Origin of the sequence: Brachyspira sp., assembly GCF_029258575.1 — a bacterium.
Taxonomy (GTDB): domain Bacteria; phylum Spirochaetota; class Brachyspiria; order Brachyspirales; family Brachyspiraceae; genus Brachyspira.
Map to the genome: position 1 here is coordinate 1 of NZ_JARHYI010000078.1, position 42,046 is coordinate 42,046.

Genomic DNA, 42,046 nt, shown 5'->3' on the forward strand with positions numbered 1-42,046 from the left:
TTTGGTGTTAATGAAATTGCCATTTTTATATCAACCGTTATTATATATATAATTTATTTTAAGATTAAAAATAATAAAATTTAAAAGTGTTTAATATTATTTAGTTATTCGCCGCTTATTCTGCTGCATATACCTTCTACTATAATATTATAATCTTTTGTATTTTCTATATTTAATAAATGTCCTGCATTTTCAACTATGAATAAATCTTTATCAGGAGCTTTTATTGTTTTATAATATTCTTTTACAATTACAGTTGGTACTTGCCAATCATTAGCACCGCACACAAAAAATATAGGTGTATTAAAATTTGTAAATTTACTTGTATCATAATTGATAAGATAATAAATAATATTTTTATTTAAATTTAAAGGTTGAAAGTTAAGATAATCTTTTATAGAATATATAGGACTTTGTTTGATTATTTTATTTAGTTTATCATTTCCATCATAATATCCTGCTAATTTATATTTTATTTGTATATCTCTGAAATTTTTGAATATATTAAATACATTATCTTTATTTATCATATAGGGATAGTTTTTTAATTTATTCATTTTTTCTATATATTTTTTATTATTACTATTTTTTACTATATTATAACAATAATCAAAACTAGTTTTCTCTCCTTTTTGGAAACTTACAACCTGTCCCATACCAATATATGCAGATACAAGATTAGGAAATTTTTTTATGAACTCTATACCTAAAATACTTCCCCAAGAATGCCCTAATAAAATAATATATTTAGAATTATATTTTAACTTAACATATCTAATAGAAGTTTTTCAACAGTTATATCTTTTTCTAATGATTTATTTTTTGATTGGGTTTTTCCTGTTCCTCTTTGATCATAATATATCAAATTATAATTTTGAGTTTTTGAATGCATTTTGTATAGAAAATATCTTTCGGATTCTCCTGGACCTCCGTGCAAAAATATTAAACTTACATTTGATTTTTTAGGATAATGTATAAAATATTGTTCTATATCATTTATTTTAACATACTCTTCAAAAAATATATCAATCATTATGTTATCTTTTAAATATAATTAAGTTTTCCGTATGTAATTTTTTTATGCAAATTAATAGCTTCCGAATCTGTAAGATGAGCAACATAATCTTTTACTAATTCTTCATCGCTATTATACGATATATTTGCTTTTTTAAATAAAGTATCTTCTTCTATGATTTCTTTATGCTTCAATAAATATTCAAATATTGTAGAAATTATTCTATTTACTCTTTCTGCGTCTTCAAGTATTTCCTTACTTTCATATACTTTTTTAAACATAAAATCTCTTAAATCATTTATAGCTTTTAATACTTTTTCATCAATATCTATTTCCATTTTTTCCATACTTGCTTCTATGACTCCCATAATCATAGTATCAGCTCTCTCTCCATAAGTAGTTCCAAGTACATTAACAATATCTTTAGGTAAATCTTCATATTTAAGAAGTCCGTATCTAATAGCATCATCAACATCATGATTAGCATATGCTATAGTATCTGATATTCTAACAATCATACCTTCATTAGTAGCAGGACCCGAAGAATCTGATATTAATTTTCCATTTTTACCTTTAGTATGTTTAATTATTCCATCTCTTACTTCAAAACTTAAATTAAGCCCTTTACCTTTTTCTAAATGCTCAACAACTCTAAGTGAATGAGAAGAATGATGAAAACCTTTAAAATATTTCAATATGGCTTTCTCTCCAGCATGCCCGAATGGGGAATGTCCTAAATCATGTCCTAATGCTATAGCTTCTGTTAAGTCTTCATTAAGTCTTAAAGCTCTTGCTATGCTTCTAGCTATTTGCATAACTTCCAATGTATGTGTAAGTCTTGTTCTAAAATCTCCGACAGAAAGCATTATAACCTGAGCTTTATCTTTAAGTCTTCTGAAATATTCGCTATGTATTATTCTATCTCTATCTTGCATATATATTGTTCTTATATCATCTTTTTCTCTTGGATATACTGTTCCTTTACTATCTGATGAAAATGCTGCTGCTGGAGATAAAAAACTTTTTTCTCTCATTTCTATATCAAGTCTTATAGTTCTCACAATATTTTCCTTAAATACAATTCATTATGTTAATAATAAATCAATTGACAAAAAAATACAATTATAATAATTATATATTAATTTTTTATATAAATATTTAATTTGTATTATAGTTAATAAATGAATGGAATTTAATGATTTTAATAGTTTACACAAATACTTTACAAAAACATTTATTTATTATAGAATTATGTTAATATTTACTATTACGAAATTATAAGTAATAAATTTCAATTAAATAGGGCATTATCATGAAAACTATTAATCTAATACTAGGAAATCATAATCATCAGCCAGTAGGCAATTTTAACTTTGTATTTGAAAATACATATCAAAAATCTTATAAACCTTTTTTAGAAATATTAGAAAAGTATAAATATATAAAATTTAATTTACATTATACAGGCTGTTTATTAGAATGGATTGAAAAAAATCATCCAGAACATATTTATAGTTTGAAAAGACTTGCAGAAGAAAAAAGAATAGAAATACAAAGCGGCGGTTTTTATGAACCTATAATGCCTTCGATACCAGATAAAGATAAAGATATACAAATAAAAAAATTAAATAAATATATAGAAGATAAATTTAATGTTACTCCTCAAGGTGCTTGGATTGCTGAGAGAGTTTGGGAGCCTACATTGGTTAAGAATTTGGCCAAAAACGGAGTAAAATATATAATGCTTGATGATTCCCAGTTTTTAACTACTGGAATAGATACCAAAAATATGTTCGGATATTTTATTACCGACAATGAAAATTATAAATTAAATATATTCCCAATATCTCAGGAACTTCGCTATTTGATACCTTTTAGAGAGGTTGACAAATCAATAGAATATTTAAAATCAATAGCTACAGAGGAGGGAGATAGGGTAGTGGTTCTTCATGATGACGGAGAAAAGTACGGAGATTGGCCTGGAACACAAAAATGGGTATATGAAGATAAATGGCTTGAGAAGTTTTTCGAGGCTCTTACTAAGGAAAAAGATACTATCATTACAACTACATACAGTGAATATATGGCAAAGTATTCGCCTATATCAAAGATTTATATACCTGCAGGATCTTATGAAGAGATGCTTACTTGGGTTCTTCCTGCAAAAATTCAAGATGAATTCCATTCAAAACAGGAAGAACTTAAAAAATCTCAGGATAATGATGTTATAAGCAGATTTATGAGAGGTGGTTTCTGGAGAAATTTTTTCAGTAAATATTCTGAAAGTAATAGAATGAATAAAAGAATGATATTTGCATCTAATATGATAGGTGAAATTACAGAATCAAATTATAAAGAAAAAGAAGAAGCGTTAAGTTATTTATTAAGAGGGCAGTGTAATTGTCCTTATTGGCATGGTACTTTTGGAGGACTTTATTTGAATAATTTAAGGCATGCTACTTATTCTAATTTGATTAAATCTACTTTTATATCATTAGAAAAAGTTTATGGAAGAAAATATTTCTTAAGTCATAGCAGCGATTTTGATATGGACGGCAGAGAAGAGGTTATGATTTCTTCTGAAAATTCATTTATTGTTTTCCATAGCTTAAGCGGTTCTATTATAGAATGGGATTTGAAAAAAGAAAATCCTATCAATTTGATAGACTGTTTAAAAAGAAGAGAAGAAGCTTATCATATAGCTGCTTTAAGAAATGCTAATAATGAAAATGAAGATAATAGGCATGTTTCAATACATGAAATAGCTAAAAAAGTTGATGAGAAAGTAGCAAAGTATTTAGTATTTGATAAAAATGAAAAAGTATTTGGTGTAGATCACTTCTTAAACAAGATGCCTACTGCAGAAGAATTCCAATTGCTAAAATATGAAGAGAATGCTGAGTTTTATAAATCATATTATAATGCTGTGGAAAATCTTATTAATAAAGATTATGCAACTATATCATATGAGAAAACTTCTAAAGTTAATGGAAAAGATATATATTTAATGAAAAGATATATAGTGAATAATGACGGAAGTTTTTATGTTGAATCTATAATAGAAAATAAATCTAATGAAGATATAGAATTCATATATGCTTTAGAAAATAATATGACTTTGCTTGCAGGTCAGGAGGCAGATAGATATTATATTGGAGGCGATAAGAGAATATCTAATAATCTTTCATACTGCGGTGAGTATAACGGCACTGTTTTCGGTATGGCTGATGAAGGATATATAAAGGTGAAAATATTAATGGAGGCAAGCGAAGAAACAGAGTTTTTGTATATGCCTAATTTTACAATATCTGATGCCGTTGATAAACTTGAAATGAATTATCAAAATTCAACTATAGTATGCTGTAAAAAAATATATTTAAAAGCTAATGAGAAAATAAAATATAAAGTAAAAGTAACTGCCAAAGATATTTAATTTGAAAGGGTAATTTGATGAAACTGTTTTGTATTATATCTGATAAGAGTCATGTAGGTAAAACATATATTGCTTCTCATATAGTATCATCTTTGAAAATGCTTAATAAAATAGTATGCTATTATAAACCTTTTGTTATGGAAGTACGGGATAATAAATTATTTGATTGTGAATATGTAAAGAATAAAACCACTTTAAAAGCTTCAGAAATATTTGTTTCCTATGCTACTAATGGTAATATATCGCCTCTTCATAGTATTAATACTAAAATAGATGAGAGGGATATTACCGATTTAATAGATGAAAATAGAGATATTTATGATTATATGGTATTTGAATCATTATCATTATATGCTCCTATAAAAGAAAATTATAATTTTATGGACCTAATATTAGATATAAAAAAAGAAAATGAAATGCATATAATACCTATTGTAGAGTATGATTCTAATATTATACATTCAGCTTTGGAGCAGGTTGAATTATTTCATACCAGAGGTTTTAAAATACCATTTATCATTATAAATATAAAAAAGGATTTATTTATTTCTAATAATGTTGTAGGCTATATTAGAAGTCAGTTAAATCCTATAAAAGTTTATATAATAGAATTTGATAATGAAGCAGAAAATAAAAAAATAGAAGATATTAAATACCCTGAACTTATTAAAGATCTGTTTTAATAGATTCATAAAATTTTTTGAAAGTATTATCTATATTATCTTCCCAAGTATTATGAGTGAATATAATATGTGCAGATTCTCTGTATAAATGATCTCTTTGTTTTGAAAGTTCTAATAATTTGTTTTTATTGTTAGCAAGTAATGGTCTTTCTTTAGTGTCAATATTGTTAAGTATAATATTAGCATTTCTATCTATAAAAACAGTCAGCCCTTTATTTTTTAAAATATTTCTATTTTTTTCTGCCAATACTATACCTCCTCCTGTAGATATAATAACATTATTTAAATTACTCAATTTTTCTAATATTTCACTTTCAATATTTCTAAAATAGGATTCTCCATTATCGGCGAAAATATTAGTTATAGTTTTATTTTCTTTTTCTTCTATATAAGAATCCATGTCATATAAATTGTAATTAAGTTTTTCTGCTAGCATTTTTGATAATGCAGTTTTTCCGCATCCTGGAAGCCCTATTAAAAATATTACTTTATTATTTGTATCATTATTATTCATTATAAATACCTAAAATAATTAAATTCTCCACACTTCTTTCAAACTCTTCAAATTCTTTTTTATACTTTTCAAAATCCCCAGTCATATCAATATAAAAATAATATTGCCATTTTCTTTCAACATGTGGACGGCTTACTATAGAAACCAAATTAAAACATTTAAGTTTATTTAAAGAATCAGCCAAACTTCCATTTTCATGAGGCAGTAAAAATCTTATAGTCATTTTACTTCCGAATTTCAAAGAATTATCATAATTAGCAGCTATAATAAATCTTGTTGTATTTCCATTAATATTTTCTATATTTTCTCTAAGTATATCTAAATCATAAACTTTACATGCATTTTTATTTGAAATAGAAGCTATACTTTTATCATCGCTATTGGCAACTATAAATGCAGCCTCAGCAGTATTTGATGCTGTAATCTCTTCAAAATTATTTTCTTTTATAAAATGAGAACATTGCTTCAAAGCCTGATGATGAGATATAACCTTTTTAATATTTTTTATATCGGTACCTTTTTTTGCCATAAGTCCATATTCTATAGGTAAATAAACTTCTCCTACTATCTTACAGTTATAATCTGCAATTATATCCAAAACTTCATTAACCATACCTGTAGAAGAATTTTCCAAAGGTAAAATTCCGTAATAACTTTCGCCTCTTCTTATACTTTCAAGCACATCGTCAAAATGTTCTTTCTTTATAAGTTCAGCATTCTTTCCGAAGAATTTCAAAGCAGCCTCATGTCCGTTGCCGCCTTCTCTGCCTTGATAAACTATTTTTTCATTATATTTTATATTTTGGGCATCATCATTTTGATTATTATTTTCATCTATTAAATATTTCTGAAGCTGTTTAGATGTATACATTATATCATTATAAATAGTTGTTATTAAATTTGATAATTCTTTATTTTCAAGAAGTTCTATTTTTTTAGCTATTACCTCTTTCTCCCTTTTTGGATCAAATATTGAGGTATTATATTTCTTTTTTGTCTCTCCAACTTTGATACTTATTTTCATTCTTTCATCTATCAAATGTACTATTTCTTTATCTATTCTATCGATTTCTTTTCTCAATTCCTGCATTTCTTCAGAGAACATAATGATTCCTTTTAATAAAATTTAAGATTTCTTATTATAGTAATTTATATTATACTAAATAGGTATTAAATTGTAAAGGATTTTATTTTTATAAGTTATATATAGCTATAAATTTAATAAAAGCTAGGGCGGGTGCTGTAATTACTATTAAAGTAAAAATATAATTTGAATTTTTATTTCATAAATAAGTTAATAAAAATAATGGGCGGGGAGTTATAATAAAATTTATTTTGAATCCCACCCTTTAAAGTTTAAAGTCATTTTTGAAAAACATTTTATTTATCTTTATATGCTATTAAGAAAAAGCACACCCACCCAAGTGTTATTTTAATTTAAGGTTTATCACTGCACGCGTTAAGCAGAATTAAAAGTTATAGTAAATGTTTAATTATTGATTGATTTTATTTTATGGCTAGTTCAACGCGTGGTAAGATGATTTTATATAGGAATAAAAAAGTAAAAACCTGCCGTAATAAAACTATTAAGGCAGATTTTTTATAATATTGATTGTTTTAATTGAAATTGACTTTATACAAAATAATTATATAATACAGAAAATTTATTATTAAAATAACTAGGATCTCTATGAACAATTTTATCAAAAATGAGCTTCAGAATTGGAAAGCAATAGAAATTGTATGGATTATAATTGCAGGCAGTATAATATTATCTCTTTCTATATATTGGAAGGAAAATATTATCGGTATAGTTTCATCAATAAGCGGTATATTATGCGTAATTCTCACAGGTAAAGGAAAATTATCTTCATATATATTTGGAATGATTAATACTATTCTTTATTCATATATAGCCTTTAATGCCAAATATTACGGAGAGTTTATGCTTAATGTCTTCTATTATATACCTATGAATATAGTAGGTTTCATATTATGGAGCAGAAATATAAATAATGAGAATAAAGAAGTTATAAAAACAAAATTAAATAATAAATATAAAATTATAATATTAGCTTTATCTTTCATATCAATATTCGTTTATGGATTAGTATTAAAAAAATTGGGAGGCTCACTTCCTTTTGCAGATAGTGCAAGTACAATATTTGCTATAACAGCACAGATGCTATGCGTGAAAAGATGTACAGAACAATGGATAATGTGGATACTAGTAAACATATTAAATATTTATATATGGTATATCAATTTTTCAATCGGAGGAGATAATATAGCGACACTTCTTATGTGGTCTGTTTATTTGGTAAATGCTTTATTTATGTTAGTAAGATGGTACAGAGAAGCTAATAATAAAATAGTTAATAATTAATTCGGAGTTTTTATGTATAATGTTGGAATGTATGCAGGTTCATTTAATCCGCTTCATCTTGGGCATGTAAGATGCATAATTGAGGCTGCTAATCAATGTAAAAAACTTTATATAATATTATGCATTGGAAATAATAGAAATGAAATAGATAAAAAAATAAGATACCGCTGGATTTATCAATTAACAAAGCATATTGGAAATGTGAAGATTATATTTATAGAAGATAATGCCAAAACAAAAGAAGAATACACGGAAGATTTATGGGAAGAAGATTCTATAAAAATAAAAAATGCTATAGGTGAAAAAATTCATGCTGTATTTTTGGGAGATGATTATAAAAATAAGGATTCTTTTTATACTAGATATTATAAAGAATCAGAATTGATATTTATAGAGAGAGATGAAATAAGCTCATCAAAAATAAGAGAGAATGTTTATAAATATTGGGATTATATACCTAATATAGTAAAGCCTTATTATACCAAAAAAGTTTTAATTTTAGGAAGCGAAAGCACAGGAAAATCCACTCTCACTATTAATTTGGCTAATTATTATAATACCAATTATATAGAAGAAGCAGGCAGAGAATTATCAGAAAAGTCTGGAACAGATTTATTAATGCTTTCAGAAGATTTTACAGAGATACTTCTTATTCATAAATTAAATGAAATGAAGGCATTAGAAAAAAGCAATAAAATATTATTTATAGATACTGATGCAATTATTACAAATTTTTATATGCATTTCTTGGAAGATGAAAATATAATCGATAATGAAAAACTTGCAAAAGCAATTATTAATATAAACAGATATGATATTATACTATTTTTAGAGCCTGATGTCGATTTTATTCAGGACGGAGGAAGAAGCGAGATAATAAAAAATAATAGAATAAAATACAGCAATCAAATAAAAGATATACTTAACAGTTTAAATATAAAATATCATACTATAGGTGGAGATTATCAGGCAAGATTTAAAAAAGCGGTTTCTATAATAAGTGGAAAGTTAAAACTATAAAAAACATATTATTTTATTAAAAAAGCATTGCTATTTACATACTTTACTTTTATATATATTTTAGTATAATATTACATTAATAGTGTTTGTTATGTTTTAATATAAAAATTATGATTAGGAAAATGTGTAAATGACTTTTGTATCTCCGAAATTTTTATTCTTACTTTTAGTTTTGCCTATTATAATATTTTCATATATAAGAACTAGAAAGAATCATTCATATTCTGTAAAGCACCCAAGAGTAAGTATGTCAAATGTGTTGAAATCTAGATATTATGTAAAAGATATACCATTTGCATTAATAATTTTAGCACTTGCTTTTTCTATTATAGGTTTAGCTCGTCCTGCAAAAGTTGCTCATTTATCTGATATTAATGGAGAAGGTATTTATATATCTTTAGTTGTTGATGTTTCTCCATCTATGATGGCGGAAGATATGATACCTACAAGATTAGAGGCTTCAAAAAAAACTATGATAGATTTTATAAAGAAAAGAAATTTTGATAAAATAAGTTTGGTATCATTTGCATTAAGGGCATCGGTTCTTTCTCCTGCCACTTTTGATTACACTTTATTGGAGGAGGAGATAAAAAAAATAAAAATAGATGAAGAAGGATCTACATCAATAGGACTTGGTATTGCAACGGCGGTAGATATGCTTAGAAGTGTAAAAGACGATAATGAAAAAATCATAATAGTTCTTACAGATGGAGAAAATAATTCTGGGGAGATAGATCCTAAATTAGCTTCTGAAATAGCTTCAAATTTTAATATAAAAATTTATACAATAGGTATAGGAGATGCTAATGGAAGTCATGCATGGGTTACTTATGATGACCCTAATTATGGTAAAAGAAGAATAAGAGCCGATTTTACTTTAAATGAAGAATCATTAATAGATATTGCAGCTGTAACAGGTGGTAAATATTTCAATGCTAAAAACACCTCTGCCTTAGATAATGTTTATAATACAATAGATAGACTCGAGAAAAAACCTATACTTGATGATGATTTAATTCAATATAAAGAATTATATAAGCCATTTATAATAATTGCATTTTTATGTTTATGTTTAAGTATTATCCTTTCTACAACGAGATTTTTGATAATTCCATAGTGTTATAAGTATAATATTATGTAAATAATTCTATATATAATAATAATTTAATAGATATTTATTCTAATTTGTAATAATTATTAAATATTTACTTGACTATTTATTTCAGCCAATATACAATCATAGAATTATATTAAAAAAGAGGTAAAACTATGGCAGAGATAAAAAATTATTATTTCTCTTCTGAGTCGGTAACAGAAGGCCATCCTGATAAGATCTGCGATGCCGTAAGCGATGCAGTCTTAGACGAATGTTTAAAACAAGATCCTAATTCTAGAGTTGCATGTGAAACTTTGGCAAAAACAGGAATGTTAATAATTGCTGGAGAAATCACAACAAAAGCTAAATTAGACTATCAAAAAATCGCCAGAGATACCGTAAGGCGAATCGGATACACAAGCAGCGATATGGGATTTGATGCTGATACTTGTGCAGTTATGGAAGCTATTGCAGAGCAATCCCCAGATATAGATATGGGTGTTAGTGCTGGTAAAGGATTATTTAATTCTGAAAGTTCAAATGTTTCTGAGGGTGCAGGCGACCAAGGTATAATGTTTGGTTATGCTATAAATGAAACAGAAACATTTATGCCTTTAACTATACATTTAGCTCATAGATTAGCTGAGCGTTTGACTAAAGTTAGAAATGACAAAATAGTTGACTATTTGAGACCAGATGGTAAAAGTCAGGTTACTGTTGAATATAAAGACGGTAAAGCAGCTAGAATAGAAGCGATTGTAATTTCTACTCAGCATGCTGCAGGCGTTGATCATAAGCAAATAGAAGCAGACATTAAAAAGCATGTTATTAATGAAATATGCCCAAAAAATATGCTTGATGAGAACACTAAATATTATATTAACCCAACAGGCTCATTTGTAGTAGGTGGACCTATGGGAGATTGCGGGTTAACAGGAAGAAAAATAATAGTAGACAGCTACGGTGGACATGGTGCTCATGGTGGTGGTGCTTTCTCTGGTAAGGACCCTACAAAAGTAGACAGAAGTGCTTGTTATATGGCTAGATATATAGCTAAAAATATAGTTGCTTCTGGTATAGCTGACAAAGCTTTGGTACAGTTCGCTTATGCTATAGGCGTTCCTGAGCCTTTATCTGTATATGTTAATACTTTCGGTACTGCAAAAGTTCATGATGAAGTATTAGCTAATATAGTTACTAAGGAGCTTGATTTAACTCCTGCTGGTATAATCAAAAGATTGGATTTAAGAAGACCTATTTACGAAAAAACTACTGCTTACGGACATTTCGGTAGAGAACTTCCTGAATTCACTTGGGAAAAGACAGACATCAAAGATTTGTTCGCTAATGCTAAATAATTAATTTAATATAAAAAGTTTTAAACATTCAAGGCTTGTTAATATTTATATATTAGCAAGCCTTATTTATTTGTAATTAAAATTGTTATATTTGATATAATCCACTTCTGTCATAATTTTATAATACACACTAATAACAAAAGTATCAATTTAAAATCAACCTTTTTTTCCACCCATATCCATATATTGACTGTACATAGGAGATGGAAGTCCAAAACCTCCTGCTACAGGCATAGTTTCTCCTGTTATATATGAAGAATTATCGCTTGCAAAAAATAATACAGCATTAGCTATATCTTCTGGTAATGCCGATCTATTTAAAGGAACATTTTTTAAAAATAATTTTAAGAAATCTTCTGACATATTCTCCATTGCCGCATCAGTTGCCACAAATCCTGGTAATACTGCATTGCATCTTATATTGTTTCTTGCATACTGAACTGCAATATTTTTTGTGAGGAAATTTATTGCAGATTTTGATATTCCATATGCTAATCTTGACATATCAGGAAAAATTCCGCCTACAGATGATATATTAATAATGCTTCCGCCTCCTGTTTTTATCATTTGTGCTACTGCTACCTTTGAAGGAATATAAACACTTTTTAAATTTTCATTAACTATATGAAAAAAAGCATCAGTATCTCCATTAACCAAATCAAAATCTTTATTAGTATCAGTAGTACCGAAATTATTAACAAGTATATCAATTCTGTTTTCTTTTTTTATTACATCTTCTACCATAGAAGTAAAAGTTTCTTCTTTAGTAGCATCGAAATATACAACATCAGCATCTCCGCCATTTTTTATTATTTCATTTGCTATTTCTTTACCAGCCTCAAGTCTTCTTACAGCTAAATAAACTTTTGCTCCATTTTCTGCAAGCTTCTTAGAACAGGCTAAACCTATACCTCTTGTAGATGAAGTAACTAATGCTATTTTTTTATCTAAAAGTTTCATAATCATATGTCTCCTTTATTTTTTATAATATGAATTATATAAGATTTAATAATTATTTCTATAATACAATATAACTATTTTGAATATATAGTTATATATTTTTATAACAGTGTAAAAGTTAAAATTTTTGTTATAGTCATAACATGCCATATACCATCTTTCATAAATATGAAAGGCATTATATATTGAAAGGAAGTATTGAAAATAATATAAAATAAGTTCTCATAATATTTTTTGATGTTGATAAAGTTTCTTCTGACAGTTTCATAAGAAAATCAGTATTAAAATATATAAACAATGTATATACTATACTTAATATTAAAGCTGATAATACATGGTATTTTAATGCTGATTTTATTCTATACATTAAATTTATTTATATTAAAGGCTTGGCAGTTTGTCTTATTGTATAGGCTGATGATTGAACTAATATATTAATAATTACAGAATAACAGCTCCATTATCTCCTTCATATTGTCCTATCATAGAAACATCAACTATTGAATAAATAGCAACTATTAATGCACTTCCAAATCTGATTTATAAATACTTTAAAAATATTTTTTACATCAGTTTTTAGCATATACATAAATAATATTTCTATGTAAAAGTTTAAAAACAAAAAAGGCTGTATAAGAAATCTAATAATTAGACATCTTATACAACCTTGAGCATTTTCAAAGCTTCAACAATCCTTCGAAGCATTATATTATATATAAATTTATAAGTCAAATAATGGACTAATATTAATCTTCTATATAAGCATAGCTGAATTTATGTTTTGCTAAATTATCATATACAACATTTTTTAATTTAGGGCTAACTAGAGTAGGCGTAGCATAATAGTATAAAGGTATTATAACATCATTGTCCATAAATATTTTTTCAGCTTTGTGCATAGCATTCATTCTGACATTCTGATCTATTGTATTCATAGCAGTTTGAAGTAAATTATCATATTCTTTATTAGTAAATAAGGCATGATTTTGAGGACTATAGCTTAAGAACATACCTAAAAATGTCATAGGATCATTATAATCAGCAGTCCATCCACTTCTTCCTATAACATAATTTTTATCAGTATACAATGTTTGTAAAAATACAGCCCATTCCTGCTGACTAACTGTACTGTCAACTCCTAAATGCTCTTTCCACATTTGCTGAACAGCTTCAAATATAGGAATCTCTCTATTAGAATCAACTAAAAATTGAAGTACTGGAAAACCTTCTCCATTAGTATATCCAGCTTCTGCCATTAATCTTTTAGCTTCTTCAACATTTTTTTGATAATCTTCTTTTTTTACACTTATATAATCTCCTCCAAGCTCTCTAAAATCTCCATTAACATCAGGAGCCCCGAAGGGTACAAAGGCACCAGCAGGTATTCCAGCTTTTACTACATTATCTACTATATAATTTCTATCTATAGCAAGAGATAAAGCCTTTCTAATTCTTACATCTTTTAAAACTTCATTTGTATTATTTACAGCATAATAATATGTTCCAAGACGCTTAACCATTTGTAATAGTCCTTCTGCTTTTAAAGCATCTATATCCTGAGCAGGAACTCTGTCAGAAAGATGTAAAGAACCTTCTTTTATTCCAGCAACTGAAGCAGTAGGGTTATCCATTAAAACAAAAGTTATTTTTTCAGGTACTAAATTATCATAATCCCAATAATTAGTATTTTTTACCATTATTATATTATTATCTATATTTCTTTCTACCATTACATAAGAACCATTTCCAATATAGCTTTCAGGACTCATAGTCCAAGAATCCCCGTATTTTTCTATAATATCCTGACGAATGGGATAGAATGTAGGAAAAGCAGTTAATTCCAAGAAATATGCTGTAGGTTTTTCTAAAGTTACCTCTAAAGTATAATCATCAATAGCTTTTATTCCCAAAGTATCCAATTCCATTTTGCTTGCATTTATAGACATAGCATTTTTTACAGGTTCAAATTGATAACTGTATTCGCTTGCTATTTTGGGATTCACTGCTCTTTTCCAAGCATATACAAAATCTTTAGATGTTAATGGGCTACCGTCAGACCATTTGCCATTAGTTCTTAAATGGAATGTATAAGTAAGTCCGTCCTCACTTATATCCCAACTTTCAGCAGCTCCTCCAACCAATACTCCGTCTTTATTTTTTGTAGTAAGTCCTTCAAATGCATGTATTATGTAAACAGAAGCATCTGAAGCTATATTTAAAGTAGGGTCTATAGTTTTTGGTTCAGGTCCTACATTTATAAATAAACCTTCTCCTTTGTTTTGATTTTGAGATGAACAAGATGTTATCACAAAACTAATTGATAATAAAAAAATAAAAAATAAATGAATAATATTTTTCATAAATCAATATCCTTTTTTAATAAAATATATTGGGAAATATATTATATTATAATTATGAAAAATCAATTAATTAATAAAAAAATTATATAAATAATATTTCATTAAATATTAAAATATAATAATATGTAGTTATGAATAATAAATTAAAAATAATAAAATACAGAGCAGTGCTTTTTTTTATAGCAATAATATTTTTATCTGCATCTTTTATAATAATAAGTATTAACTTAAGATTCAATAATGATAATATAATAAAAATCAATGCCAATATAGAAAGTATTAATTATTATGAATACGGTATTGTGAAGAAGCAGAAATTTGCAAATGTAGTTTATAGTTTCATTTATGAAGATGAAAAAATCATTGTTACAAATTCGTATTTAGAAGATGAAAATAATAATTTACAATTAAACTCTAAAACGGAGATATTTTATGATAAAACAAGTAATGCAGTAGTGGTCAAACCTAGTAAATATACATTAGTATTAGCATTTATATTTATATTTTTTGCAATAGCTGTAATAGTATTTGCTTTTAAATTGAAGGCTAATAATATATATGTATCTCAAAAACTATACAAATAAATTTTTTATATTTTTTCTAATTTTACCTTTCTTATTATCACTGCTTTGATTATAATAAGTGAATATACACTTCTTTATTTATTTTCTAATTTTATTATTTCATTATAGCCTTTTTTTCTTGCTACATCAAAAATCGTGTTGCCGTCTATATTTACAGCTGTAGTATCAGCATTATTTTCTATAAGTAATTTTACTAATTGAGTATTACCATTTTCTATAGCGGTAAATATTAAATTAACAGGTTCTTCGCTGGAACTATCAATAACATCTTTAGAATTCACATCAGCACCATTTTCTATCAAATATTCAGCTATTTTTGTATTTTGATTAGTAACTGTGGCAACTAATAAAGAAAATGGTACATTTCTATAATCCGTATATTTCATTGTAGGGTCAATACCTTTGTATACTAAATATTTTACTATATCAAAACGCTCAAGTCTAATGGCATCAGCAATTAGAGGCTCTCCTTTTTCATCGACCCGTCCTATATCGGCTCCATTTTCTACAAGTGTTTTAAAAATTTCAAAATTATTATAATGTAAACTTTTATCTAATATAGTAAAATTACCTTTCTCCGTATCTAGGTAAATAACATTAGGATTTGCTCCAAAATTTAGCAGTAGCTTAATTACTCCTAAACTATTTTTATTATTAGAAGTAACAGCATAAAATAAAGCATCTCCAGATATATTTCCACTTAAATCAAATGCTCTTGCATTAACATTAGCATTATTTTTTATAAGTTCTTTTACAAGTTTTATATATCCCATAGATGAAGCTTTCATTAAAGGAGTAATACCATTAAAATCAGTTTTATTAATACTAGCACCATATTCAATTAATTTAATGGCTTTTTCTTCAGTAGGATAATATGAAGCTGCAAATATTATTGGAGAGATATGTTTGTATTTTAATTGCCAAGTATCCAAAGAGTTTGCATTTTTTATCGTATTAAGCTCTTCAAGTATTTTTAAATTTTCTTCTCCTGCCATTTTGAGTATATCATCAATATTTTCATTAGCAGCATAGCCTTCATATTCTTCTTCACCATCAATATTATATTCTATTATATTAGTTTCAATATTTTGATTTGTTTCTAATGTATTAGTATCAATTTCATTAGTAGTTAATTCTATATTATTTGTTTTTTTTGAATTACAGCTTATTATACTAATGAATATTAAAGCTATTATAATAATTTTTTTCATAATATACTCCGAATTTTTAGTATTATTAAATAATGATTTTTTATTTTACTATATTCTAATTTTATTATTATATTAACGATAAATTTACCCAAAAATTTTAGTCAATTATCATATTTTAATTATTACTATGCTCAAAAATCTTATAATCAGCAAATAAATACAACAGTAGTTCGCATATTAGGGTTGTATATAGCTTTTTATTTATATACTGCAATTTTTAAGTTTGTCAAAAGTTAGTTGTTAAATTTATTGTTTGCCACACACTACATCACTTTTTTGTTACCACAAAAGAAGCAAAAAGGCTATATTTTAATAATTTATATTACATATAAAATAAAATTAGTATTATTTGGTACTCATTTTACACTTGCACTTTTTGGTCCCACCTATGGCATGCGATGGGAAAAAGTTGATAGTACATTTACAAAATATAAAAAATTTTTAGTATAAATTGGCTTTTTATTATATGTTTGATATACTGTTATAATTAATTATATTTTAAAATAAAATTATTAGTAGTTTATTTATATATAGAGGAAATATGTCAGAAAATAAAACTGTAAGTAAAGAAAAAATAGCCAAGTCATCATTAAAAATGTCATTGGTAACTACTGTAAGCAGAATATTTGGACTTGTTAGAGATCAAATACAGGCTATTTTACTTGGAACTACATTCATAGCAGATGCTTTTGCAATAGGATTTATACTTCCAAATTTATTAAGACGATTATTTGCTGAAGGTAATATGGTTGCAAGTTTTATACCTGTTTTCACAGAGCTTGAAAAAGAAAAAGGCATTGAAGAGTCAAAAAAATTCTTTAGAGCTGTATTCACACTGTTAGGATTAATACTTATCGGAGTTGTAGGCATAGGAATAATAATATCGCCTTTGCTTGTTAAAATACTTTATAAATCAGCACATAATAATGTAGAAGCTCTTAATTTGGCAGCGGATTTATCAAGAATAATGTTTCCTTATCTTCTATTTATATCTTTAGCCGCTTTGATGCAGGGAGTACTTAATATAAGAGGATATTATTCCATATCGGCAGCAAGTCCTATACTTTTAAATACTGTAATTATATCTATGGCATTGTTTTTTTATTTTATTCTGCCTGATTTTTTTAGTAATATGTCTTATGTATTTGCTTTAGCTGTATTATTAGGCGGATTTGTACAGTTTGTATATCAAATGCCTTTTGTACATAAACAGGGATTTAGTTTTAAGCCTTATTTTAATTTTAAAGATCCGTATGTTATAAAGATGATAAAATTATTTGCTCCAGGTATTTTCGGTGCTAGTATATATCAAATAAATTTACTAGTATCAACTGCATTTGCAGGGGCTATAGGTGAGGGCAGAGTATCAGCTGTTACTTTTGCTACTAGAATACATGAATTTGTATTGGGAGTTTTTGCTGTAAGTGTGGCAACTGTAATGCTTCCTACTTTGAGTAAATTAATAACAGATAATAAAAAAGATGAGGCTGTTGAAACTTTGGGATATTCTTTAAGGCTTGTTGCTTTAGTTACTATACCAGCTACTTTTGGATTTATGGTATTAGGTAAAGAAATAGTGAGAATGATATTTGAATATGGTGCTTTTTCTTCTAAATCTACATATCTTGTATCAAGTGCATTGAGATATTTATCTATATCATTATTCTTTGTTGCAAGCTACAGGATACTTGTACAGTCATTTTATGCTATGAAAGATATGAAAACACCTGTATATGTGGCATTTTTCACATTTATTATCAATGCAGTTAGCAATTATTTATGTGTTTATATATTTAAATTCGATATTATAGGAATATCTATATCAAGTGTTATTGCAAATATTATATCTTTTTGTATACTATATACATTGCTTATAAAAAGAATGGCAGTAAAATCTATAATAAATAAAAAGTTTGAAATTACAAAGACATTGTTTTCTAGTTTGTTTATGGTGGCTTGTGTTTATGGATTAAAATATTATTTTTTATCTGATACTGCTGATTCTAGGATATTTTTTATATTTAAAGTATTTATAGTAATATTATTTGGAGTGATATCATATTCTCTAATAAATATTATATTAAGAAATGATGATTTTGTATCATTTGTCAATATGTTTAAAGGGAAATTTTTGAGAAAGTTTGTAAGAAAATAATATGTATTATTCTTAAATAATAAACTGAAAATATCCGATAATTTAAGCAGTAATTTTTTAATAATATAAGGTTTTTTTATGAGCTTAAAAAATAAGGTACTTTTATTAGTTGTCATTGTTGTAATTTTGTCATTATCTCCCACTATATTTATAAATACTCAAACGAATAAAAAATCTTTGTATGATTCGGCTATGGGAGTAGCATGGAATTATTTTCATGATATATATTATGCCTTTGATAATATTGTGGAATCTACAGGAGTAGGAACTATAGGATTATCAGATTTGGCTACAGTATCTTATGATTTATATTCTACAGGAGCAGTTGCCGATGTGGCTGGTAATCTTAGAAAAAATATATATCGTTTTCATAAGGCTCAAAGAGGACTTCATCATGTAATAGCAAATGGTATATATTTTGAACCTGATATTGTAGAACAAAATCCTTATATGAGAGGAATACATTCTCTATATTTGTATGATGTAGGCGATACAGGAAATATGCAGCCTAAAATAGAAACTGCTAATGATAATTATAATAAAGAAGAATTTTATTATTTAGCTCTTCCAGACAATTGGAATAGAGAATCAAAAAGACCTCAATATATATATTATTCTTCTCCTTATTTAAAAGAGGTGGATAAGCCTCAAAAAGTAATTTCATTTTCATCTCCTATATACTCCAGTATTAATGATAATCTTATAGGAGTTGCTTTATCTGATGTTTCTTTAGATATAGTATATGAAGTTATAACAAATATAGTGAAAACAGGTCCTTTTAATCCTATAATTTATGATTCAAGAAGTAAAAAGATAGTTTATCATGATAATACTAATTATATACTTAGTAATTTAGATGATGTTGAATGGATTGGAAAATCTATTGAAAATGTAACTTTTTATACAAATCTTAGAATAAGAACTAATTATATTGCTGCTAACAATACTTCATATAGTATGTTCTACCATCAATTCCATAATCATCCTACATATAATATGATTATGTATGCTCCTACAAGCTATTTTTATAATGTATTAAATAAAACGAATAATACTATATTTATTATATTAATAATTGCAATTATTATCATTTTTATTGTATTAAATATAACAATACCATTCTCATTAAAACCTTTAGAAAGAATTTCTCAGGAATTAGAATCTGGGGTATTTGATAATAATATATTTGTAAATGTTAGTAAGATTCATTCTCGGGACTCTCTAGGAAATTTGAGTACTTGGATAAGAATATTTTTTGATATGGTTCAGCATGTATTTTCAAGTGTGTCTAAAACCCTTAAGGTATCAAGAGATCAAAGCAATGCTTTAAAACTTAAAATGACTGATATATCCGAATCAGCAGGTCATATGACTGAATCAGTAGGATTTATAATAGATAATATATCTTCTCAGCAAACAGAATTTAAACATGTGGAAAGCAGTAATTTAGAAATATATAGGATTATAGCTTCAAGCTTGTCTGAATTAATTTCTATTGATGATATGACTAATAATCTTCAAAGTAAAATTGATGATCAATCTGTTAGTTTGAATCAAATTAATTCTTTAACTGTTACTATGCAAAAAGATATGCAGGAAGTATCTATTTCTGTAGGTAAGGCTAAAGAAGAATCAGAACATGTTGTATCTTTAGCTGAGGATAGTAAGGCAAAAATAGTTAAAACAGAAAATATTACGAAATCACTTATAACTTCTATAAGAGGTATTACAGATTTCGTAAATTCTACTATTGATATATCACAGCAGACAAACATGTTGGCGATGAATGCTGCTATTGAGGCGGCACATGCTGGAGAGCAGGGTAAAGGTTTCGCAGTTGTTGCTGAAGAGATTAGAAAATTAGCTACTACTACAAATTTACAATCTGAGAAGGCATGGAAGATATTAAGAGATATAGAAAAAGAAATGAATCTCATTATGTCTAGTATGACAGAAAGAATAGTAACAACAGAAGATATGTTGGTAAAACTTCAAAATTTTGTTAATACTATGACTAAAGTTAAAAAAGTTGCTGATGAAAAATATGATTCTACGAAAGAAATAAGTGTATCTATAGAGAGTTTATATGATGCCGTTAAAGATATTAAAGAACAGTATACTAATTTACATGGCAGAATATCAGTGGCAAAAGATGATTTAGTAAATCTTTCTGATTTCTCTAAAAAAAATGATGAGGCTATGAAGCTTGTATCTCAAAATAGCGATTATATAGTAGCCAAAACACAGGATATGGGAAATCAAATTGGAAATGTATTTGGTCTTATAAAAGAGATAGAACAGCTTTCTAATATAGCAAGCGAATCTGTTGATACATTAGAAAAGGAAATGTCAAATTATGTTATAAAAGATTTTGAAGAGGTTATTAAAGAAAAAATCAAAATTATTAATGAAGGCGATAGGGCATACAGTAGACATAGTTTTGTTCAAAGTATATACAAATTTGTTATGGAAACTTTTGGTAAAGATAAATTCCAAAAGGTTTTAGATCAAATGCCTGAAGAATGCAGAAGGATATTTAAAGATGTTAAAAAGACTAAATTCAAAAAAAAATATCCTTTATCTACATCTTGTTTCATTCCTATGACTTCTATAATAGATGAGTTTTATGATGGTGCAAGAGAGGGTATTAGAGAAAAAGCTAGATATGATTTTAAGAAATTTAATATATTGATAAAATTATTTATTAAATTGTCAAATAAGAATGCTTTAGCTGATGTATTTGTTAATTTTAACAATAAAATGTTTAAGAATATATATGTAGAGGTTGTTAAGGCTGAAAAAAGACGCATTATTTATCATTTGCATTATTTCCCTAATTATGATTCTATGATAGAAACTTATTATGATGAAATGATAAAGAATATATTTAGATTTAAATATCCTAATGGATCTAAAGTGAGAATGACTAAGTCTATCAGTAAGGGTTATATTTATACTGAATATATTGTAACTTGGTAATTTAAGAAAATATAAAGTCTGTACTTTTGAAAGGTTCAGACTTTTTTTATTGCTAATATAATTTTTATCATTTCCGATATAATTAATGATATATAATTTTGTTTATTATTAGGACGTATTATGAATATAACAGATAAATACAATTTAAGTATGAATAGTGCTAATTTAGCTAAGTTAGATAATGCTAAAAAACAATATGGAAATGCTAAATTTTCTATAGGAGATACTTCTTCTTCAGAAAATAGTAATGCAGTATCAAAATATGATAAAGAATTTGAAAAAAAACGTTTAAGACAGGTTTCAGAAGATTTTGAAGCTTTGATGATTAATCAGATGCTCAAGGAAATGAGAAAAACTGTTGATAAAAGCGGTTTAATAGATGGCGGTATGGCAGAGCAGATATTTGAAGATATGCTTTATGATGAATATGCTAAAGAATTTTCAAAAACAAAAACTTTTGGTCTTGCAGATATTATATACAATCAAATGGAAAAATATATTTGATATTTTATAAATCCTTCTAATTATTTTTATATAAGGATTTTTTATTTATAAATTCTATGATTAAAATATTAAAACTTGTATTTGTATCTTTTATAATACTTTTCATAAATTATGACAGTAATAAATATGCAGATGAATATTATATTAATATAGATGAATTATGTTTAATCAAAAATATTACAGGTTTTCCATGTCCAAGCTGCGGTATGACAAGGGCTTATATAGAAGTTTTTAAATTAAATTTTAATAAGGCATTTCATTATCATCCTTTATTTATATTTCCTAGTATAATTTTTTTTATTACTATTTTTAGAGATAAATTAAAAATAGCAAATTATATATATAATAATTATTATATAATCATATCCGTATTATTAATTTTTATACTTGTATATTTTATAAGATTTATATTATTATTTCCAAATCAAGAACCTTTCACATATAATTATAACAGTAAATTTTATACAGTATTGAAAGCATTGATATATGTATTTAAATAGTTGTTTTTTATTCGTATATATTATATATTTATATTATAAACCGTATATTATATAATGAATTGTATATATATTATGTTTATTTGTGGGGGTATGTTTTTAACAATATTAATTTTTCAGATTAATATTTTATTGGTTTAATTTTATATATTGGTTTTAACGATAATTAAATATTATTTTAGGAATATAAAAAATGAGATCTTTTTTATTGGTATTGTTATTTATATTTTTATATTCCCCTCTATATCCTCAAGAGGACATTTTTCTTGAACCTGAAGATATACAAGTTGATATCGAAGGCTCTGAGAAGGTTAGTTCTGTTCATAAAGAAAAACAATTTCTTTTTGACAGATCTATTATTATAAGAAAAAGTCAAATAAAATCTTCCACATCAAAAAATATAGCAGAACTTATCAAAGAGCATGCCAATATAGATATAAAAAATAAAACAGTATATTCTCAATCTACACTTATATTGAATGGGGAAATACTGAAAAATGAAGAAAAGAAAATATATTTGTTTTTATTTGATAAAAATAATATAGATTCTATAGATATTAATTATCATGTATTAAGCGGAAAAATAGTTTATAATATATTAAGTAAAAAATATTCTAAATCTGAGGAACTTTTATATTTAAATTTATCAAGAGATGTGCAGCTAGAATCGGATAAAACTATCAAATACAAAAAAACCCAAACTAATGCGAGCAGATCCTCTGGTAAAATGAATTTGCTTGAATATAATATAAAAAATCAGAATAATAGTTCATTAAAATTTAGTGTAGATACTTCTGGAGAACAAAGAGGTTTCAGCAGTAAAAAGAGTACTTCAGCAGATTTTAGATCATATGTAAATGGAGATGTTAATTTTAATATAAGTCCTATAAAAGAGATAACTGTAACTGGTAAATATTTTCTTAATATGCAGACAGATATTGCTTTGCTTGGAAAAAATTACACTAATAATATAAAAAATCAAAATCTTTATCAAGGTGGTAATATTAAACTTGCATTCAAACCTCATAGTATAGTTACATTAGAAGCTTTGTATTTTATAAGTTCTAAAAAAGATTTATTGACAAATAATAATCAATATCTTACTACTCAGGGAAGTAAAACAAGTATAATATTTAATATACCTATTAAAAATATTAATTCAACTATAAGAATAAAGGGTAATTATTCATATTTGGTAGGTAAAAATTTATATAATGTAAATGTTAATAATAATAATTTACCAGGACTTCCTAGACATCAATTCAATACTTCATTGGAATATATATACAGAAAAAATAAAGATTTTGAAGCCAGTATACTTTTGAATGTGCAGTATATAGGAGATCAATATAATAATACAACAAAAGCAGAATTTGATAAGGCTTATACTACTTTTGATATAATGAGTTTATGGGTATTAAAAAAAGATATATCTATTAAATTTGGGATAAAAAATGTATTGGATATTAAATATGAAACTATTAAAGGATATCCTATAGCAAGCCGTGAATATTTTGTAAATGTAACAGCAAAGCTCAAATAATATAATTATAATTCAATATTTACTTATTTTTATAAAATAGTATAATAATAATATTATGAAAAAAACATTTCTTATTATTGACGCTTTTGGTATACTATATAGATACCATTTTATTTTTTTGAAAAGACCTCTTTTAAACTCTAAGGGGCAGAATGTTTCATCTATTAATGGCTTTATGAGAACTTATTTCTCTCTAATCAATACATATCCAGCAGAATATACTGCTATAGCATTAGATAGTTCGAGAAAGACTTTTAGAAATGAAATATATAAAGAGTATAAAGAGAATAGAGAGAGTATGCCTGATGATTTGAGAAGTCAGATACCTATACTATATAATCTCATAGATGCTTTGGGAATATCTAGAATAGTTTTGGATAATTATGAGGCTGATGATATTGTTGGAACTATTGCAGAAAAAAACAAAAAAGAAAATATCAAAACTATTATTTATTCTCCTGATAAAGATATACTTCAGCTTGTAGATGATGATGTTAGAGTAGTAGCAAGCAATAAAGATAATGAGCTTATGGAGTATGATAAAGAGGCTGTTAAAGAGAAAAGAGGAGTTTATCCTAATCAAATAATAGATTTACTTTCTTTGATGGGAGATGCTTCTGATAATATACCTGGTGTAAAGGGAGTAGGTGAGAAAACTGCTATAAAACTTCTTGAAGAGTATAATAGTTTAGACGGCATATATGAAAATATTGACTCTATTAAAGGCAAACTTCAGGAAAAATTACTTGAATCAAAAGATAATGCCTATATGAGTTATAAACTTGCTACAATTGAAAGAAATATTAAAGATTTTAATTTAGATTATAATAAAATAGAAAGTAGTAAAATTAATGCTGAAGAAGTTAATAAGATATTAGATGAATTAGAGTTAAAGCAGATAAGAGATAAAATTAATTCTTATATATATGGCTCTTCTTCAAAAAAAGATGAAAAAGTAAAAATTTCTGATGATAATGCTAAAAAGGAAGAAACAGCAATATTAACTGCAAAAGATAATAAAGCAAGTTATTATTTGATAGAAAATGAAACAGAACTTCAAAATCTTATAAATGATATTAACAGTAAAAAACTTGTATGCATAGACTTTGAAACTACAGGACTAGATACATTTAAAGATACTATAATAGGAATTTCTTTTGCCATAAAATCGAATGAAGCTTTTTATTTGGATTTAAGCGGAAGAACAAAAATAGATAAAGAAAAATGTATGAATCTTGTATTTGATACTTTAGCAAGTGAAGATATAAAGGTTATAGGGCATAATCTCAAATACGAATATAAGATGATGAGGGCTATAAGTAAAAGTTTTGGAAATATGTATTTTGATACTATGGTAGCTGCATATTTGATTAATCCTACTAGAGGAAGATACAATATGGACGATTTAGCCATTGCTTATCTTTCATACAATACTATTAAATATAGTGATTTAACTGATAATGCTAAAAAGACTTTATTAGATGTTCCTTTAAAAGATGTTGTTGAATATGCATGCGAAGATGCTGATATAACATTTAGATTTTATGAATGTTTTGCTCCTCTTTTGAAAACTCATAATCTTGAGGATTTATTTTTTAATATAGAAATGCCTCTTGTAAGTGTTCTAGCTGATATGGAATTTGACGGTGTTTATATAAGTAGCGAAAAGATGAAATCATTATCCGATGAATATACTTTGCTTTTAGAAAAGACAAAAGAGAAAATATATTCTGAGGCTGGAGAGGAGTTTAATTTGCAGTCTCCTAAACAGCTTGAGTATATATTATTTGATAAGATGGCAATAGCTCCTTTAAAGAAAACTAAAACAGGATTTTCTACAGATGAAGAGGTATTAACAGAACTTGCCCAAAAGGAAAAGATAGCTGAATATATGCTAACATACAGAAAGTATGCAAAATTAAAAAATACTTATCTTGATGTTTTCCCTACTTTGATAAATGAAAAAACAGGAAGAATACATGCTTCATTCAATCAAACTGTAACAGCTACAGGAAGATTATCATCATCAGAGCCTAATTTGCAGAATATACCTGTGAGAGGCGAAGAAGGAAGAGATATAAGAAATACATTCATAGCAGAAAAAGGAAATTTACTTATAGCTGCCGACTATTCTCAGATAGAATTAAGATTATTAGCACATTTCAGTAATGATCCTGCATTAGTTGAAGCATTTAAAAATAATGATGATATTCACAGAAAAACAGCAATGAAAATATATTCTGTGAGTAAAGATCATGTAACTGCTTCTATGAGAAACATTGCTAAGATAATAAACTTCTCTATAATATATGGTAAAACAGCTTTCGGGCTTTCAAAGGAACTTGGAATAAAGAGAAAGGAAGCTGATGATTTTATAAATGGATATTTTTCTACTTATTCGAGAGTAAAACCATTCTGTGAGGAAGTAGTTAATGATGTTAGAGAGAAAGGATATGTGCGTACTATGTGCGGAAGGATTAGAGATTTATCAAAGACTATAAATTCATCTAATGCTATGGCTAGAAATGAGGCTGAGAGAATGGCTTTGAACACTCTTATTCAGGGAAGTGCAGCTGACATGATAAAGGTTGCTATGGTTGCTATACATAAAGAGTTTAAAAATCATTTGAAAACCGCTAGAATAGTTATGCAAGTTCATGACGAATTGGTGGTTGAAGTTTCTGAAAAAGAAGCTGATAAGGCTATGACTATAATGAAAGAGATAATGGAACATTCAGTAAAAGCTAATGTACCTATAATAGTTGATATACATAAAGGAAACAGCTGGGGAGAGGTTCACTAATTATGCCTATTTTTAATAAATTATTACATTCTAGTATAAGAAACAAATTATCAAAAAATATTTGTGATAATTTGAAAAGCATATCTATTGAGGCTAAAGAGTCTGAATATGTAAATTATATACCTATACATTATAATTCTTTGGAAAATCCTAATTATATATGTTCTATAAAAGACTGTATAGTTTATTCAGATTGGGGATTTATATTTACAAATAATGGAAAGTTGATAAAAGATAATTTATCTTCTGATGTTTTAAATTACAGAAGCGAATTACCAGGAAGATTTTTATTTTATAAGTTTAGAAAAAAATTAAAAATTAAGGGAAATGTTTTTGTATTGAAATCTCAGTGGCATATTTATTACGGGCATTGGATTCATGATATATTATCAAGATTATTTATACTAAGAGATTCAGGTTTATTTGATAAAATAGATACTTTTATAATAAGCGAAGGTTGTAAAGCCAAGTTTTATAGAGAAAGTCTTGAGCTTTTTGGTGTAAAGAATATTATAAATGTACCAGATGAAAAAAAAATAGAATGCGAACATTTATTTTTTAGTTCTTTTCCATGTTTATTACCTTCAAAACCTTTTAAATGGGAATGTGATAAATTTTTAGAGTTCACAAAAGGATTATTAAAAAAAGTAAATATTGATTTTTATGATAAAATATATATAAGCCGTAAAAAAGTAAAAACTAGAAATATTTTAAATGAAAAAGAAATGATTGATATACTTGAGGCATTAGGATATAAAGTTATTTATCCTGAAGACTATTCTATAGCAGAACAATTTTGCCATTTTAATAAAGCTGAAAAAATAATATCTGTTTTAGGAAGCGGTTTGACTAATATTGTATGTTGCAGTGATAAAACTTCTGTTCTTGGTATAGTAACTAGTATTAGATATGAAGATACTTATAGATATATATGTGATACAATAGGAATGAAATATTTTGAATATATATAGGATAATCCTAATAATATTCGTTATTTCTTCAATATAAAGGATAGAGATAAATATAATTTTTATATAGATTTAAATAAATTCAAAAAAGTATTAGAAGACTTTGAAAAGAATTAATAATTATTTTGTAAAACCTTTAGTTTCTTCAAAAAGTTCTATATAATTTTTGATGCCTTTAGCAGCAGCTTTCACCATTTTTATTCTTGTTTCTTTTGTGCTTAAAAATTTGGCATCATCAGGATTGGTAATAAAACCTGTTTCTATAAGTACAGCTGGCATTATCGAGCCTTTCAAAACATAAAATAAAGCATTCTGTACAGGTATAGGTCTTTTTACCACTCCATCAACTTTAAATACTTCTTCAGCGATAGATTCAGCTAATAATCTGCTTTCTTTCTGATACTGTTCTATAAGCATATAATTATGTGTAAGCTGAGAAGAATCTTTTTCATATTGTGAAGTATCTATTTTATTGAATTTTACTAAAGCTTCATTTTCAAACATTGATACGGCTCTTGCATATTCACTTGATTCCTGAGCACTTACGAAATACACTTCAAAACCTCTAGCTCTAGGACTAAATGAAGCATTAGCATGAATACTTATAAATAATGCATTTTTGGATTTATCAGTATTTATTTTTGCAGTTTCATTTGCTATTTTAAAACGTTCTTCAAGTGTAGGATATGTATCTCCCGTTCTTGTTAAAACTATTTTTACATTAGGAAGTATTTCTTCAAGTTCTTTTTTTAATTCCAATGAAAAAGGAAGAACTATATTTTTTTCAAATATTTTATCTACGCCTATAGTTCCTGGATCTTTACCACCATGTCCTGGATCTATTATTATTGTGGATATAGTTTTTTCATTGAATTTATTAACAGCAGGATTAAAAGCATTTTTCAAATCTTCTAATTTTATATTAAGATTATTTAATTTAACCTTATCATTATTCTGACTGTATAATAAAAAGTATGTACTAAATAATAGAATTAATACAACAATAAAAAATAATGTTATTCTTCGTTTTCTTTTATTTCCTCTGAATAACCGCATTCTTCCTTGATACAAACTTTAAACAATCCTTTGTTTTTAATATTCTTTTCAACCATAAGTCCGTTGCATTTAGGACAAGGTTCCTGTATAGGCTTATCCCAGCTTACAAAATCGCATTTAGGATAATTGGAACATCCGTAGAATTCTCTTCCTCTCTTTGAACGCTTCAATGTGATATCTCCGCCACATTTAGGGCATACACCAAAAGATATTCCTTTAGTGTTTTTACATTCAGGAAATCCTGAACAAGCAATGAAATATCCATATCTTCCAAACCTTTTAATCATTTTCTTACCACATTTCTCACATACAAAATCAGTTTCTTCATTGAAAAAGTCTTTCATATTGTTTATATTTTCAGTAGCTGTTTTCAATGTATCCAAAAAATGAGGATAGAATTCTTTTAATATGTTATTCCATTCTATATTATCGTCTTCTATTTTATCAAGTTTACTTTCCATGTCGGCTGTGAAGTTAATATTTACGAGTTCTGGGAAATTTTCGCTAATAAGTTCATTAACTAGCTTTCCTAATTCTGTAGGTACTAACTGTTTTCCTTTTCTCTGTACATAATGCCTTGATATTATTGTTTTGATAGTTGGGGCATAAGTAGAAGGTCTGCCTATACCTGATTCTTCTAGTATTTTTACCAATGAAGCATCTGTATATCTTGGCGGAGGTGTTGTAAAATGCTGCTGAGGATTATTTTCAACAAATTCACAAACATCATCTTTCGATAAATTAGGCATTTTAGAGGCTTTTTCCTTATCTTCTTTATCTATTGTAAGAACCTTCATAAATCCGTCAAATTCTATTTTTGAAGAAGAAAGAGAGAATTCGCAATCTCCTGCCGATATTATAGCCCTTGTATTTTTCATTTTCGCAGGAAGCATCTGAGAAGATACAAATCTCTCCCATATAAGTTTATACAGTTTATATTGATCTGTTTTTAAATATTCTTTAATGCTGTCTGGAGTTAAAAATACATTAGTAGGTCTTATAGCTTCGTGAGCGTCCTGAGCATTCTTTTTTACCGAATAAGTAGGAGGCTCTGAAGGAAGATAGTTATTTCCATACTCTTTACCTATAAACTCTCTAGCTTGTTCCTGAGCCACAGGAGATATTCTTACACTATCGGTACGCATATAAGTTATTAATCCTGTTGCTTCTCCTGCTATATCAATACCTTCATAAAGCGACTGAGCTACCTGCATAGTTTTTGAAGCACTGTATCCTAATGCACTGCTTGCAGCCTGCTGAAGTTTACTTGTAGTATATGGAGCTGTAGGGTTTCTTAATCTGTCTTTTACTTCTATGCTTGAAACAGTATAAGTTTTATCTTTAAGATGTTCCATTATATCTTCAACATCTTGTTTAGTTTTTAAATCAGGTTTTTCGCCTTTATATTTTTGAAGTTCTGCCAAAAACTCTTTATTTTTATGCTTTAAAAATACTCCGAAAGTCCAATACTCAACAGGTACAAAAGTTTCAATTTCATCTTCTCTGTTACATATGATAAGCAAAGCAACATTCTGTACTCTTCCAGCAGAAAGTCCTCTCTTTATTTTATCCCAAAGTAACGGACTTAAATTATAACCTATAAGCCTGTCTAATACTCTTCTCGCCTTTTGAGCATTAACTTTTGAAATATCTATATCTCTAGGCTGATCAATAGCTTCTTTTAATGCATCTTTTGTTATTTCATGAAAAACTATTCTCTTTATAGGTACTGCAGAATTAACTCCTCTGATTTTATTTCCTATATGCCAAGCAATACTTTCACCCTCACGGTCATCGTCCGCAGCAAGAAGTACTTCTTCTGCCTTTTTAGCTTCTTTTTTCAAATTATTCAATATTTTGGCTCTTCCTCTTATAGTGATATATTCAGGTTCAAAGCCATGATCAACATCTATAGCCAGTCTGCTTCTAGGTAAATCTATCAAATGCCCCATTGAGGACATTACTAAATAATCATAGCCTAAATATCTGTTAATTGTTTTTGCTTTTGCAGGAGACTCCACTATAACAAGTTTTTTCTTTTTTGATTCTTTTTTAGTCTTTTTGCTTTCTGTTTTTTTTACTTTTTCTTCTGTTGTATTAGGCATAGTTAAATCTCCTTTAATATCTAAAAGTTATATATAATATTTTCTATTTTTCTATAGTATAATATTTTCCTGATAATTGCTTTATAATACCTTTTATCTCCAATTGCATTAATATGGAAGCGGCTGACTGCACTTTCATATTGCTTTCTTCTGCAATTTCATCAATATGTATTTTATCTGATTGTTTTATTATATCATAAAGTGATTTTTCATCTTCTTCTAAATTTAATTCTGTATCATTTTTTTTATTTTTATTAATCTTTCTATCTTTTTTAGTTATTTCTACTGCATTATTATTTTTTATTTCCTGAGTATTTTTAGCATCCTTTTTTGGTATTTCTAATGCTTTTGAATTTTTTACTCCTATATCTCCGCCTTCAAAATATTTCAATTTCATTTTAGTATAATCATCATCATTAGAAAATATAGAATCAAAATCCTCTAATATATCCATAAAATTATAAGCTATTTTAGCACCGTCTTTATATAATTTATGATTTCCAAAATAACAGCTTTTTTTCTCATCATAAGGAGCAATATAAACATCTCTTCCTTGATTAAGTGCATAATCAACCGTTATTAAGGCTCCAGATTTGCTTGCTGCCTCTACCATAACAACAGCATATGAAAGTCCTGATATAATTCTATTTCTTCTAGGGAAATTCATTCTATCTGGTTTTCTTCCTATTTCAAATTCACTTACTATAATACCTTTTTCTGATAATTTATTGTATATTTGTAAGTTTTCAGAAGGATAAACATTATCAATACCATTTCCCAAAACAGCTGTCGTATTTATATTAGAAGATATAGCACCAAAATGTGCTTCTCTATCAACTCCTTTAGCCATTCCTGATACAACAGTTATATTCATAGATGATAATTTACTAGCTAGTTCAAAAGAATATTTACGGCTTTCATTTGTAGGCTCTCTTGTACCAACTATAGCTATAGCATTCCTTCTTAACTTTTTTAAATCTCCCTTATAATAAAGTATATATGGAGGATTATCTATTTGCTTCAAATTAAATGGATATTCCTCATCAAATAAACTAAGTATTCCTATACCGTAATCATTTGATTTTTCTACTATTGTTTGAGCTTTATCCAATATTTCATTTTTATTGAAATTTCCTATTTGAGATTTGAATTTTTTTTCTAATAATTCCTTTATATTTTCTTCATTATCCTCAAAAATATTTTCTATTGATTCATAATGATTAATAAGCTGGGATATTCTTTTATCTCCTACTTTATCAATTTGATTCAAAGCTATCAAATAAGTTTTTATACTGTAATTTTTACTCAATTTTGCTGTCCTATAATTTGATTAATATTATTCAAAACAGTTTGTTTTATACTATTTTCAACAGGCATATTTAGTATTTTTCTATATGCTGCCACTGCTTCTTTATAATTTCCTCTACTATATTGTATTCTAGCCAATAAAAATAAATAATCTACATTGTCTGGGCTTATTTCAACAGCCTTTTTTATATTCTCAAACGCTTCATCATAATTTTCCTGCTGCAATCCTTTTAACGATGCTAAAGCTGCATAGTAATTTGCATTATTAGGATCTTTACTTATTGCAAATGTTATATTATTTTCTGCTCTTTGCATAAAATTACTTTTTTTCTCAAAAGTATCTGCACTCTCTACCAAATTCACATAAGATATTCCAAGTCCGTATCTTAAATAAGGACTGTTTGGGAGTATTTTTAATGCTTCTGAAAAATATTTAGCAGAATATACATATTGCTGTTTTACTAAACTTCTCTCTGCTAATACCCTATAAACTGCGGCAAGTCTGTCCTGAGCATATACTTTCTGATTTATAATATCATTATATGTAGAAGTTATTTCAAGCAAAGCTTTATCATCATCTTCATTTTTGCCTTTTTCATATAAATTATAAGCTCTATTTAAATTAAATCTATTTCTAAACACTTGTTTATTACAGGACATAACAGATAAAAAACAAATTATTAATATAATATATTTAAAAATTTCTTTCATTTAATTTTCCTCTTTAATTATAATATATAATAAATAGAAAAAGTAAAGAAAATTATTAATATAATAGTACATAATTATTAAAAATATAGTATCATAATATGAAAATATACTATATTTTGTATTGTAAACTTATTTTAATCTATTTTTTTATTGATAATTATTATCAAAAAAGGTATTATTTAAGGAATATAATATCCGTTTTTATTTTATTTTTATCTATATTTTTAAATACTTCTTCAAACATATATTTATAATTATTTAATTGATACTGATATTTATTTATATTATATTCACTTTTTTTTGAAGTTTTATAATCTAAAATATAATATTCATTATTTTTATTTTTTGTTATAATATCAATTTTTCCAGTTATCATTTTTTCTCCGTCATAATGCTGAAAAGTATGCTCTCTTGAAACTATTTCTTCATCGCCTTGTAATATATTCTGTATATGTTCATTTTTAAATAGTTTTTCAAATGCTGTATTTAAACTTTCTGTTAATTGTTCTCTATTATAATGATTATTGCTTTTTAAAATATATGATTTTATTTTTTCTAAATATTTTTCTTTTTCTTTTTTGTATTTATTAAAGTCAAAGTATTCAAGCATTTTATGTATTATTATTCCTATATCTTTATAGGATATAAACTCTATATCTTCACTGTATTCGTTATTTTCTGTATTATTTATATCATTTTCAAGTTTTGATATTTTTCTATTGAGAAGATCCGATATATTAACATAATTTCTATTTGATAAATTTGATTTATTCAAAGAAGGATTAATATTTTCTATTACTTTATTTAGATTTTCTTTTTTATTTTCCTTATTAAGTGCATTTATTTTTTGTTTTATGATTTCAGTATCATTTTTATTTATTTCTTCTTCAGGTTTAATTGAAATACCATATAAATATGCATCTATAAATTTATTTTCTATATTATTAATTTTAATTAGTCCTTTTGTATCTTCACTTATAATATCAGATTTATAATTTTTTATTGTGTTTCCAAAATATGTATTTATATATGCTCTGTATGTATCTCCTTTTAGATGCTCTCCTGAAAGTATTAAATTATTAGAGGCACGGGTAAGGGCAACATACAATAATCTTTTCTTTTCTGAAATTTCTCTTTTTTTATTTGCTTCTGCATTTGATTTTGAGAAATCTATAGTATAATATCTATTTTTGACAGGAAGTCTTATAAAAGATGAATCCTCTATAAAATCAAAATCAGATAAATATGATTTTATTTGATTACCCATTCCAGCAGCAAATACATTATTAAATTCTAATCCTTTAGATTTATGTATAGTCATTATTTTTACAGATTCTACTGATAATTTAGGTATTGCAGAATAGGCTTCATTATCATTTGCATTTTTTAAATTAAGTACAAAGTCATATATATTATTTCCTGTTTGATTTTCAAAATCATTTGCTATAGTTTTTAATTTTTCTATATTGGCATATGAAATTTCTGCATCATTCATAGTCATTAAATAATTATAGAAATTGGTATCAATGCATATAGTTTCTATTATATTAGATGCATTCATCATAGGTATTTTGCTTTCTATGCTATTTAATATTTCTTTTGCTTTTATTAATTGATTATAATAGCTTTTAGATTTTGCTATATTTTCTATATCTTTATAATTATCTTCGCTGTATTTCATTTTAGGAAAATAATCTTTTATATCCAAGCCTTTTATATGCAAACTGAATAAAAAGTCAGATAAATTATTAATATCAATATCAAATAATTCGCTTCTTAAAAGTTCAGGAAGTTTTGCATGATCTCTTAATATTAAATATTCTAAAAATGTTTTTATTAATACAATTTCTTCTCTTAAATAAAATTTATTACCGCCGTCTATATAGTATGGTATTTTATAATCGGATAGTGCTTTCAAATATTTGTCTAATCTATTAAATGTCTGAAGAAGTATCACTGTATTTTTATAATCATTGCTGTAATTATTTTTTATATATTCAGCTATCGCATAAGCTTCCAATTCTGCTTTATCATCAGCATATAAATGAATACTTTCATCTTCTATATTATTATTAAATATTAATATAGATGCTGATTTATTATTAGTTTTTTTATTATAATCTAAATCATCTTCATCTTTATAATTAATATCATCATCAATAAATACCGTGCTTTTAAAAAAATCATTAAAGAAATCTATCAGCATAGAATTGCTTCTATAATTGTCTTTTAAATATCTAACATAATCTATGAAATTTTTTTGAATATCTGTAAATGCATATAAATTAGCATTTCTAAATCTGTATATTGACTGTTTTCTATCACCTACTATCATTAATTTTTTATCAGTTTTCGTATTATCTTTAATATCTCTATGACCGAATACTATTAAATTGATGAAGTCAAATTGAAGAATACTTGTATCCTGTGCCTCATCTAATATTAATGTGGATATATTATCTCTAATCTCTTTTGATATATTATCATTTTCTAATGCTTCTATTGCCTTATACATCATATCTTCATGAGAGTATATTCCTATATTTGATTTTACTTTTTCTATATGATTATAAGTTTCTCTTATAAAATTGATAACTGCCTTATAATTTTCTTCATTGTACAGTATATTAACATAATTAAGCATATCATTAGAGAATATTTTTAAATCATCTAATAATGCTGTAAACTCATCATGTTTTGTATTACCCAAACTGGCACCACATATTCCAGATAATGCTATTCTTATATGCTCATAATCTTCTGCTTTTAATTCTTTTATTTTTTCTTTGTTTTTTATTAAATTAATTTTTTGCAGAAGAACAGATATTTTATTTTTGCATTTAGTTATATATGAACCGCTTTTTAAATTATCGTTTATAAGTTCTATACTGTGATTGTATATATTATTGTAAGTATCATTATATTTTTTATTATCTATTTCTATGAATCCCAATGCACTTTTTTCAAATTCATCTATATTTTCAAGTCTTGGTTTTATTTTTAATAGAAAATGCAGTATTTTTTGTGCAAATTGATTTTTAGTTTCTTCTGTAGATATTCTATATAAAGTTCTTATAGTTTTTGTATATTCAGGTTTTCTTAAAACATTTAAAATTTCGCTTTTTAATGTTTCCTGAATATCTATGCTGTCTTCTAGTATTGATATATTAGGCGGTATAGATAGATGCATTGCATTTTCCATTGCTATTGAATTGGCAAATGCATTTATAGTTGAAATTTTGGCACTTGTGAGAATATCTCTATAAACATTCTGCCAGTATTTTTTTTCTTTTAAAAGTTTTTCACTATTTGTTTGTTTGATTTCATCTATTTTATTTCTTACTTTAGACCTTATTCTAAAAAGCATTTCATTAGCAGCTGCCTTGGTGAAAGTAATAACTACTATATTTGATACTTTTTCTCTATTTTCTAATAATCTTAAATATATTTCAGTTATAGTACTTGTTTTACCTGTACCTGCAGATGCATTAACGAAGCATAAGCCATTATCTTCAAAGCATTTTATTATATCTTTCTGTTTTTCATTTAAATTGAACATAATACTTTTATAATAACATGAATATATAATAATTCAAATTAAAATGCTTGAAAAATATATTATATATATTATTATAGAAACTTGGTTAATATCATTATTATTTTGGAGATTTTATGAATAAAAATAATATAGGCTATGTTTTTTTTATAGCTTTTATATTTTTGTCTATATTTATAATGTATAAATTGTTAAAACCATTCGGCATGATAATATTTTTTGCCGTTGTTTTTTATGTGGTATTAAATCCTCTTTTTATAAAAGCTATGGGTAAAAGCTATAGAAAAACTGATAAGCTTTCAATGATAAAAAAAAATACTTTAGCTTTACTATTTTCTTTGATATCTTTAATAATATTTTTGGTTCCTACAAGCATACTGGCTTATACTATAATAGTTCAGCTTATAGATATATCTAATATTGGTATTAAGTACTTCATGAATCTTGATGTTAATGAGGTTATAAATAATTCTAATATAAATAATTTTCTTAAATCTCTGCCTATAGATGTTTCTATGGGAACTATATTAAGAAGGATACAGGAGTCTTCACTTTCAAATTTGACTTTTATAAGTTCATATTTAACTCAGAATGTAGCAGGTTTTTTAAAAAGTACAGGAAGTTTTGTTAGTTCATTTATATTTATGATGTTTTCTTTATTCTTTTTCTTTATCGACGGAGAGTATTTAATAGCACAGGTTAGAACATTGGTGCCTATAGAAGAGAAATATTTAGACAGAATGATTAAGCAGGTTTCTGAAGGTATAAAGGGTATTGTTTTCGGAAATTTGTTCACAGGTATATTTCAGGGGGGCTGTGCTTTTATAGTGTATACTGTATTCGGAGTTACTAATTCATTTACTTTTGCCTTTCTTACTATAATAGCTTCTTTTATGCCTATAATAGGTACCACTATAATATGGATTCCTTTGGGTATATTGTTTATAATTAACGGAGAAATAGTTAGGGCTATAATATTTATTGTATGCTCTTGGTTCTTTATTACTATACCTGATAATTTTGTGCGTCCTTTGCTTCTTGGAAATAGAATAGAGCTTCATCCATTATTTATTTTCTTTTCTATACTTGGAGGCGTATTATTTTTCGGACTTTCTGGAATAATATTGGGTCCTTTGAGTTTTATACTATTCTTTGAAATTATGAAAATATATAATGAAGAGCGTTTGCTTGGAGATAAAAAATATAGAATTTCAAAAAAGAGAAGATTATCGAGAAATAAGCAGTAAATTGAAGAGTTTTTATCTATGGTAAATATGACAAAAATATTGATTATAGGAATGAATTACATAGGGGATACCATATTCATTACTCCACTTATAAGAGCATTAAAAAAACATTATAATGATTGTACTATAGATGTTGTAAATGGTGCTAGAGGAATAGATATATTAAAGGAAAATCCGTATATAAATAATATAATAGTTAGAGATGATAAAGTATCAGAATATATAAAAAATCAAAATTATGATATAGGCATTACTGCAACAACTGCATTTTATGGAGCTTCACTTTTGTATAATGCTAAAATACCTATAAGGGCTGGAGTAAATAGTGAATGCAGAGGATTTTTACTTAATAAAAAAACTTCTTGGAAAAAACATAAAAGACATATAGTTGATACTATTCTTTCTGTATTAAAGCCTATGAATATACAGTCAGACGGAATAAATACAGAAATTTTTTTAAGCGAAAAAGAAAATGAATTCGGTATTAATAAAATAAAAGATTATAAAAATGCTTTACTTGTTCATGGAGGAGCTACAAGAATAAGTAAGAGATATGGTATAGATAATTTTTCTAAACTTATAGATATGTTTTATAAAGAAAAACAAGTTCCTATAATATTGATAGGCTCTAAAGATGATACGGAATTCTCTGATGAGATGAAAAAAAGATTAGGAAATATAATAGCCGATGATTTTACTGCTAAATTAAATATTAGAGAACTCATATCTGTAATAAAACATTCTTATGCATTAATCGGAGGCGATAGTGCACCTTTACATATAGCAAATGCTTGCGGTATATATTCTATAGGTATATTCGGAGATACTCTGCCTTATATTTACGGGACTAGGGGAGATAAAGCTATTAATATAGAGGCTAGAAAAAAATATTGTACGGCATTAAAAAGTTTTCATTGCGAGTATATAAAAAGAGGATGCAAAACTATTGATTGTTTAAATAAATTTAGACCTAAAGAAATACTTCCTTCTCTTTTATCCGTTTATAATAATTTTAATTGATATTTATAATTTTTATAAATTCAAAAATTTTAATTATGATTTGCTGTTTTGAAATGTTATTTAATACTGTTATACCTTTATCATCATTACATCTTTTAATTTGAATTTGCCTAATAGTTTTGAATATTTATCTCCTATTATTTATTATAGGAAAATATTATACTGATTATATAAAATAATATAATAATGCCTTTAGCACTACAAATACATCATATCGTATACAATGGTTATCATATTGGCATTTTCTTTTATGATTTGAAAAAAGAATTTTATGAATTCAATTCATTATCTTAAATTCTTTATTGAAAAAATATAACTTTAATTATATTATATATGTTATATAATAAAAAAATAGTTTTAATAAAAAATAAATGTTTTATAAAGCTTATAAGATACTGATATTATGAAAATTACATGATTTTGTTATTGTATAAATACTAAATTTTTATAATTAATTGAGGTTGATGATAATATGAAATGTTTGTTGAATAAATTCTATATATTTATATTTTTATCTATATTTTTTATATCCTGTGCTACAACTTACAAAAGTACATCAAGCAAAGGTGTATATGTTGGAGAAGAAACAGGAGAAATTGGAATAGTTAATAATTGGAAAAATCCTGATTTTAAAGGCGGTAAAACTACAAAAATAACTGCTGAAGGATATGCTTCTGCTGATGGAAGGGGTGAGGCAGATGCTATAGAGAGAGCCATTGAAAGTGCTAAAAGGAATGCAGTAGAACAGGCAGTGGGTTCTATAGTTCAAGGTAGTACTTTGGTTGAAAATAATAGGCTTATTAGCTCCAAAATATATGATAATACAACAGGATATATATCTTCGTATAGAGTGATTAATATAGCTAAATCAGGCTCTGTTTGGTATTCTAAAATAGAAGCTACAGTTGGTGTAGATATGATACAAGATAATCTTCAGGCTATGGGTATATTATTGGATAGAAAGAATATGCCTATTATAGTTGTTCTTGTTACAGATGAAACTGGAGAGCTTAGTGAATCTTTTAATGTAGAATTAGAAAAGAATATGAGTGAAAAAGGATTCAAATTTGTAAGTGCTTCATCATTAAAAAGCGTAATGAGAAGAGAAAATATCTCTTATGAAGATACAGTTGGATCCCGTTCATCAGATGCCGTTAAAAAAATAGCTGCTGCTACAGGGGCACAAATAGCAATAATAGGTAAGGCTAATGCTTCATTTTTTACCACTATACAAGGCACTGCTATGAAAAGTTATAGAAGCGATGTTGCAATTACAGCAATTAATATATCGGATTATACAACTATAGCAAGAGCTACTCATCAGGCTGGAGGTGTTGGAGGAAGCGACAGAGATGCACATTCTATAGCTTTGGTTAAATCGGCAGATTATGTATCTGATGATTTTGTTAATCAAATAGTAAAAAAATGGCAGAATGAAGTTCAAAATGGTACTGAATATACTATATATGTTAATGGGCTTAATTTTGATGAAGCTATAGGTTTTGAAGATGCTTTGAAAAAAAATATAAGCGGTTTGAAAAGTATTTATAATAGGGGAGTTTCAGGAGAATCTTCTAGGTATGTTGTAACTTATGTAGGGAGTAGCAGAGATTTAGCAGTTGATATCAATTCAAAAGCTGGAAATATGGGATATCAGATAATAATAAGAAGTTTTGATGATAAAACTATTACTTTAAAAGCTAGTAAAAGGTGATTTTATATGAAAGAGAAATTAGTAGTACATACTTGCTGTGCGGTTTGTATGAGTTATCCCCGTACTATACTTGAAGATTATGATACAGTATTTTATTTTTATAATCCTAATATATATCCTATCTCTGAATATGAGAGGCGAAGAGATGAATTTGTTAATTATGCAAAAGAATTGGGTATAAAAACTTATATAGATGAAAGTGATAATGATAAAAAAAATTGGTATTATGATATAAAGGGTTTTGAAAATGAGCCTGAAAAAGGTACAAGATGCAATATTTGTTTTAAGCATAGAATGAGAAAAGCTTTTGAATATGCTTCTAGTATTAATGCAGGATATGTAGCTACTGTTATGACTGTAAGCCCTCATAAAAATAGTAAGGTTATTGAGATAATAGGCAATAGTTTATCTGATGAATATAAAAAAATAAAATATTTGCATTTTGATTTTAAGAAAAAAGAAGGGTTTAAAAAAACTAATATAATAGCTAATGAAGTTGGACTTTATAGGCAGAATTATTGCGGATGTGAATTTAGTATAAGATAATATTTTATTTATTTTTTTCACTGTCTTTTATTATATCATTTAGATGATCTATCATATTTCCTATGAAATCTAATTTATTTTCTTCAAATTTTTTAAGTTTTTCTGATATTGCAAATATTTTTTCTTCGGAAGTTTTTAAATTGTATGGTTTCATATTTAATAATATATCTGGAGAAGTTTCTAAAGCTTTACAAATTTTGTTTAAATTTTTAATAGAGATGTTTCTGTTTCCAACTTCCACTCCTTGTAAATATTTACCTGAAAGTGAAGATTTCTCAGCTAATTCATCTATAGTCATTTTTTTACTTTTTCTTAATTCTCTTATATTTTGTCCTAAATTTTTTAATACTACTTCTGTTTCCATCATAAAAAACTCCATTTATACTTATGTCTAGTTATTTATGATATATAAAAATTTTATTTAAAAAAACAATTTATAATTTGATTATTAGTGAAAAAATTATATTTTTGGTATTTTATAATAGGTGTATTAGATTTGATTTTATATATAAAAAAGCTGCTAATATTAACTATCAGCAGCTGAAAAAAAAAATTTAATTAAGCATAAGTACTTAATTTTTCACCTACACCAGGTCTTATAGGTGCAGATACACCTTGAGGCTGAACACTTGACATTATTTTGTCAACAGCTTGAGCCTGCATATCTGATGTTTTTCTAATCATACTTAAAGAAATATCTTGTTTAAGCATTGC

General features: G+C 26.2%; 33 protein-coding genes. 18 read left to right on the forward strand and 15 right to left on the reverse strand.

From position 1 onward, the window contains the following. Positions 1 to 104 precede the first annotated feature (104 nt). From Q1J76_RS06175 to Q1J76_RS06185, 3 genes are read right to left on the reverse strand one after another with little or no spacing between them, the layout of a single operon-like run. Positions 105 to 779 carry an alpha/beta hydrolase gene (locus tag Q1J76_RS06175; RefSeq protein ID WP_367182090.1) on the reverse strand — a complete coding sequence of 225 codons (675 nt, stop codon included), beginning with the start codon at positions 777 to 779 and terminating at the stop codon, positions 105 to 107. Further along, a complete protein-coding gene (locus Q1J76_RS06180) occupies positions 761 to 1,033 on the reverse strand; it encodes an alpha/beta hydrolase family protein (protein ID WP_300368393.1) in 273 nt (90 codons plus the stop codon). Before Q1J76_RS06180 ends, Q1J76_RS06175 begins: the two co-directional genes overlap by 19 nt. A gap of 11 nt (positions 1,034 to 1,044) precedes the next feature. Then, entirely contained in the window at positions 1,045 to 2,076 is a 1,032-nt protein-coding gene (locus Q1J76_RS06185; protein WP_300368396.1) for a deoxyguanosinetriphosphate triphosphohydrolase, read from the reverse strand. Between the two features lie 251 nt (positions 2,077 to 2,327). Between Q1J76_RS06185 and Q1J76_RS06190 the strand changes: the two genes are divergently transcribed. Next, positions 2,328 to 4,448, forward strand: a complete 2,121-nt coding sequence (locus Q1J76_RS06190) for an alpha-amylase/4-alpha-glucanotransferase domain-containing protein (protein WP_300368399.1) — start codon at positions 2,328 to 2,330, stop codon at positions 4,446 to 4,448. A gap of 17 nt (positions 4,449 to 4,465) precedes the next feature. After that, a complete protein-coding gene (locus tag Q1J76_RS06195; RefSeq protein ID WP_300368402.1) occupies positions 4,466 to 5,131 on the forward strand; it encodes an AAA family ATPase in 666 nt (221 codons plus the stop codon). Here the strand turns inward: Q1J76_RS06195 and Q1J76_RS06200 are convergent. Next, a complete protein-coding gene (locus Q1J76_RS06200) occupies positions 5,115 to 5,645 on the reverse strand; it encodes a shikimate kinase (protein ID WP_300368405.1) in 531 nt (176 codons plus the stop codon). The genes Q1J76_RS06195 and Q1J76_RS06200 overlap by 17 nt on opposite strands. Then, positions 5,638 to 6,750: a chorismate mutase gene (locus Q1J76_RS06205; RefSeq protein ID WP_300368408.1), complete on the reverse strand. Its 1,113-nt coding sequence runs from the start codon at positions 6,748 to 6,750 to the stop codon at positions 5,638 to 5,640. The genes Q1J76_RS06200 and Q1J76_RS06205 overlap by 8 nt, the downstream gene beginning before the upstream one ends. A 585-nt stretch (positions 6,751 to 7,335) precedes the next feature. Here Q1J76_RS06205 and pnuC point away from each other — a divergent pair. The 4 genes from pnuC (at position 7,336) to metK (ending at position 11,505) form a co-directional block, all read left to right on the forward strand. After that, positions 7,336 to 8,031 (forward strand): nicotinamide riboside transporter PnuC, encoded by a 696-nt coding sequence (gene pnuC / locus Q1J76_RS06210; RefSeq protein ID WP_300368411.1) that lies wholly within the window; start codon positions 7,336 to 7,338, stop codon positions 8,029 to 8,031. A gap of 12 nt (positions 8,032 to 8,043) precedes the next feature. Further along, positions 8,044 to 9,051: an AAA family ATPase gene (locus tag Q1J76_RS06215; RefSeq protein WP_300368414.1), complete on the forward strand. Its 1,008-nt coding sequence runs from the start codon at positions 8,044 to 8,046 to the stop codon at positions 9,049 to 9,051. 130 nt (positions 9,052 to 9,181) lie between these two features. Continuing rightward, positions 9,182 to 10,168 (forward strand): vWA domain-containing protein, encoded by a 987-nt coding sequence (locus Q1J76_RS06220; protein WP_300368417.1) that lies wholly within the window; start codon positions 9,182 to 9,184, stop codon positions 10,166 to 10,168. Between the two features lie 152 nt (positions 10,169 to 10,320). Further along, on the forward strand, positions 10,321 to 11,505 hold the full coding sequence (gene metK / locus Q1J76_RS06225; RefSeq protein WP_300368420.1) for a methionine adenosyltransferase: 1,185 nt from the start codon (positions 10,321 to 10,323) through the stop codon (positions 11,503 to 11,505). A gap of 156 nt (positions 11,506 to 11,661) precedes the next feature. Here metK and hdhA read toward each other — a convergent pair whose 3' ends face one another. The 3 genes from hdhA to Q1J76_RS06240 form a co-directional block, all read right to left on the reverse strand. Then, complete coding sequence (gene hdhA, locus Q1J76_RS06230) at positions 11,662 to 12,465, reverse strand: 7alpha-hydroxysteroid dehydrogenase (RefSeq protein WP_300368424.1); 804 nt, start codon at positions 12,463 to 12,465, stop codon at positions 11,662 to 11,664. A gap of 178 nt (positions 12,466 to 12,643) precedes the next feature. Further along, the gene (locus tag Q1J76_RS06235; RefSeq protein WP_300368427.1) at positions 12,644 to 12,832 is read right to left on the reverse strand and encodes a hypothetical protein; all 189 of its coding nucleotides are present in this window, start codon (positions 12,830 to 12,832) and stop codon (positions 12,644 to 12,646) included. Positions 12,833 to 13,211: 379 nt separating this feature from the next. After that, a complete protein-coding gene (locus Q1J76_RS06240; protein ID WP_300368430.1) occupies positions 13,212 to 14,825 on the reverse strand; it encodes a peptide ABC transporter substrate-binding protein in 1,614 nt (537 codons plus the stop codon). Positions 14,826 to 14,956: 131 nt separating this feature from the next. On the opposite strand from Q1J76_RS06240, the gene Q1J76_RS06245 reads away from it, so the two are divergent. Then, positions 14,957 to 15,409, forward strand: a complete 453-nt coding sequence (locus tag Q1J76_RS06245; RefSeq protein ID WP_300368433.1) for a hypothetical protein — start codon at positions 14,957 to 14,959, stop codon at positions 15,407 to 15,409. A gap of 74 nt (positions 15,410 to 15,483) precedes the next feature. Here Q1J76_RS06245 and Q1J76_RS06250 read toward each other — a convergent pair whose 3' ends face one another. Then, positions 15,484 to 16,620 carry an ankyrin repeat domain-containing protein gene (locus Q1J76_RS06250; protein WP_300368436.1) on the reverse strand — a complete coding sequence of 379 codons (1,137 nt, stop codon included), beginning with the start codon at positions 16,618 to 16,620 and terminating at the stop codon, positions 15,484 to 15,486. Positions 16,621 to 17,161: 541 nt separating this feature from the next. Between Q1J76_RS06250 and murJ the strand changes: the two genes are divergently transcribed. From murJ to Q1J76_RS06285, 7 genes are all read left to right on the forward strand, one after another. Then, a complete protein-coding gene (gene murJ, locus Q1J76_RS06255) occupies positions 17,162 to 18,775 on the forward strand; it encodes a murein biosynthesis integral membrane protein MurJ (protein ID WP_300368439.1) in 1,614 nt (537 codons plus the stop codon). 78 nt (positions 18,776 to 18,853) lie between these two features. After that, entirely contained in the window at positions 18,854 to 21,754 is a 2,901-nt protein-coding gene (locus Q1J76_RS06260; protein WP_300368442.1) for a methyl-accepting chemotaxis protein, read from the forward strand. Positions 21,755 to 21,874: 120 nt separating this feature from the next. Beyond that, entirely contained in the window at positions 21,875 to 22,258 is a 384-nt protein-coding gene (locus tag Q1J76_RS06265) for a rod-binding protein (RefSeq protein WP_300368445.1), read from the forward strand. A gap of 56 nt (positions 22,259 to 22,314) precedes the next feature. Next, positions 22,315 to 22,758: a DUF2752 domain-containing protein gene (locus Q1J76_RS06270; protein WP_300368448.1), complete on the forward strand. Its 444-nt coding sequence runs from the start codon at positions 22,315 to 22,317 to the stop codon at positions 22,756 to 22,758. 190 nt (positions 22,759 to 22,948) lie between these two features. Next, positions 22,949 to 24,298, forward strand: a complete 1,350-nt coding sequence (locus Q1J76_RS06275; protein ID WP_300368451.1) for a TonB-dependent receptor domain-containing protein — start codon at positions 22,949 to 22,951, stop codon at positions 24,296 to 24,298. A 55-nt stretch (positions 24,299 to 24,353) separates the two neighbouring features. After that, positions 24,354 to 27,101 (forward strand): DNA polymerase I, encoded by a 2,748-nt coding sequence (polA, locus tag Q1J76_RS06280; RefSeq protein WP_300368454.1) that lies wholly within the window; start codon positions 24,354 to 24,356, stop codon positions 27,099 to 27,101. Positions 27,102 to 27,103: 2 nt separating this feature from the next. After that, positions 27,104 to 28,072, forward strand: a complete 969-nt coding sequence (locus Q1J76_RS06285) for a glycosyltransferase family 61 protein (protein WP_300368457.1) — start codon at positions 27,104 to 27,106, stop codon at positions 28,070 to 28,072. A 117-nt stretch (positions 28,073 to 28,189) separates the two neighbouring features. Here Q1J76_RS06285 and Q1J76_RS06290 read toward each other — a convergent pair whose 3' ends face one another. The 5 genes from Q1J76_RS06290 to Q1J76_RS06310 all read right to left on the reverse strand — a co-directional run bounded on the left by Q1J76_RS06290 (position 28,190) and on the right by Q1J76_RS06310 (position 36,811). Next, positions 28,190 to 29,140, reverse strand: a complete 951-nt coding sequence (locus Q1J76_RS06290; RefSeq protein ID WP_367182089.1) for an N-acetylmuramoyl-L-alanine amidase family protein — start codon at positions 29,138 to 29,140, stop codon at positions 28,190 to 28,192. Then, positions 29,086 to 31,230, reverse strand: coding sequence for a type I DNA topoisomerase (gene topA / locus Q1J76_RS06295; RefSeq protein WP_300368462.1), 2,145 nt, complete (start codon positions 31,228 to 31,230; stop codon positions 29,086 to 29,088). Before topA ends, Q1J76_RS06290 begins: the two co-directional genes overlap by 55 nt. 43 nt (positions 31,231 to 31,273) lie before the next feature. After that, on the reverse strand, positions 31,274 to 32,539 hold the full coding sequence (gene dprA / locus Q1J76_RS06300; RefSeq protein ID WP_300368465.1) for a DNA-processing protein DprA: 1,266 nt from the start codon (positions 32,537 to 32,539) through the stop codon (positions 31,274 to 31,276). Then, entirely contained in the window at positions 32,536 to 33,249 is a 714-nt protein-coding gene (locus Q1J76_RS06305) for a tetratricopeptide repeat protein (RefSeq protein ID WP_300368468.1), read from the reverse strand. Before Q1J76_RS06305 ends, dprA begins: the two co-directional genes overlap by 4 nt. A gap of 175 nt (positions 33,250 to 33,424) precedes the next feature. Continuing rightward, positions 33,425 to 36,811 (reverse strand): UvrD-helicase domain-containing protein, encoded by a 3,387-nt coding sequence (locus Q1J76_RS06310; RefSeq protein ID WP_367182091.1) that lies wholly within the window; start codon positions 36,809 to 36,811, stop codon positions 33,425 to 33,427. 110 nt (positions 36,812 to 36,921) lie between these two features. Between Q1J76_RS06310 and Q1J76_RS06315 the strand changes: the two genes are divergently transcribed. The 4 genes from Q1J76_RS06315 (at position 36,922) to Q1J76_RS06335 (ending at position 41,332) form a co-directional block, all read left to right on the forward strand. Beyond that, the gene (locus tag Q1J76_RS06315; protein WP_300368474.1) at positions 36,922 to 38,052 is read left to right on the forward strand and encodes an AI-2E family transporter; all 1,131 of its coding nucleotides are present in this window, start codon (positions 36,922 to 36,924) and stop codon (positions 38,050 to 38,052) included. Positions 38,053 to 38,079: 27 nt separating this feature from the next. Beyond that, the gene (locus Q1J76_RS06320; protein WP_367182092.1) at positions 38,080 to 39,072 is read left to right on the forward strand and encodes a glycosyltransferase family 9 protein; all 993 of its coding nucleotides are present in this window, start codon (positions 38,080 to 38,082) and stop codon (positions 39,070 to 39,072) included. A gap of 472 nt (positions 39,073 to 39,544) precedes the next feature. After that, positions 39,545 to 40,786 carry a hypothetical protein gene (locus Q1J76_RS06330; protein ID WP_300368484.1) on the forward strand — a complete coding sequence of 414 codons (1,242 nt, stop codon included), beginning with the start codon at positions 39,545 to 39,547 and terminating at the stop codon, positions 40,784 to 40,786. Positions 40,787 to 40,792: 6 nt separating this feature from the next. Continuing rightward, positions 40,793 to 41,332 carry an epoxyqueuosine reductase QueH gene (locus Q1J76_RS06335; RefSeq protein ID WP_300368487.1) on the forward strand — a complete coding sequence of 180 codons (540 nt, stop codon included), beginning with the start codon at positions 40,793 to 40,795 and terminating at the stop codon, positions 41,330 to 41,332. A 4-nt stretch (positions 41,333 to 41,336) separates the two neighbouring features. On the opposite strand, the gene Q1J76_RS06340 is transcribed toward Q1J76_RS06335, so the two are convergent. Further along, the gene (locus Q1J76_RS06340) at positions 41,337 to 41,699 is read right to left on the reverse strand and encodes a helix-turn-helix domain-containing protein (protein ID WP_300368490.1); all 363 of its coding nucleotides are present in this window, start codon (positions 41,697 to 41,699) and stop codon (positions 41,337 to 41,339) included. Positions 41,700 to 42,046 lie beyond the last annotated feature (347 nt).

What these genes read in the sequence shown, in the direction of transcription:
- Q1J76_RS06180 (WP_300368393.1), bottom strand. Translation starts at nt 1,033, where the DNA reads ATGATTGATATATTTTTTGAAGAGTATGTTAAAATAAATGATATAGAA.
- Q1J76_RS06190 (WP_300368399.1), top strand. Translation starts at nt 2,328, where the DNA reads ATGAAAACTATTAATCTAATACTAGGAAATCATAATCATCAGCCAGTA.
- Q1J76_RS06195 (WP_300368402.1), top strand. Translation starts at nt 4,466, where the DNA reads ATGAAACTGTTTTGTATTATATCTGATAAGAGTCATGTAGGTAAAACA.
- Q1J76_RS06200 (WP_300368405.1), bottom strand. Translation starts at nt 5,645, where the DNA reads ATGAATAATAATGATACAAATAATAAAGTAATATTTTTAATAGGGCTT.
- Q1J76_RS06205 (WP_300368408.1), bottom strand. Translation starts at nt 6,750, where the DNA reads ATGTTCTCTGAAGAAATGCAGGAATTGAGAAAAGAAATCGATAGAATA.
- pnuC (WP_300368411.1), top strand. Translation starts at nt 7,336, where the DNA reads ATGAACAATTTTATCAAAAATGAGCTTCAGAATTGGAAAGCAATAGAA.
- Q1J76_RS06215 (WP_300368414.1), top strand. Translation starts at nt 8,044, where the DNA reads ATGTATAATGTTGGAATGTATGCAGGTTCATTTAATCCGCTTCATCTT.
- Q1J76_RS06220 (WP_300368417.1), top strand. Translation starts at nt 9,182, where the DNA reads ATGACTTTTGTATCTCCGAAATTTTTATTCTTACTTTTAGTTTTGCCT.
- metK (WP_300368420.1), top strand. Translation starts at nt 10,321, where the DNA reads ATGGCAGAGATAAAAAATTATTATTTCTCTTCTGAGTCGGTAACAGAA.
- hdhA (WP_300368424.1), bottom strand. Translation starts at nt 12,465, where the DNA reads ATGAAACTTTTAGATAAAAAAATAGCATTAGTTACTTCATCTACAAGA.
- Q1J76_RS06235 (WP_300368427.1), bottom strand. Translation starts at nt 12,832, where the DNA reads ATGTATAGAATAAAATCAGCATTAAAATACCATGTATTATCAGCTTTA.
- Q1J76_RS06240 (WP_300368430.1), bottom strand. Translation starts at nt 14,825, where the DNA reads ATGAAAAATATTATTCATTTATTTTTTATTTTTTTATTATCAATTAGT.
- Q1J76_RS06245 (WP_300368433.1), top strand. Translation starts at nt 14,957, where the DNA reads ATGAATAATAAATTAAAAATAATAAAATACAGAGCAGTGCTTTTTTTT.
- Q1J76_RS06250 (WP_300368436.1), bottom strand. Translation starts at nt 16,620, where the DNA reads ATGAAAAAAATTATTATAATAGCTTTAATATTCATTAGTATAATAAGC.
- murJ (WP_300368439.1), top strand. Translation starts at nt 17,162, where the DNA reads ATGTCAGAAAATAAAACTGTAAGTAAAGAAAAAATAGCCAAGTCATCA.
- Q1J76_RS06260 (WP_300368442.1), top strand. Translation starts at nt 18,854, where the DNA reads ATGAGCTTAAAAAATAAGGTACTTTTATTAGTTGTCATTGTTGTAATT.
- Q1J76_RS06265 (WP_300368445.1), top strand. Translation starts at nt 21,875, where the DNA reads ATGAATATAACAGATAAATACAATTTAAGTATGAATAGTGCTAATTTA.
- Q1J76_RS06270 (WP_300368448.1), top strand. Translation starts at nt 22,315, where the DNA reads ATGATTAAAATATTAAAACTTGTATTTGTATCTTTTATAATACTTTTC.
- Q1J76_RS06275 (WP_300368451.1), top strand. Translation starts at nt 22,949, where the DNA reads ATGAGATCTTTTTTATTGGTATTGTTATTTATATTTTTATATTCCCCT.
- polA (WP_300368454.1), top strand. Translation starts at nt 24,354, where the DNA reads ATGAAAAAAACATTTCTTATTATTGACGCTTTTGGTATACTATATAGA.
- Q1J76_RS06285 (WP_300368457.1), top strand. Translation starts at nt 27,104, where the DNA reads ATGCCTATTTTTAATAAATTATTACATTCTAGTATAAGAAACAAATTA.
- topA (WP_300368462.1), bottom strand. Translation starts at nt 31,230, where the DNA reads ATGCCTAATACAACAGAAGAAAAAGTAAAAAAAACAGAAAGCAAAAAG.
- Q1J76_RS06305 (WP_300368468.1), bottom strand. Translation starts at nt 33,249, where the DNA reads ATGAAAGAAATTTTTAAATATATTATATTAATAATTTGTTTTTTATCT.
- Q1J76_RS06315 (WP_300368474.1), top strand. Translation starts at nt 36,922, where the DNA reads ATGAATAAAAATAATATAGGCTATGTTTTTTTTATAGCTTTTATATTT.
- Q1J76_RS06320 (WP_367182092.1), top strand. Translation starts at nt 38,080, where the DNA reads ATGACAAAAATATTGATTATAGGAATGAATTACATAGGGGATACCATA.
- Q1J76_RS06330 (WP_300368484.1), top strand. Translation starts at nt 39,545, where the DNA reads ATGAAATGTTTGTTGAATAAATTCTATATATTTATATTTTTATCTATA.
- Q1J76_RS06335 (WP_300368487.1), top strand. Translation starts at nt 40,793, where the DNA reads ATGAAAGAGAAATTAGTAGTACATACTTGCTGTGCGGTTTGTATGAGT.
- Q1J76_RS06340 (WP_300368490.1), bottom strand. Translation starts at nt 41,699, where the DNA reads ATGATGGAAACAGAAGTAGTATTAAAAAATTTAGGACAAAATATAAGA.